The sequence below is a fragment of the Lysobacter sp. Root604 genome (genome assembly GCF_001427505.1).
GTDB lineage: Bacteria > Pseudomonadota > Gammaproteobacteria > Xanthomonadales > Xanthomonadaceae > Lysobacter.
On sequence record NZ_LMGS01000001.1, the window covers coordinates 1,478,105 to 1,534,490 of the forward strand.

The window sequence follows — 56,386 nt, forward strand, 5'->3', positions numbered from 1 at the left end:
GCCGATGGCCAGCGCGAACCAGCGCGCGGAACCGGCGCGCTGGTTGCCGAAGGCCAAGGTGGCCAGGCCGCCGAGGATGGGCAGCCAGATGATCGCGGAGAGCAAAGAGGTGCTCAGCAAGGGGGGCGTGCTCAGTGAAATCACGCTCAGCAAGGGCTCGGGGCTCACGTCTCGGTCCTTGTCCTGTTAGCGCCAGTAACGAATCAGCACGGCCAGCAGTGCAATCAGGCCGAGGATCATCGCGAAGGCATAGTGATAGAGATAACCGGATTGCGCGCGGCGCACGATCCCGGCGACGAAGTCGACCACGCGCGCGCTGCCCTCGACGATGCCGCCGTCGATGACGCGGCTGTCGACCTCGCGCGAGGCCTTGCCCAGGCGCACACCGCCGCCGGCGAAGCCTTCGATCCAGAGCTTGTCGAAGCCGTACTTGTTCTCGAGCACGCGCACCGGCCAAGCGAATACCTCACGGGCCTTGGTGGCCAGCTCCGGCTTCCACCAGTACATAACCGTGGCCAGGGCGAATCCGGAGAAGGCCAGCCAGAACGCGGGCGCGGTGAAGCCGTGCAGCGCGAACTTCAACGGACCGTGCCAAGCCTCTGCACCGACCAGCGCGATGGTGTCGCGCGCTGGCTCCAGATCGATCGCGCCAAGGAAGAACGGCAGCTGCGGCAAGTGACCCGCCGAGTCGGTACCGAACAGCATCGGACCGGCGGTGAAGTAGCCGATCAGCACCGACGGAATCGCCAGCAGGATCAGCGGCAGGGTCACCACCCACGGCGACTCGTGCGGCTCGTGCGCGCCATGGTGGCCGTGGTCGTCGTGCGCATGCTCGTCATGGGCGTGCGCATCGTGATGCGCATCGTGACCGTGGTCGGCGTGGGCGTCGCGGAAACGCTCCTTGCCGTGGAAGGTCATGTAGAGCAGACGGAAGCTGTAGAACGCGGTCACGAAGGCGCCCGCCAGCACCGCGTAGTAAGCGTACTGAGACACCCAGGTCGCATGCGCGCCGTTGGCGGCGTGGTGCGCGGCCTCGATGATGGTGTCCTTCGAGTAGAAGCCCGAGAAGAACGGCGTGCCGACCAGGGCCAGCGTGCCCAGCAGGCTGGTCCAGTAGGTGATCGGCATGTACTTGCGCAGGCCGCCCATCTTGCGCATGTCCTGCTCGTGGTGCATGCCGATGATCACCGAGCCCGCGGCCAGGAACAGCAGCGCCTTGAAGAAGGCGTGGGTCATCAGGTGGTAGACCGCCGACGAGTAGGCCGACACGCCCAGGGCCACGGTCATGTAGCCCAGCTGCGACAGGGTCGAGTACGCGACCACGCGCTTGATGTCGTTCTGGACGATGCCCATCAGGCCGGTCCAGAACGCGGTGGTGGCGCCGATGAACAGCACGAAGTTGAGCGCGGTGTGCGACAGCTCGAACAGCGGCGACATGCGCGCGACCATGAAGATGCCCGCGGTCACCATCGTCGCGGCGTGGATCAGCGCCGAGATCGGCGTCGGGCCTTCCATCGAGTCCGGCAGCCACACGTGCAGCGGCACCTGCGCCGACTTGCCCATGGCGCCGATGAACAGACAGATGCAGATCGCGGTCGCGGCCGACCAGACCACCGGCGCGGCGGTGACCTGCCAGCTGTGGCCGAACAGGCCAAGGCTGCCGCCCCAGATGCCGATGGTGCGGTTGGCGATCTCGCCGGCCTTGGCGAACACCACGCCGTAGTCCAGCGAACCGGTCGCCCACAGCACGCCGGCGATACCCAGCAGGAAGCCGAAGTCGCCGACGCGGTTGACCAGGAAGGCCTTGAGGTTGGCGAACACCGCGGTCGGGCGCTTGAACCAGAAGCCGATCAGCAGGTACGACACCAGACCCACCGCTTCCCAGCCGAAGAACAGCTGCAGGAAGTTGTTGCTCATCACCAGCATGAGCATCGAGAAGGTGAACAGCGAGATGTAGCTGAAGAAGCGCTGGTAACCCGGGTCCTCGGCCATGTAGCCGATGGTGTAGATGTGCACCAGCAGCGAGACGAAGGTGACCACCACCATCATCATCGCGGTCAGCTTGTCGATCATGAAGCCGACGTTGGCCTCGATCCCGCCGACCTGGAACCAGGTGTAGAGGTTTTCGTTGAACGGCAGCGCGGCCTGCGCGACCAGCTGCCACAGCACGTAGCACGACAGCGCGCAGCTGACCGCGACGCCGAGGATGGTGACGGTGTGCGCACCGGCGCGGCCGACCTGGCGCCGGAACAGGCCGGCGACGATCGCGCCCAGCAGCGGCGCGAGCACGATGGCGAGCAGGACGGACTTGGAGAGTACGACGGGTTGCATGCCGGTCAGCCCTTCATCGTGTCGATTTCAGCGACGTTGATCGTGCGCCGGTTGCGGAACAGCGTGACCAGGATCGCCAGGCCGATGGCGGCCTCGGCGGCGGCGACGGTCAGGATGAAGAACACGAACACCTGACCGGCCGGGTCGGCCAGCTGGCGCGAGAACGCGACGAAGTTGATGTTGACGGCGAGCAGCATCAGCTCGATCGACATCAGCAGCACGATCACGTTCTTGCGGTTGAGGAAGATGCCGGCGACGCTGATGCAGAACAGCACCGCGCCCAGCGCGAGATAGTGGCCCAGGGCCAGACCGGCTCCGAAGAATTCGCTCACGGCTTGGCCTCCTCGACGGGCGCTTCGGGCTCGGGCGGCAGCGGCTTGACCGCGTCCATCTTGACCATGCGCAGACGGTCGCTGGCGCGCACGCGCGCCTGCTCCGACGGGTTCTGGTGCTTGGCGCCCGGACGGCGGCGCAGGGTCAGCATCACCGCGGCGATCACCGCCACGGTCAGGATCACCGCGGCGACCTCGAACGGCAGAAGGAAATCGGTGAACAGCGCGCGCGCCAGCCACTTGGTGTTCTCGCCGCCGGACGGATCGGCGGTCAGCGGCGTGGCGACATTGGCCTTGACCCCGATCAGGGTCAGCATCTCGACCAGCATCACCACCGCGACCAGCAGGCCGACCGGCAGATAGCGCACATAACCTTCGCGCAGGGGCGCGACGTCGATGTCGAGCATCATCACCACGAACAGGAACAGCACCATCACCGCGCCGACGTAGACCAGGATCAGGGCCACGCCGAGGAACTCGGCGCCGGCGATGATCCACACGCAGGCGACCGAGAAGAAGGTCAGCACCAAGCTGAGCGCGGCGTGCACCGGGTTCTTGACGCTGATCACCGCCACCGCGGCTGCGGTGGCCGCGAAGGCGAAGACATAGAAAGCGATCTGGGCGAGATCCATATCAGGCACTCAGCGGAAGGCGGCGTCGGCGGCGCGGCGCTCGGCGATCTCGGGCTCGAGACGGTCGCCGATCGCCAGCAGCTGCTGTTTGGTGACGATGTTCTGTCCGCGCTGGTCGAAGTGGTATTCGTGGATGTGGGTCTCGACGATGGAGTCGACCGGGCAGGACTCCTCGCAGAATCCGCAGAAGATGCACTTGAACAGGTCGATGTCGTAACGCGTGGTGCGGCGGGTGCCGTCCTCGCGCTTGGTCGAGTCGATGGTGATCGCCAGCGCCGGGCACACGGCCTCGCACAGCTTGCAGGCGATGCAGCGCTCTTCCCCGTTGGGGTAGCGGCGCAGCGCGTGCACGCCGCGGAAGCGCGGCGATTGCGGCGTCTTCTCCATCGGGTACATCAGCGTGTACTTGGGCTTGAACAGGTACTTGAGCGTCAGCCCAAGGCCCTGCGCGAGCTCGATCAGGAGCAGGCTCTTGAAGTAGGAAACGATGCGATTCATGTCTTGAGCCTGTCCTTACACGCCCGGCAGGAACACTTTGTAGTACGCCATGACGGCGACCACGCAGATCCAGGCGATCGTGAGCGGAATGAACACCTTCCAGCCCAGACGCATGATTTGGTCGTAGCGGTAGCGCGGGAACGAAGCGCGGAACCAGATGAAGCAGCTGGCGAAGAAGAAGACCTTCGCGAACAGCCACCACCAGCCATCGACCGAGAGGAACGGAATGCCCAGGCCCTGGAACGGGCTCAGCCAGCCGCCGAGGAAGAAGATCGAGGTCAGGAAGCTGATCAGGATCATGTTCGCGTATTCGGCCAGGAAGAACAGCGCGAACGCCGAACCCGAATACTCGACCATGTGGCCGGCGACGATTTCCGACTCGCCTTCGACCACGTCGAACGGCGCGCGGTTGGTCTCGGCCACGCCGGAGATGAAATACACCACGAACAGCGGCAGCATCGGCACCACGAACCATTCCAGCGCGCCGGCGTTGCCGGACTGCGCCATCACGATCTCGGTGAGGTTGAGGCTGCCGGCGCCGACCATCACGCCGACCATGGCGAAGCCCATCGCGATCTCGTAGGACACCACCTGGGCCGCGGCGCGCATCGCGCCGAGGAAGGCGTACTTCGAGTTCGAGGCCCAGCCGGCCAGGATGATGCCGTACACGCCCAGCGAGGTCATCGCCAGCAGGTACAGCAGGCCGGCGTTGGCGTTGGACAACACCAACTGGGTGTCGAACGGCACCACCGCCCAGGCCGCGAATGCGGGCGCCAGGGTCAGCAGCGGCGCGAGCTTGTACAGGAAGGGCTCGGCGCGGGCCGGCTGGATCACTTCCTTGAACAGCAGCTTGAACACGTCGGCGAAGGCCTGAAGGATGCCCATGCCGACGTACATCGGACCGCGGCGCACGTGCATCCAGCCGATCAGCTTGCGTTCCCAGACCACGTAGAACGCGACCGTGATGATCACCGGCATCGCGATCAGCAGGATCTTCAGCACGATCCAGGCCACCGCGCCGGCGTTGCCGAACGACAGGAACCATTCGCGGGTCGGGTCGACCAGTTGGCTAGTGAACATACCGTCCGTCATGGCTTATGCCCTCCCCGCCTGGACGCGACCGGCGCCGAGCGGCGCGGTGGCGCCGTGGCCGCTTTCGATCCAGACCGTGCCGCGCGCAACCTTGTCGCTGGTCGCGACCGGCAGGGTCGCGGTGCCGGCGGCGGCGGTGAACTTGCCGACCGTGCCGTCGGCCAGACCGGCGGCCTGCGCGTCGAGCGGATGCAACACGGCGCGCGGTTCGAGGTTGAGCGGGTGCGACTGCAGCGCGGCCGCGCGGCGCACGGTGGCGTCGCTGCGGTAGATCGCGATGCTGGCCGCTACCTCGAAGCCCTCGCCCGCCGTGTTCGCGGCCTTGCCGGCAGCCGGCTTGACCGAGACCGGTTGGATGCCGGCGCGCAGACCGGCCAGGTCGGTGAAGTCGAAACCGGCCGCGCCGAGCTCGCCGCCCAGTGCGCGCAGCACGCGCCAACCCGCGCGCGCCTCGCCCGGCAGCTTGCCGCCGGCGCTCGCGCTCTGGTCGCGACCATCGAGGTTGGTCAGGGTGGCGTCGATCTCGGGCAGCAAGCCGATCGGCAGGATCACGTCGGCGACGGCGCGGGTCGAGCGGCAGGCGTAATGGCTGAAGGCCACGACCTGGGCCTGGCCCAAGGCTTTCAACGCGGTGGCGGTGTCGGCGAAATCCAGACCCGGCTCGATGCCGTAGATCAGGTAGGCGCCGCGCGCGTCGGCGAGCATGCCCTGGGCGTCGCGCGCGCTAGGCAGCACGCCGTGGCGGCTCAGGCCCAGCGCATTGGCGCCCTGCGGGATGCGGCACAGCGCGGCGCCGGTGGCGGCGGCGAAATCGGCCGCCGCGGCGCGGATCGCGGCCGCATGCGGGCCGTTCTCGGCCAGCGCGCCGAGCACGATCGCGCAACGGGTGCCGGCCTTGGCGGCCTCGCGCAGGCCGGCATCGGCGAGCGTCGCGGCCAGCTGCGACGGCGCGACGATGTGCTTGCCAGCCAGGTCGAAGGTGAAGTCGAAATCGACCGGATTGACCGCGTGCACCTTGGCGCCGCGGGTCCAGGCCTTGCGCACGCGCTGGTGCGCGAGCGGCAGTTCGTGGCGCAGGTTGCTGCCCACGATCACGATCACGTCGGCCTGCGACAAATCGGCGACCGGCATCGCGAAGGCTTCGGCGACGGCGGCGTCGGACAAGTCGTGTTGAGCGATACGGTGGTCGAGGTTGCCGGTGCCCAAGGCCCCGGCCAGGCGCGCCAGCAGCGCGCCCTCTTCGTTCGAGGTCGCCGGATGGGCGAGCACGCCCAGCGCGTCGGCGCCGTTGTCGCGCAGGATCTTGGCGGCGCGCGAGATCGCGTCTTCCCACGTCGTCTCACGCCATTCGCCGCCGTCCTTGACCATCGGCGCGGTGGCGCGGTCTTCGGCGTACAGCCCCTGGTGCGAATAACGGTCGCGGTCCGACAGCCAGCACTCGTTGACGGCTTCGTTGTCGCGCGGGACGCTGCGCAGCACGTCGCCGCGGCGCACGTGCAGGAACAGGTTGCTGCCCAGGGCGTCGTGGTAGCCCAGCGACTCGCGCGCGGTCAGCTCCCAGGGACGGGCCTGGAACTGGAACACCTTGTTGGTCAGCGCGCCGACCGGACAGACGTCGATCACGTTGCCGGACAGCTCGGTGGTCAGCGGCTTGCCGTCGTAGGTGCCGATCTGCAGGTTCTCGCCGCGGTACATGCCGCCGAGCTCGTAAGTACCGGCGACTTCCGCGGTGAAGCGCACGCAGCGCGTGCACTGGATGCAGCGGGTCATCTCGGTGGCGACCAGCGGGCCCATGTCTTCGTCGGGCACCACGCGCTTGCGCTCGGCGAAACGGCTGACCGAGCGGCCGTAGCCCATCGACAGGTCCTGCAACTCGCATTCGCCGCCCTGATCGCAGATCGGGCAGTCCAGCGGGTGATTGACCAGCAGGAACTCCATCACGTTGCGCTGCGACTTCAGCGCCTTCTCGCTGCGCGTAACCACCTTCATGCCGTCCATCACCGGCGTGGCGCAGGCCGGCGCGGGCTTGGGCATCTTCTCGACTTCGACCAGGCACATGCGGCAGTTGGCCGCGATGCTGAGCTTGTCGTGGTAGCAGAAACGCGGAATCGGAATACCGGCCTTGTCGGCGGCCTGGATGATCATCGAACCCTTGGGCGCGGCCATCTCGACGCCGTCGATGAAGACGGTGACGTGGTCCGGCGGCAGGTTCGGATTTACGGGTTGAGCGCTCATGCGGCCACCTTCTCGACCGTGCCCGCGGCTTGGTCGTCGACGAGGAAGCGCTTGTTCACGATCGCGTACTCGAACTCGTTCCAGTAGTGGCGCAGGAAGCCCTGCACCGGCCACGCCGCGGCTTCGCCGAACGCGCAGATGGTGTGGCCTTCGATCTGGCCGGCGGCGGCGCGCAGCATCTGCAGGTCTTCCAGCGTGGCCTGCTTCTCGACGATGCGGGTCAGCATGCGGTACATCCAGCCGGTGCCTTCGCGGCAAGGCGTGCACTGGCCGCAGCTTTCCTTGAAATAGAAACGCGCGATGCGCTGGCAGGCGCGGACCATGCAGGTGGTCTCGTCCATCACGATCACGGCGCCGGACCCCAGGCCGGAACCGGCCTTCTGGATCGCGTCGTAATCCATGGTCAGACCCATCATGGTCTCGCCCGGCAACACCGGCATCGAGGAACCGCCCGGAATCACCGCCTTGAGCTTGCGGCCGTCGCGCATGCCTCCGGCCATCTCCAGCAGCTCGGCGAACGGCGTGCCCAGACGGATTTCGAAGTTGCCCGGGTTGGCGACGTGGCCGGACACCGAAAAGATCTTGGGACCGCCGTTGTTGGGCTTGCCGAGGTTGAGGAACCACTCGGCGCCGTTGCGGATGATCGCCGGCACCGAGGCGTAGGTCTCGGTGTTGTTGATCGTGGTCGGCTTGCCGAACAGGCCGAAATTGGCCGGGAACGGCGGCTTGTAGCGCGGCTGGCCCTTCTTGCCCTCCAGCGACTCCATCAGCGCGGTTTCTTCGCCGCAGATGTAGGCGCCGGCGCCGAGCGCGCCGTAGATGTCGATGTCGATGCCGCTGCCCAGCACGTTCTTGCCCAGCCAGCCGTGCTCGTAGGCTTCCTTCAGCGCCTGCTCGAAATGCTCGAACGGCTCGTGATGGAATTCGCCGCGCAGGTAGTTGTAGGCCACGGTGGAACCGGTGGCGTAGCAGGCGATCGCCATGCCCTCCACCACCGCATGCGGGTTGTAGCGCAGGATGTCGCGGTCCTTGGCGGTGCCCGGCTCGGATTCGTCCGAGTTGCACAGGATGTATTTCTGGGTGCCGCTGCCCTTGGGCATGAAGCTCCACTTCAGACCGGTCGGGAAGCCCGCGCCGCCGCGGCCGCGCAGGCCCGAACCCTTGACCATGTCGACCACCGCGGCCGGATCCATCTTCTCGCTCAGGATCTTGCGCAGCGCCGCGTAGCCGCCGGTCTTGAGGTAGTTCTCGTACGACCAGGGGGTGTCGAAGTGCAGGGTCGTGTAGACGACCTGGTGCTCTTGCGGCGCCGGGCCGACCGGACCGTAGCCCTGGGAATAGTCGTGGTGATCGTGATGCGCCATCTGGCCCTGCCTCACTTCAAACCGTCGAGAATCTCGTCCACCTTGGCGGTGTCGAGCTTCTCGCGGTAATGACCGTTGACGACGACCACCGGCGCGCCGCAGCACGCGGCCAGGCACTCTTCCTCGCGCTTGAGGAAGATGCGGCCGTCGGCGGTGGACTCGCCGAGCTTGCAGCCCAGCCTCTTCTCGGCGTGACGGACCAGGTCCTCGGCGCCGTTGAGCCAGCAGCTGATGTTGGTGCAGAAGGCGACATTGTGGCGGCCGACCTTCTCGGTCTCGAACATCGAATAGAAGCTCGCGACCTCGTAAGCCCACACCGGCGGCAGGCCCAGGTACTTGGCGACCGCGGCGATCAGCTCGTCGGTCAGCCAGCCGCCGTTCTGCTCCTGCGCGGCGTGCAGGCCCTGCAGCACGGCCGAACGCTTGCGATCCGGCGGAAACTTGCTCAGCCAGTGATCGATATGCGCGCGCGTCTTGTCCGACAGCGCCGCCATCGGATCGACATGCTGCGCGGTTTCGAAATTGCCAGTCGCTTTCATAGGGGTGAAGCCGGGAATCGGGAATAGGGAATGGGGAATCGCGAGAAGCGGAAAGACAGGGGAACGAGGCAAGCCATCCGGTTATGCCCGGCGCCGATTCCGGCAGCCAGAGCTTCGCCGATTCCCCATTCCCGATTCCCGATTCCCGAATTCATCGGTCGATCTCGCCGAACACGACGTCGTAGGTGCCGATCATGGCCACCACGTCGGCCAGCATGTGACCCTTCACGATCTCGTCCATCGAAGACAGGTGCGCGAAACCCGGCGCACGCAGCTTGCAGCGGAACGGCTTGTTGGCGCCGTCGGAGACCAGGTAGCAGCCGAACTCGCCCTTGGGCGCCTCGACCGCGGCGTAGGTTTCGCCGGCGGGCACGCAATAGCCTTCGGAGAACAGCTTGAAGTGGTGGATCAGGGCTTCCATGTCGTCCTTCATTTCCTCGCGCTTGGGCGGCGCGACCTTGAAGTTGTCGACGATGACGGGGCCCGGGTTGGCCTTCAGCCACTTCACGCACTGCTTGATGATGCGGTTGGACTCGCGCATTTCCGCGATCCGGACCAGGTAGCGGTCGTAGCAGTCGCCGTTCACGCCGACCGGGATGTCGAAATCGACCTCCGCGTACTTGGCGTAGGGCTGCTTCTTGCGCAGGTCCCAGGCGATGCCGGAACCGCGGATCATCGGCCCGGTCATGCCCAAGGCCAGCGCCTGTTCCGGCGAGACCACGCCCACGCCGACGGTGCGCTGCTTCCAGATGCGGTTGTCGGTGAGCAGGGTCTCGTACTCGTCGACGCGCTTGGGGAAGTCGTCGGTGAACGCGTCGAGGTAGTCCAGCAGCGAGCCTTCGCGCCATTCGTTGAAGCGCTTGAGGCTGCCGCCCTTCTTCCACGGCGATTCGCGGTACTTGGGCATGCGGTCCGGCAGGTCGCGGTAGACGCCGCCCGGACGGTAATAGGCCGCGTGCATGCGCGCGCCGCTGACCGCTTCGTAGCAGTCCATCAGCTCTTCGCGCTCGCGGAACGCGTACAGGAACACCGCCATCGCGCCCAGGTCGAGCGCGTTCGAACCCACCCACATCAGGTGGTTCAGGATGCGGGTGATCTCGTCGAACATGGTGCGGATGTACTGCGCGCGCTCGGGCGCCTCGATCCCCAGCAGGGTCTCGATCGCGCGCACGTAAGCGTGCTCGTTGCACATCATCGACACGTAGTCCAGGCGATCCATGTAGCCGATCGACTGGTTGAAGGGCTTGGACTCGGCCAGCTTCTCGGTGCCGCGGTGGAGCAGACCGATATGCGGGTCGGCGCGCTGCACGACCTCGCCGTCCATTTCCAGGATCAGGCGCAGCACGCCGTGCGCGGCCGGATGCTGGGGACCGAAGTTCAGGGTGTAGTTGCGGATCTCGGCGTTGTTCAGGCCCGAGGTCGCGCTGGCCTTGCCCGGCAGTTGAGCGCTCACTTCTTCACCTCCGAGCGCTGCGCGGCTTCGCCGACGGCGGTCTGGTAGCGGGCGTCGTCGCGGATCACGCGCGGCACGCCGACGCGCGGCTCGATCGACACCGGTTCGTAGACCACGCGGCGCTTGTCGGGGTCGTAACGCACTTCGACGTTACCGATCAGCGGGAAGTCCTTGCGGAACGGATGACCGACGAAACCGTAGTCGGTGAGGATGCGGCGCAGGTCCGGGTGGCCTTCGAAGATGATGCCGAACAGGTCGAAGGCTTCGCGTTCGAACCAGTTCACGCCCGGCCAGATCGAGGTCAGCGAGGCCACGGTCGGCAGATCGTCGTTGTCGGCGAACGCGCGCAGGCGCAGGCGGCGGTTGTGCTGGTACGACAGCAGATGCGCGACCGCGGCATAGCGGCGCGCAGGCAGGGTCGGCACGCCGTTGGGCGACTCGCCCCAGACGAAACGACCGGCGCTCTTGCCTTCCACGCCGCGCGAGAAGCCTTCCGAGGACACGTCGGTGTCCCACTCGTCGCTGCCGTAGCTGAGGTAGTCGACGCCGCTGACGTCGACGCATTGTTCGAAGCCGAACTCGTCGCGCAGCGCGCGCGCGGCGTCCAGCCAATCGGCGGCGCTGGTTTCCAGCGTCACTTCGCCGCGCGGCTGGGCGACCACGACGGCGGCGCCCGGGAAACGGGCGCGCAGGCGATCGGCGAAAGCGTTCACGGTTTCGGTCATGTCAGCGCATGCCCTGCTTGTGCTCGCCGAAGTTGGTGCCGCGGCGGATCTTGCGCTGCAGCTGCAGGATGCCGTAGACCAGCGCTTCGGCGGTCGGCGGGCAGCCCGGCACGTACACGTCGACCGGCACCACGCGGTCGCAACCGCGCACCACCGCGTAGGAATAGTGGTAGTAGCCGCCGCCGTTGGCGCAGCTGCCCATCGAGATCACCCACTTGGGGTCGGGCATCTGGTCGTAGACCTTGCGCAGCGCCGGGGCCATCTTGTTGACCAGGGTGCCGGCCACGATCATCACGTCGGACTGGCGCGGCGACGGGCGGAACACCACGCCGTAGCGGTCCAGGTCCAGGCGCGAGGCGCCGGCGTGCATCATTTCGACCGCGCAGCAGGCCAGGCCGAAGGTCATCGGCCACATCGAGCCGGTGCGCGCCCAGTTCCAGAGCGTGTCCAGATTGGTGGTGACGAAACCCTGCTGCAACAGCGGGTTCTCGCCTTCCGGTCGCAGGATGTCGTCGAGGCGGCCTTCCGGGATCGGGTTGTGCATCAGACCCGAGACGGTGTCGCTGACGGTTTGGATCACTCCCATTCGAGCGCTCCCTTCTTCCAGACGTAGACGAAGCCGAGCAGGAGCATGCTGGCGAAGATGCCCATCTCGATCAGGCCGATCGGACCGAGTTCGCGGAACACGGTGGCCCAGGGCACGATGAAGATGATTTCCAGATCGAAAATGATGAACTGGATGGCGATGAGGTAGTAGCGCACGTCGAATTGCATGCGCGCGGCCTCGAAGGCCTCGAAGCCGCATTCGTAGGGAGATAGCTTCTCCACAGTCGGGCGCTTGGGCCCGAGCGTGTTGCCTACCACCAACAGGGCGACGCCAATGACGCTGGCGACGATCAGGAACAGCAGGGTCGGCAGGTATTCGGCCAGCACTCGGTGTTCTCTCGGCTACTTGGCCGCGTTTCCGCAGCCTTGGCTCGGCGGTATGGTCCTGTTCGGAATGCCGATCAGGCCAGTGGCGCGGCCCGCCGTGCGTGCCGCACCTCGGGTAGTTGGTGCGTGGTGTAGCTGATTCGGTGTGGTGCCCAAAGGGGGACTCGAACCCCCACGACTTACGTCGCTACCACCTCAAGGTAGTGCGTCTACCAATTCCGCCATCTGGGCAATCAAACCTGGCCATCCTGGCCCTGACTCCGTCAGTACCGCGCGAAGCCGTTCGGTCATCGCTGACCGCGCCCCGGTCGTCCGTTCCGGGCCGCTTGAATCACAAGCTCTATATTACCGCGCTTTGTCAGCCGCCCGAAGCCGGTTGCGACTGCGGCGGGGCCTGCTGCGGGGCCGGAGCGGCCGGGACCGTGGTCCCGCTGGCGGCCGGCGCCTGCGGCGCGGTGGTCGCCGGCGCGCTGGGCACGGTCGAAGCCGGAGCCGCCGGAGCCGTCTGCGCCGGAGCGCTCGGAACCGTGCTGCCGGGGGCCGGGGTAGCGGGCTTGGCCGGGGTGTTGGCGATGTCCGCGGCCAAGCCGACGTCCTGCGAGGCCGGAGCAGCGCCGCCAGCGGCGCCGCGCGAGGCCTGCCAGGCCATGAACAGGCTGATCGCGAAGAACGCGATGGCCAGCCACTTGGTGGCCTTGGACAGGAAGTTGGAGGAACCGCGGGCGCCGAACACGGTCGCCGAAGCGCCGCCGCCGAAGCCCGAGCCCGCCTGCGCGCCTGCGCCGCGTTGCATCAGGATCAGCGCGACCATGGCGATCGCGATCAACACATAGATGACGTTGAGGAACAACAGCATCGTCGAATTCTTTTCTTTGGCTACGTTGTGACGACCGCCGGGCGGGCCCGAAAGTTCGTCAGGGTGCCGCCGCGGCTGCGATGGCGTTGAAATCGGCGGCGACCAGGGAGGCCCCACCGATCAGGCCGCCGTCGACGTCCGGCTGGGAAAACAGCGCGGCGGCGTTGTCGGCCTTCACGCTACCGCCGTACAGAATGGGTAGCGAGCCAGCAATTCTAGCATCGTGTCCGGCGATTTCGCTACGAATGAATGCGTGCACGGCCTGCGCCTGCTCCGGGCTGGCGGTCTTGCCTGTGCCGATGGCCCAGACCGGCTCGTAGGCCAGGATCGCGCCCTCCAGCGCCGCCACGCCCAGCAGTTCCAGCACCGGGCTCAGCTGCTCCTGCAGGCGGTACTCGGTCTGGCCGTCCTCGCGCTCGCTCAGGGTCTCGCCCACGCACAGGATCGGCACCAGGCCGGCGGCCTTGGCGGCGGCGAACTTGCGCGCGACCAGCTCGCTGCTCTCGGCGTGGTACTGGCGGCGCTCGGAATGGCCGACCAGGCCATAGCCCGCGCCCACGTCCTTGAGCATCGCCGCCGAGACTTCGCCGGTGTAGGCGCCCTTCTCGTTGCTGCTCACGTCCTGCGCGCCGAAGTCCAGACCGCGGCCGAGGTAGTGCTCGATCAGCTCGCCCAGGTAGGGCAGCGGCGGCAGGATGATGCGCTCGACCCCGGCCGGCGCCTGCGCGGCGACCTGATCCAGCAACCCGAAGGCGAACTCGCGGCTGCCATGCAGCTTCCAGTTTCCGGCGACGATCCTGCGGCGCATGGCCACTCCGTGGTACGAAAGGACGCAAGTTTACCGCAGCCCCGCCCGCGCACGGACCGCGCGCGGCGAGGAACCCCGACACGACCGGCAACGAAGGCCTCCATGCCCGAAAACGCAAACACCCCCTACGCCCTGATCACGGGCGCCTCGGCCGGCATCGGCGCCGCCCTCGCCCGCGAGTACGCGCGCCGCGGCGTACCGCTGGTGCTGACCGCGCGCCGCGAGGACCGCCTGCAGGCCCTGGCCGCCGAGCTGCGCGACCGCGTCGCGGTGGAGGTGATCGCCGCCGACCTCGCCGACCCGGCTGCGCCCGCGCGGCTGCAGGCCGAAACCCGCCGCCGCGGCCTGGCGATCGGCCATCTGGTCAACAACGCCGGCTACGGCGTGCCCGGGCGCTACCTGGCCGACGACTGGAAGGTCCATGCCGACTTCCTGCAGGTGATGGTGACCGCGGTCGCCGAACTCAGCCACCGCTACCTGCCCGAGATGGAGCAGCGCGGCCACGGCCGCATCCTCAACATCGCCTCGCTGGCCGGGCTGGCGCCGCCCTCGGCCGGGCACACCCTGTATGGCGCGGCCAAGAGCTTCGTGATTCGCTTCAGCCAATCGCTGGCGCTGGAAAGCCGGCCGCGCGGCGTGCATGTGACCGCACTATGCCCGGGCTTCACCTATACCGAGTTCCACGACGTCAACGGCATGCGCGAGCGCATCTCGCGCCTGCCGAAATGGCTGTGGCTGGACGCCGACACGGTCGCGCGCCTGGGCGTGGACGCGGTCGAGCGCGGCGACGCGCGCTGCATCACCGGCACCGCCAACAAGATCGTCGCCGGCCTGGCCAAGTACCTGCCCGACCGCGTCGCCACCGCTCTGGTCGCGCGCCGGGCCAGCGATTTCCGCGACGCCGAATGAGCGGCGGCGCAAGGCTCAGCAGCTTCGCGCCGGTGGCGACCGCCGACGCGCGCGTGCTGGTGCTGGGCAGCATGCCCGGCGAGGCCTCGCTGGCGGCCACGCGCTATTACGCGCATCCGCAGAATCGGTTCTGGCCGATCATGGGCGCGCTGGTCGGCGCCACGCCTGCCCTGCCCTACGAGCAGCGCCTGCAGCGGCTGCTCGACGCGGGGATCGCGCTGTGGGACGTACTGGCCAGCTGCGAGCGCGTCGGCAGCCTGGACACGGCGATCCGGGCGCCGCAGGCCAACGACTTCGCGGGCTTCTTCGCCGCGCATCCGCGGGTGGCGACGGTGCTGTTCAACGGGGCACAGGCGGAAACGAGCTTTCGACGCCTGGTGCTGCCGGGGCTGGCCGCGCCGCTGCCGATGCTGCGGCGGTTGCCTTCGACGAGTCCGGCGAATGCGGGGCAGCGGCCGGAAGTGAAGCTGGCGGCTTGGCGGGAGGCCTTGTCCGACGCGGGCATTGCCCTGACCCCCGCCTGACATCGTGTCGCGAGGCCCTAATCCCGCTGGCGACGAGCGTAGGAAGGGCTGAGTAGGTGGCGCGTAGCGCCGGATAGGGCGCGCGAAATGGGAGCGGCGGCGCGGCTTGATGCTGCGCGGGCCCTCACCCCAACCCCTCTCCCGCGAGCGGGAGAGGGGCTCATGAGCCAGGGCGTAACGAACCTTACTTCAGCTTGATTTCGCGCAAGCGCTCTTCCAGATAGCCCTGCGCGGTGATCGGCTCCGGATAGCGCTTGGGATTGTCCGCGGTGATCGTCGAGGGCAGCACGTCGATCAGGAAATCCGGATTCGGGTGCAGGAAGAACGGGGTCGAGTAGCGCGGCTGGCGCGCCTTTTCGCCCGGCGGATTGACCACGCGATGGGTGGTCGAGGGATACACGTGGTTGGTCAGGCGCTGCAGCATGTCGCCGATGTTGACCACGATGGTGTCGGCATCGGCGGTGAACGGCACCCACTCGCCCTTGCGCGACTTCACTTCCAGGCCTTCCGAACTCGCGCCGACCAGCAGGGTGATCAGGTTGATGTCCTCGTGCGCGCCGGCGCGCTCGTTGGGAATGTTGTCGGCGGTGATCGGCGGGTAGTGGATCGGGCGCAGGATCGAATTGCCCGAGTCGGTCTTGTCGGCGAAGTAGTTCTCCGGCAAACCGATGTGCAGGGCCAGCGCGCTGAGCACGCGCGAACCCAGATGGTCGAGCGCCTGGTACAGGCCGTAGGCCTGGTCGCGGAACTCGGGGATCTCGTGCGGCCACAGGTTGGCCGGCATCGCCTCGGCGTACTTGGAGTCGCGCGGAATCTCGCGGCCGACGTGCCAGAACTCCTTGAGGTCGAAGTGCTTGGAGTCCTTGGCGGTCTCCACGCCGAACGGGGTGTAGCCGCGCGCGCCGCCGCTGCCGGGCACGTGGTACTTGCGCTTGGTTTCCTCCGGCAGGGCGAAGAAACGCTTGAACAGGTCGTAGGACTGGTCGATCTGCTCGGCCGGGATGCCGTGGCCGCGGATGCCGGCGAAGCCCCACTCGCGGTAGGCCGCGCCGAGCTCGGCCACGAAAGCGTCGCGGTCGGTGTCGTAGCGGCGGATGTCCAGGGTCGGAATCTGAGAAGTCATGTCTGGGTCTCGTGGGTTCATTGCGCCGCCGCGCGCACGGCATCGGCCAGGCGCTGCAGCGTGTCCAACATCAGTTGCCGATCATCCGCCTCGACGGTCACGCGCACCACCGGCTCGGTGCCGGAAGGCCGCAGGAAGGCGCGGCCGCGGCCGGCCACGGCGGTCTGCGCCTGCGCCAGCGCGGCCTGCACCGCCGGCGCGTCGGCCGGCTTGGCGCTGCCTTCGTAACGCACGTTGACGGTTTTCTGCGGCACTTTGACGAAGCCCTGCAGGGCCTGGGACAGGCTGACGCCGCGGCGGCGCAGCACCTCCAGCACCTGCAGCGCGCTGACGATGCCGTCGCCGGTGCTGGCGCGGTCCAGACACAGCAAGTGACCGGAGGCCTCGCCGCCGAGCACGGCGTCGTGGGCGATCAGCTGCTGGTGCACGTAGCGGTCGCCGACCTTGGCGCGCAGGAAGCCGATGCCGCGCTGTTGAAACGCACGTTCCAGGGCGTAGTTGGTCATCAGGGTGCCGACCACCGGGCCCCGCAGGCGGCCGCTGTCCTGCCAGTCGCAGGCCAGCACGTACAGCAGGTCGTCGCCGTCGCGCACCGTGCCGTCGCCGTCGACGAACAGCACGCGGTCGCCGTCGCCGTCGAAGGCGATGCCCAGATCGGCGCCGCTGGCCCTGACGCGTTCGGCCAGGGTCTCCGGGTGGGTCGAGCCGACGCCGTCGTTGATGTTGAGGCCGTTGGGGTCGATGCCGATCGCATCCACGCGCGCGCCCAACTCGCGCAGCACCAGCGGGCCGAGCTGATAGGTCGCGCCGTTGGCGCAGTCCATGGCGATGCGCATGCCGCCCAGGTCGAAGCCCTTGGGCACCGAGCCCTTGCAGGCCTCGATGTAACGGCCCAGCGCATCGCGCGTGCGCACCGCCTTACCCAGCTCTTCGGAGGGCACGGTGCGGAACGGCTGTTCCAGCGCGGCCTCGATCGCCAATTCGGTGGCGTCGTCGAGCTTCTCGCCCTCGGCCGAGAAGAACTTGATGCCGTTGTCGTAATGCGGATTGTGCGAGGCCGAGATCACGATGCCGCCGTCGGCGCGCATCGAGTGGGTCAGGTGCGCGACCGCCGGGGTCGGCATCGGGCCCATCAGCTGCACGTCGACGCCAGCGGCGACCAGGCCTGCCTCGAGCGCGGCCTCGAACATGTAGTTCGAAATGCGGGTGTCCTTGCCGATGATCACCACCGGCTTGCGCCAGTCGCGGCGCGCCAGGGCGTGGCCGTAGGCGTTGCCCAGGCGGAGCACGAAATCGGCCGAGATGGCGCCCTCGCCCACCCGACCGCGGATGCCGTCGGTGCCGAAATACTTGCGGCTCAAGCGGCGGCCTCCGCGTCGTCTTCCGGCTGCGGCTGCTTCATCAGCAGGGCCAGCAGATGGGCCAGACGCTCGCGCAGTTCGCGGCGGTCGCAGATCTGGTCGATGGCGCCGTGGGCGACCAGGAACTCGCTGCGCTGGAAGCCTTCGGGCAGCTTCTCGCGCACGGTCTGCTCGATCACGCGCGGGCCGGCGAAGCCGATCAGGGCCTCGGGTTCGGCCATATTGATGTCGCCCAGCATCGCGAACGAAGCCGAGACGCCACCCGTGGTCGGATGGGTCATCACCGAGATGTACGGCAGACCGGCCTCGCGCAGGCGGCCGAGCGCGGCCGAGGTCTTGGCCATCTGCATCAGCGAGAACAGGCTTTCCTGCATGCGCGCGCCGCCGCTGGCGGAGAAGCACACGAAGGGGCAGCCGATCTCCAGCGCAGCCTCGGCCGCGCGCGCGAAGCGCTCGCCGACCACCGAACCCATCGAACCGCCCATGTAGGCGAAGTCGAACGAGCACGCGACCAGCGGGCGCTGCTTGAGGGTGCCGCGCATCGCGATCAGGGCGTCGCGCTCGCCGGTGGCTTTCTGCGCGGCCTTGATGCGGTCGGAGTACTTCTTCTGGTCCTTGAACTTGAGCACGTCGGTCGGGCCCAGTTCGGCGCCGATCTCGGTGGCGCTGCCGGGGTCGAACAGCGCGTTCAGGCGGACCCGGCCGCGGATCGGCATGTGGAAGCTGCACTTGGGGCAGACCTCGAGGTTTTCCTCGAGCTCGGGCCGGTAGAGCACGGCGCCGCAGCGGTCGCACTTCTCCCACAGCCCCTCGGGCACGCTGCGGCGCTTGGCGCCGGCGGAGTCGGTGCGGATGCCGGTGCGGCTGCCGGGCATGAGTTTTTTGAGCCAGGACATGCGGTGCGTTTTTCCCGTTCAGGCTGCTAAGGGTGCCGGTCCACGGTCCGTGGCGGAACCCGGCCTAGCGGGTCAGTTTAGCGCAGCCAGGTTTGGGCCAGGCAGGGGCGCCTGCAACCGCCGGAACTCAGGTCGGGGCGTCCAGCGCTTGCCGCAGCGGCGTCAGGAACGCGGTGGCGGCCGCGACCGCAGCGGCGGCGTCGGTCTCGGCGCTCGCCGCGACGGCAGGCTGGGCTTGGGTCCCGGCTAGCGCCGCGACCAAGGCGCTGCCCACCACCACGCCCTCGGCCTCGCGCGCCATCGCGCTGGCGCTGGCGGCGTCCTTGATGCCGAAACCGGCCACCACCGGCACCCGGCTGCGCAGGCGGATTTCGCGCAGGCGCTCGTTGGCGGCGACCGCGTCGAGGCGGTCGGCGCCGGTCACACCGGCAAAACTCACGTAGTAGAGGTAGCCCTGGGCGTCGTCGCAGAGCAGCGCCAGACGCGCGTCGGTGGTGGTCGGCGACGCCAGCAGGATCAGCTGCAGGCCCGCGGCCGCGAAATCCGCGCGCAGTTCGGCGGCTTCCTCGGGCGGCAGGTCGACCAGCAGCACGCCGTCGACGCCGGCCGCGACCGCTTCGGCGGCGAAGCGCGCCGAGCCGCGGATCTCGATCGGATTGAGGTAGCCCATCAGCACCACCGGCGTATCGGCGTCGCGCTGCCGAAACTCCGCCACGCAGCGCAGCGCGTACGACAGGCCCGCGCCCCGCGCGATCGCGCGCTCGGAGCTGCGCTGGATGGTCGGGCCATCGGCCATCGGATCGGAGAATGGCACCCCGAGCTCGATCACGTCGGCGCCGGCGGCGGCCAGCGCATGCATCACCGGCACGGTCGCCTCCAGCGACGGATCGCCGGCGGTGATAAAGGGGACCAGGGCCTTGCGGCTGTGCGCCTTGAGCGCGGCGAAGCGGGTGTCGATGCGGTTCATGAGGGCAGGAGTGGGCTTAGAGGAGTGAGGAGTGAGTTAGAGCGAGAGCGCAAGGGTGGAGAAACAGCGGGGGAGCAGGCTGGCGGATTGATCGCGCGCTCCTCGCTCCCTTCTCGCTCCTCTGCGCTCACTCCTGTTTCAAAACACGATCCCCTCGCGCCCAGCGATCGTATGCACATCCTTATCGCCGCGCCCCGACAGATTGCACAGCACGATCTGGTCCTTGGGCATGGTGCGCGCCAACTTCACCGCCTGGGCGATGGCATGGCTGGATTCCAAGGCGGCCAGGATGCCCTCGGTGCGTGCGAGCTGATGGAAGGCGGCCAGGGCCTCGTCGTCGCTCACGCCCACGTACTCGGCGCGGCCGGCGTCCTTGAGAAAAGCGTGCTCGGGGCCGACGCCGGGGTAATCCAGGCCTGCGGAGACCGAATGGGTCTCGATGATCTGACCCTCGTCGTCGCACAACACATAGGTGCGGTTTCCGTGCAGCACGCCGGGGCGGCCGGCGGCCAGCGAGGCGGCGTGGTGGCCGCTGGCGATGCCCTCGCCCGCCGCCTCGGCGCCAACGATGCGCACCGAAGCATCGTTGAGAAAGGCGTGGAACAGGCCGATCGCGTTGCTGCCGCCGCCGACGCAGGCGGTGATCGCATCCGGCAGGCGGCCGTACTCGGCCAGCATCTGCGCGCGCGCTTCGCGCCCGACGATGGCGTTGAAGTCGCGCACCATGCGCGGGTACGGGTCCGGGCCGGCGACGGTGCCGATGATGTAGAAGGTGTCGCGCACATTGGTGACCCAGTCGCGCATGGCCTCGTTGAGCGCGTCCTTGAGCGTGGCCGAACCGCTGGTCACCGGCACCACGGTCGCCCCCAGCAGCTTCATGCGGTAGACGTTGATCTTCTGGCGCTCGATGTCGGTCGCGCCCATGTAGACCACGCATTCCAGGCCCAGGCGCGCGGCCACGGTGGCGCTGGCGACGCCGTGCTGGCCGGCGCCGGTCTCGGCGATGATCCGGGTCTTGCCCATGCGGCTGGCCAGCAGGGCCTGGCCGATGGTGTTGTTGATCTTGTGCGCGCCGGTGTGGTTCAGGTCCTCGCGCTTGAGCAGGATGCGCGCGCCGCCGACCTCGTCGCTCAGGCGCTGGGCGTGGTAGATCGGGCTGGGCCGGCCCACGTAGTGCGCGAGGTCGCGGTCGAAAGCCTCGATGAAGGCCGGGTCGATGCGCGCGGCGTCGTAGGCCGCGGCCAGCTCCTCCAGCGGACCGATCAGGGTCTCGGCGACGAAGCGACCGCCGTAGCGACCGAAATGGCCGGAGGCGTCCGGGTAGGCGTGGTAATCGGTAATGGCAGTCACGGCGCGGCTGACGAGTAGAGTCCCGCCACTTTATCGCAAGCAAGACCCGCCGATAACGCATAAAATAGGCCTGGCCTGTCAGTAAAACTCACTTATCCTATGAGCCGCGCCCTGCCCCCGCTCAACGCCCTGCGCGCCTTCGAGGCGGTGGCGCGGCTGGACGGCGTCGGCCGCGCCGCGGCCGAACTGCACGTGACCCATGGCGCGGTCAGCCGCCAGCTGCGCTTGCTGGAAGAGGCACTGGGCAGCGCTTTGTTCCAGCGCGAGGGGCGCGGACTGGCGCTGACGCCGGCCGGACAGCGCCTGTACGAGGCCGCCAGCGACGGCTTCGCGCCGCTGCGCGCGGCCTGGGCCGAACTGCAGCGACGCCCGGAACAGACCCCGCTGGTGCTGGGCTGCCCCGGCAGCGTGCTGGCGCGCTGGATGATTCCGCGCCTGGACCGGCTAGCGCGCGAGCGCCCGGCGCTGCGCCTGCACCTGGCCGCCAACGACACCGCACCCGATGCGGCGCTGGCCGGTCTGGACGCGGCGCTGCTGATCGCGGCGCCGCCCTGGCCGTCGGATTGGGCGGTGCGCGAGCTGGCGGTGGAGCGCATCGGCCCGGTGCTGAGCCCGCGTTGGCCGGGCGCGGCCGCATTGATCGGGACGCCGTCGGACGCGCTATGCGGGCTGGAATTGCTGCACACCGCCTCGCGCCCGCAGGCCTGGCGCGACTGGGCCGCGCGGGTCGGCTTGGACCCGGCCGCGCTGCGTCCGGGCACCGCCTTCGCTCATCTGTATTACTTGTTGGAAGCGGCCAACGCAGGGCTGGGCGTGGCGATCGCGCCGCAGCCGTTGGTGGCCGAGGATCTGGCCGCCGGCCGCCTGCTCGCGCCCTGGGGCTTCGTCGACACCGACGCGCGCTGGGTGTTGTGCGCGCCGAAGCGCCGCGAGGATGCGCGGGTGGCGGAATTGGCGACGTGGTTGCGCGAGGCCTTGGCGCGGGATTGAGCATGGTTGTTCGCCCTTGAGGGCGCACGTGCGCTTCGCGGTTCGATCGGAACTGGTCCCACCCGCTTTCTGTGGGAGCGACGTGAGTCGCGATCGGAGCATCCAGCTCTCCAACTCCGCCATCCTCTGCCGCCACGCATCGCGACTCACGTCGCTTCCACAGACAGCGAGCCGTAGGCTGCGGTGGCAACCGCACCGTCGCGGGCATGCGGTGGCTGGCGATGGTGCGATTCGCCTTTGGCTCACCACACCCCACGTCTTACGTCGTCGGCCGCAGGTCGCTTACGCCGCTCCTACCCCAAAGCAAGCCGTGCTTTGCGGCTCAATCGGCGTGGCAATCCGCGCGTCTCACTTCTTCGACGAAGCGCCGCATCAAATCGCCGTCCTTGCGGCCCGGCGCGCTCTCGATACCGCTGGACACGTCCACACCCCAGGGCCGGGTGGCCTGGATGGCGTCGAACACGTTATCGGGCACCAACCCGCCGGCGAGCAGGAAGGGCTTGTGCATGGCGGCCGGTATGCGCGACCAGTCGAAGGTCTTGCCGCTGCCGCCGCTGCCGCCGGCGACGTGGCTGTCGAGCAGGAAGCCGGCCGCGGCCGGGTAGCGCGCGTGCAGAGCCAGGCCCTGCGGCACCGCCGGATCGGCGCCCTCGCCCATCGCCACCGCTTTCAGATACGGCACGCCGAAGGAGCGACAGAAGGCGTCGTTCTCGTCGCCATGGAATTGCAGCAGGCTGGGCCGGACCTGGCGCACCACTTCGCGCACCTGTTCGGCCGGGTTGTCCATGAACAAGGCCACCGCATCCACCAGCGGCGCCAAGGCCTGACGCATCGCGCGCGCCTCTTCGGCCTCGACGCGGCGCTTGCTGGATTCGGCGAACACGAAACCGATCGCATCGGCGCCGAGCTCGCAGGCCAGGCGCACGTCGCCGGGGCGGGTGAAGCCGCAGAACTTGATGCGGGTACGGAACAGGGTCTTGGGCGCGTGGGTCACAGCAATACCTCCGCCGGCAGTGGCCAGTCCGCAGGGTAACGCGGACCGACGAACACCAGCCCGGCCGAGGGCGCGGTCGGCCCGGCTTTGGCGCGGTCGCGTCCGGCCAGCAGCTGCGCGATCCATGCTTCGGGTTGTTCGCCGCGCCCCACCGGCAGCAGGCTGCCGACGATGTTGCGGACCATGTGATGCAGGAAGGCGTTGGCCTGCACTTCCATCTCGACGATGTCGCCGTCGCGGCGCACCGCGATGTATTGCAGGTCGCGGCGCGCGTGCGGCGCCTGGCAATGCACGGTACGGAAAGCCGAGAAGTCGTTCTCGCCCAGCAGCGCCTGGGCCGCGCGATGCATGGCGTCGGCGTCGAGCGGACGCCGCTCCCAGCTCAGGTACTGGCGCTGCAGGGCCGGACGCACCGGCCGGTTGAGAATGCGATAGCGGTAGCGGCGCGCGCGCGCCGAGAAACGGGCATGGAAGTCGTCGGCGACCGGCACGCACCAGCGCACGCACACCGACGGTGGCAGGCGCGAGGTGGTGCCCAGCACCCAGCCGCGCGGCTCGCGCATCGCCGGGCCGTCGAAATGCACCACCTGGCAGGACGCATGCACACCGGCATCGGTGCGACCGGCGCAGGTCACGTCGATCTGGCGGCCGGCGACGAAGGACAGCGCCGCCTCGACCGCGCCTTGCACGGTGGGTTCGCCGCGCAGGTCGGGTTCGCCCGGCCGGCTCAGACGCTGCCAGCCGGAGAACTCGCCGCCGTCGTATTCGATGCCCAGGGCGTAGCGTCGCGTCGCGGCGGACGCCGCCGGAACCTCAGACGCCACGCATTACTCCAGTTCGCGCAACATCCGCGCGGCCTGCTGGCGCGCGGCCAGATCGCCGTTGACCGCGACTTCGCCCAATAGCTGACGCGCGCTTTCGTGATCGCCCAGGTCCATGTAGGCGCGCGCCAGTTCCAGGCGCTCCTGGCCCGGTTGCGCGGCCAGCAAGGGCTCCTGCACCGGCTGCTCGCCGTTGCCGACCGCGGCCACGTGCCACGCCGGCACCTTGCGCTCGGTACCGGGCGCGGACTGCGGCGTGGTCCAGAACGGCGCGGCCTGCGCGGCGGCGGCGGGCGTCGCGACGGTCGCTTCGGCCTCCACCGGCTCGACCGCGGGTTCGGCGAAGGCGTCGGCGATCGACGGGCCGGCGGCGCCGGCCGCGACCGGCGCGCGGAACACCGGCTTGGACGGACGCCGACGCAGGAACCACGCACCGAACGCGGCCAGCAGCAGGACCGCGCCGGTGATCGCCCACGGCAGCATCGCGCCGCCCTGCTCGGCGGCCTGTTTCTGGTTGGACTCGGCCAGGCGCTGCTGCGCCGCGGCCAGTTCGGTGTCCTTGAGCTGGATCAGCTGTTGCTGCTGCTTCTGCAGTTGCTCCAACTCGGCGACGCGGCCCTTGAGGTCGCTGAGTTCGGCCTCGCGTGCGGCCAGCGATTCCTTGGATTCTTGCAGTTCCTGTCGCAGCATCTGGCCCTCGCCTCCGGCATTGATGCCGGACTGTGTACCCGCCCGCGCGGCGCGACTGGCGCCGGGCGGGACGATTTCCAGACGCGCGCCGGCCGAGGCCGTCGCGTCCGTCGCAGCGCCGGCGCTGTTGCCGGCCGCGCGCGGCGCCGTCGCCAGCGGCACCGGCTCCACCGCCGGCTGCGGCGCCGGACGGCGCGCCTGGCGCCACTGTTGGATCTGCCCGCGCACCAGCGCGCTGGCTTCGCCTGCGTCGATGCTGGCCACTTCGTTGCCGCTGGGCACGCGCAGCACCGCGCCCTGCTTGAGGCGATTGACGTCGCCGCCGATGAAGGCGTCGGGGTTGGCGCGCAGCAGCGCGACCATGGTCTGGTCCAGGCTGGCGCCCTCGCCCAGTTCCAGCCCGCTGGCGATGCGCGACAAGGCGTCGCCGCGTTTGACTTCGATCGCCGCGCCGCCCGGATTCGCCGGCGCGGCGTCCAGCGGCGGCGCCGGGGTTGGCGCCGGCGGCGCGATCGCGATCGCGGTGGGTTGTTCGGGGAAGGCGTTGGCAGGCGCGGCCGGCACGGCGTCGACGGAGGCCGGGTCCGGCACCACTGCGGCCGGATCGGTCGGCGTGTCGCTGGCGATCACCGCGGCCGGATCGATCGGGCGTTCGATCAGATTGGACGGCGCCGACACCGGCGCCTCGATCGGCGGCTGCAGCGGCGCCGATACGGTCTTGGGGGTGTCGATCAGCGCCGAGTACTCGCGCACCAGACGGCCCTGGCCCCAGTCCACTTCCAGCAGGAAGGTCACCAGCGGCTGGTTCACCGGCTGCTCGCTGGTGACCCGGATCACCGGGTTACCGCGCGCGTCCAGGGCGACCTGGAATTGCAGATCGGAGACGATGCCCTGCGGCGGCATCAGGCCGATGCGGGCGAAGGTCTCCGGCGACGCCAGGCGTGCCTGCAGTTGTTCCAACTCGGCCGGATCGCTGGAGACGATCGGGATCTCCGCCAGCAGCGGCTGGTCGGAACGCGACTTGACCTCGATCTGGCCCAGACCGAGCGCGCAGGCGCCGCCGCTGGCCAAGGCCAGCGCCAATGCCAACACGGTACGCGCGAAACGATGCTTCACTCTGGTCCCACTCCCTGTCCCCTGGCGGCGACTCTAGCCGCCGCCACGGTTAATACGCAATGCGGCCGCAATACGGTCACATTACGCCCTGCGCCGCGTTTTAGGCGGCCCAATGCGGACCGCCCGACTTAAGCGCCGCGCTCAAGCGGCGTGCTGCGCGCGCTGCTCGGCCCAGACCAACTCGGCCAGCTGCACCGCGTTGAGCGCCGCGCCCTTGCGGATGTTGTCGGCCACCACCCACATCGACAGGCCGCGCGGATGCGAGATGTCGTCGCGGATGCGGCCCACGTAGACCGCATCGTGGCCGGAAGCATGGGTGACCGGGGTCGGATAGCCGCCGCCGACCGCCTCATCCACCACTTCCAGGCCCGGCGCGTCTTCCAGCAGCTTGCGCGCATCGGCTGCGCTGAGCTTCTCGCGGGTCTCGATGTGCACCGCCTCGGAGTGGGCGTAGAACACCGGCACCCGCACCACGGTGGCGTTCACGCCGATCGAGTCGTCGCCGAGGATCTTGCGGGTCTCCCAGACCAGCTTCATCTCCTCGCTGGTGTAGCCGTTGTCGAGGAAGTCGCCGCCGTGCGGGATCACGTTGAACGCGATCTGCACCGGATACACCTCGGCCTTGGTCTCCTGGAAATTCAGCAGGCCCGCGGTCTGCCGACCCAATTCCTCCAGCGCGCGCCGGCCGGTGCCGGACACCGACTGGTAGGTGGCGACGTTGATGCGCTCGATGCCGACCTTGCGATGGATCGGCGCCAGCGCGACCAGCATCTGCATGGTCGAGCAGTTCGGGTTGGCGATAATGCCGCGCGGACGGTTGGCGATCTGCTCCGGATTGACCTCGCTGATCACCAGCGGGATGTCGTCGTCGTAGCGGAAGGCCGAGGAGTTGTCGATCACCACCGCGCCGGCGGCGGCGAACTTGGGCGCGTATTCCTTAGACACCGAACCGCCGGCCGAGAACAGGGCGATGTCGACGCCGGACGGGTCGAACGTGGCCAGGTCCTCGATCACCAGGGTTTTGCCTTCGAACTGAAGTTTCTCGCCCGCCGAGCGTTCGCTCGCCAACACATGCAGTTTGCCGATCGGGAACTTCCGCTCGGCGAGGACTTTCAGCATGGTTTCACCGACCGCTCCGGTAGCACCGACCACGGCGACATTGCAGGACGTCTTGGCGTTCATCAGTCTCGATTTACCTGGCTTGTTAAAAAGCGGAGATTGGGGATTCGGGATTCGGGATTCGTCAAAGCGGCCCAGACGCGGCCCCGCCTCTACCAATCCCGAATCCCCAATCTCGAATCCCGGCTCCTCGATTATCGGCTAAGCGCGGCGCCAATGCGCGAATCGGCGTTCCATTCGCGCGCAACGCGCGCGCGGGGTTCAGGCGCTGCGTTTTCCACCGCCGGCCAGGGCCTCGGCATTGAGCGGCGACGGCGGACGCCCGGCGTCGGGGCCGCGGTCCAGCGCGGCGATCAGATTGGCCACCGCCAGCGCGACCATGGCGCGGCGCGTGGCCAGGCTGGCGCTGGCGATATGCGGGGTCAGGACCACGTTGCGCAGCGCCAGCAGGCGCGGATTGACCGCCGGCTCGCCCTCGAACACGTCCAGGCCGGCCGCGGCCAGGCGCCCGGCCGCCAGCGCGTCGGCCAGCGCCGCTTCGTCGATCAGGCCGCCGCGCGCGATGTTGGTGAGGGTGGCGTGCGGGCGCAGCCGCGCCAGCGCGGCCGCGTCGACCAGGTGATGATTGGCCGGCGAATACGGCAGCACCAGGACCAGGTGATCGGCGCGCTCGAACAGCGCTTCGAAGCCGACGTACTCGGCGGCGTGCTCGCGTTCCACCGCGTCGGGCAGGCGGCTGCGGTTGTGGTACAGCACGCGCATGCCGAAGCCGGACGCGCGCCGGGCGATGCCGCGACCGATCCGGCCCATGCCGAGGATGCCCAGGGTGGCGCCGTGGATGTCGCCGCCCAGCAGCGATTCGAAACTCCACTGCCGCCAGTGGCCGTCGCGCAGCCAGCGCTCGGCCTCGGTGATCCGGCGTGCGGTCGCCATCATCAGGGCGAAACCGAAGTCGGCGGTGGTCTCGGTCAGCACGTCCGGGGTGTTGGTGGCCAGGATTCCGGCCGCGCTCAGCGCCGCCAGGTCGAGGTTGTTGTAGCCCACGCCGACATTGGCGATCGCGCGCAGGCGCGAGGCGCCGGCCACCTGGGCCGCGCCGATCGCGTCGTTGAGGGTAACCAGGGCGCCGTCGGCCTGGCGCAGGGCCGCGGCGACCGCGTCCGGGCTGTGCTGGGTCACCGCGGCGGTGCCGACCACGTCGAAGTGCTCGTCCAGCCGCCCGATGATGTCGGCGAACAGCGGTTGCGAGACCCAGACGCGCGGACGCTCAGCCATCGGCGTCGCCGGCCGGAATGCGCGGCGTCACTTCGCCCACGTCGCCGCACTGGGCGCGGTGGCGCAAGGCCTGGTCCATCAGCACCAGCGCGACCATGGCCTCGCAGATCGGGGTGGCGCGGATGCCGACGCAGGGGTCGTGGCGGCCGGTGGTGATCACTTCGACCTCGTTACCGTGCACGTCCAGGCCGCGCCCGGGCAGGCGCAGGCTGGAGGTCGGCTTGAACGCGGTCGAGCAATGCAGTTGCTGGCCGGTGCTGATGCCGCCGAGGATGCCGCCGGCGTGGTTGGAGGCGAAACCGGTACGCGACATCTCGTCGCGATGCTCGCTGCCGCGCGCGGCCACCGCGGCGAAACCGTCGCCGATCTCCACGCCCTTGACCGCGTTGATGCTCATCAACGCCGCCGCCAGTTCGCCGTCGAGCTTGCCGTAGATCGGTTCGCCCCAGCCCGGCGGCACGTTGTCGGCGATCACGTCCACGCGCGCGCCGACCGAGTCGCCGGACTTGCGCAGCGCGTCCATGAAGGCCTCCAGCTCGGCGACCTGGGCCGCGTCGGGCCAGAAGAAGGGATTGTCCTCGACCACGCCGAGGTCGTAGCCGTTGGGGAATATCTCGCCGATCTGCGACATGAAGCCGCGCACCCGCACCCCATGACGCTCGGCCAGCCACTTCTTGGCGATCACGCCCGCGGCCACGCGCATGGTGGTCTCGCGCGCCGAGGACCGCCCGCCGCCGCGCGGATCGCGCAGGCCGTACTTCTGCCAATAGCTGTAGTCGGCGTGGCCGGGACGGAACTGCTCGGCGATCGAGCCATAGTCCTTGCTGCGCGCATCGGTGTTGCGGATCAGCAGCGCGATCGGGGTACCGGTGGTGCGTCCCTCGTACACGCCGCTGAGGATCTCGATCTCGTCGGCCTCGCGCCGCGCCGAGGTGTGGCGGGTCTTGCCGGTGGCGCGGCGGTCCAGATCGTGGCGGAACTCCTCCGGCGCGATCGCCAGCCCCGGCGGGCAGCCGTCGACCACGCAGCCGATCGCCGGGCCGTGGCTCTCGCCGAAGGTGGTGACCCGCAACAGGCGGCCGAAGGTGTTGTTCGACATGCGTCTCTCTCGTCAGCCGCGGCGCGCGCGTTTCACAGCGCGCATGCCGCTATTTCGGTTTCGGCCTCGCGCATCAGCGCCAGGCGGTCGCGGTCCGGGCCTGCGCCGTCGCGGGACAGCGCGATGTAGAACTCGTGGCCCTGGGTGGCGCTGAATGACCGCTCGCGCAACGCCACCAGGCCCAACCGATTCAGATCGTCCAGCAGCAGGCGGAACCAGCTCGGGGTGAAGCACCAGGCGTGGATATCCAGGTAGGCATCGTGCTTGCGCACCGCGTCCATGCCCGTATTCGCGTCCTGGACAGTGTGCACGAACTCGACCGAACTCAGCGAGCGCCCCGCCGCCAAGGCCGCGTCCCAGGCGATCCGCCCGTCCAGCTTGACCACGTTGAGGAAGTAGTCGGCGACCTGGCCCGGACTGTGATTGCGCCGGCCTTGCAGGTGCGCGTCGATCAGCTGCGACAGCCCGGTCAGGGCGCGCAAGCGGTCGAAGCAGTAACGCTGGTCGGGCACCGCCAATGACAGCACCCGGCCCTCGCGCAGCAGCGTGTCGCAGTGGTGGAGGAATCCGACCAGATCGGGCACGTGCTCGATCACATGCGAGGCGATGCCCCCATCGTAGTGCGCGCTCCGCGCCGGTCAGTTCGGCATAGCGGCCGCCCTTCCAGACGAAGTCGACCTCTTCGATCGCGTCCAGGTCGACGCCGTGATCGCGGTACTGGTGCACCAGCGCAGCGCGATCGGCGTGGTCCAGCACCTCGACGTCGTAGCCCTCGCGCCTGGGCGCGACCGGGTTGTGCGAGGGGCCGATCTCCAGACCACGGCCGCGCGCATCCAGCGGAGCCAGTATGCGCGCCTTCCTGTCCATGCCGGCCCGGATCAGCCGCCGCGCTGGCTCGCGAGCTCGGCGATGCGGGCGTGGTGCTCGACCAGATCGCCGCGCTCGGCGACGAAGATGCCCATCTGCCCGACCTTGAACTCGACCCAGGCCAGCGGCAGCTCGGGCAGCAACTCGACCAGGGCGCGCTCGGCCTCGCCGACTTCGCAGATCAGCAGGCCGTGCTCGCTCAGATGGTCCGGGGCGTCGCGCAGGATGCGCAGGGCCAGGTCCAGGCCGTCGTCGCCGGCGCGCAGGCCCAGCTCGGGCTCATAGGAGTATTCCTTGGGCAGCGCGTCGGTTTCGTCGTTGGTGACGTAGGGCGGATTGGTCACGATCAGGTCGTAAACCTCGCCCTGCAGGCCGTCGAACAGGTCCGACTTGCGCAGCTCGACGTTGTCGGCGTGCAGGCGGGCCTTGTTCTCGGCCGCCAACGCCAACGCGTCGTCGTTGATGTCGGCGCCGTGCACCAGCCAATCGGGGTGGTAGTGCGCGGTCGCGATCGCGATGCAGCCCGAACCGGTGCACAGGTCCAGCGCGCGCTCGACCTGACGGCCGCCCAGCCAGGGCTCGAAACCCGACTCGATCAGCTCGGCGATCGGCGAACGCGGCACCAGGGCGCGGCGGTCGCTCTTGAAGCTCAGGCCCGCGAACCAGGCCTCGCCGGTCAGATAGGCGGCCGGGATGCGCTCGCCGATGCGGCGCTCGAACAGCGCCAGCACCGCGTCCTTCTCGTCCGTGGTGACCTTGGCCGCGCCGTAGACCGGGCTCAGATCGTGCGGCAGGTGCAGCGCATGCAGGACCAACTGGGTGGCCTCGTCCAGGGCGTTGTCGTAGCTGTGACCGAAGGTCAGCCCGGCCCCATTGAAGCGACTGGCGCCGTAGCGGATCAGGTCGATGACGGTCAGTTGCTCGAAGGTGACGGAGGGCACGGCGGATCCGGAAACGTAACAGGGCCGCGCATTATAGCGGCCCGCCGCCCGGCCAAGGCTGCCGCGCTCCGGGCGCGGCGGGGCGCGCGGACCTGATCACCCGGCCAGCCGCACCCCGCCGGCGGCGCTTAAAGACTCAATTCGTAGGCTGCGGCATCCGCCTGCGCGGCCACCGCCGACACCAGCGACCGGTAGACCATGGCGCCGACCGCGACCTGCGCGGCCCCCGCCAGCAACAGCAGGCCGAACACCAGCCCGGTCTCGGGCACATGCAGGGGCAGTTCCATCATCAACGGCAGACTGACCATGGCCAGTCCCAGCAACCAGGCGATCGCGACCAGCTTCCTGGCCGCCCGCAAGGACCGCGCCCCACCCGCCGCCGCCCCCTGCCCCGAGCCATCCAGCAGGCGCCGGCCCGCCAGCGCCACCAGACAGGTCGCCAGCACCGAGGCCCGAATCTGCAGCATCCCGGCCGTGATCGCGCCCCACTTGGACAACTCGACGACGTTCAGGTTGGTCCCGCTGATCCCCAGCACCGCGACCGCGACCGCCAGCAACAGGACCGCAAAGCCGGCCAACACGCCGCCTTCGACCATGCGCACGGAGGCGGACCAGTCGAAGTCCGGGGTGGTATTGCCGGCGGGGTCTTTTTCGGTCATGGCCTGCCTACTACCCTGCGTCCCTGCTAAGACACCTGACGGTTCACTTTAACTCCAGAACCGCATTCCCTTACAAGCATCCAATCTACTGAATCTGTTCGGGCAAGCTGCAGGCCTTGTAGTAGACCTGGCAATCGTTGAAACCCGCCTCCTCGCACATCTTCATGCCCCGCTCGGCCGTGATTTCGACCGTGGGCCCAGCATGCGAACGCGAGTAACCGACTGCTGCGATCACGACCGCGCACTGATTGTCGTATACAAGGTTGACCTTGCAACCCTTCCCGCCTTTCGCTCGACACTCTGCCAAGGCCTCGCTCTTCGCTCTGCGCTTGCTGGTGGCAGCAACCGAAGCCCCGACCCCGACATTGCTAGCCCCATAATCAAACGAGATCGCGCCCCATCGGCTTTGCCACCTGGGACCGCCCGCATCGTTTCCAGGGTCGTTCGCCGCAGGTAATGGAACGCAATTTATAACGCCTGTCATGGGGCCGGGAGCTTGCGTAAATCCGTCAGGACATTGCCCATCGCTTGCTGCGTTGAAGCTCAGAGCCAACAGAGCAACACCCAGGCATACCTGCCGTTTTGTACTCATGGCCTGATCCATCTCTCCGATGCTGCATCCGATGATCTGACTATGCCCTGACAACAGGCCTGGCAGGCCTTCCATGCCCCATCCACCGCGCCATGCGCCCGCACTCACAGCCGCCGTTTTTTCACTGCTTGAGCGCGCTTCTCGATGCTCCCTACGCCGAGCAGATGAAGCAGAGAAGAGTCGCCAGACGGCAAAACCATGCTCAATTAACGCACACGCTCAGCATAACTACAGTCGCTGTAGAACACCCTGCAGCCTTCGCTAACCCCTTCACAGTCGCGGGTACCCAAAGCAACCGCTGCCTCCGCAGTAGCAGCGCGCGCCACGCTGAATTTCGTCTTCCCAACAACCAAAGCTGCGCATTGGTTGTAGTACGCGATATCAACTAGACACTTAACTCCCCCCTTCGCCCGACAGTCCGACAGAGCGGCCTTCTCCGCGGCCCTTTTGCTCGCGAAACCGGTCGAGAAACCCAAGCTGGGTGCGTTAGGGTCCGCCGCGATTGCTCCCCAACGCTTTGCCCACCGTACGCTCTGTCCGCCTGCCTCATCACCGTAGTAGCCCGGCGGGATGGGTCCGCAAGAATTGGTGGAAGTTCCCGTATGCGGAATCATGCCTGCGGGGCAGCCGCCCTCTGCACGAACGGAAACACCACTCATTGATACATACAACACGACCGCGAGGCCGCGTCGTCGGTATCGGTGCATTCTTCTCTCGGCAGATTGAGCAGAACACTTCATCTGATTCGAACTGGAAGGCTACAACCGGAATAGTAGACTCGGCAGCCCGCGTCGAGCTCGCCGCACCGCTTCATTCCAACTTCTGTCGCGACCCGAACGGACTCCGCGCCTTGCGACAAATACTTTGAATCACCTGTGATCATCACTGCGCACTGATTGTAGTAGACCAGATCCACCTTGCAGGCCTTGCCACCCTGCGTCTTGCATTGAGCGAGCGCTTCCTTTTGTGCCGCCCGCTTTCTCGGTATGTCGGAAGCCGCGCCGAAAGCGGCATTGGCGCCATCGGTTGCAATCGCTCCCCAACGCGTAGCCCACTTGGGACCGGACCCACCCGACTCCGCCCCCCCATCAGGAATTGGAGCGCAGCCCAGTACACCGGGACCGTTCTGAGGATAAAAGCCTGGCGGGCAGGTACCACCTTCCGCCCGAACCATCCCTACCGGCCCAACAACTAGCAGCAAGAGGACAATGAGTGGAATCTTCATCGGCGATTTCCTCTTGAATTGATGACTTCATCCCGTCCTGGCTGGCTGCTCGCAACACCGTAGGGAGTATTTGCTGGATTGTTGAATGCCCCGGTTTTCGCTGTCTCTATCCGCTTCAAAACGTCGAGCTGCGGCTGCGCGGGAAATTTACCGTATCTGCTGAGGCAGACTACAGGCCTTGTAATAGACTTGGCATTGACTAGTCCCAGCCTCATTACACATCTTCAAACCTCGTGCTGCTGCAATCTCTACAGTTGCTCCACCGTGTGACCTCGAGTAGCCGACGCCAGCAATGACGACGGCACATTGATTGTCGTATATCAGGCTGATCTCACACTTCTGCCCGCCTTTCCCTCGGCACTCCGCCAACGCCGCTTGTTTTGCCTTGCGCTTGCTGCTCATTGCCGCAGCCGCCCCTACGCCGACATTGCTTTTGCCCTCATCGATCGCGATAGCGCCCCATCGACTGGCCCAGCGCGGACCATTCGCCTCGGCTTCAGAGGTGTTGTCGCCGGGAACAGGGCCGCAGTTGATGACTCCCTGAGTCGGGCCCGGCAACTGATAGTAACCGGGGGGGCAGTTCCCCTCAGCCTCAACTTTGGTTGAGACGGCGCTGCAAGCAATCGCCAAAGCAAAGATCGCCCTTAACTTCATATGCATCTCCTTGAAGCTCAATCACAGCCGTGCGCCTATGGAGTTCTGGGCCCTAAACCAGGCAGGGTTTGCCCACCTGTGCGACCAGAGTCTGGATTTGACGCTGCGGGCATGGGCGGTTGATAGGCGGCCTTCGCTTGCGACGTGGCATCAGATTTAGCTTGAAAACCAGAGAAGTGATTGAACCCTCCGAGCGTTCCCTGAAAAAACATCGCAGCCGCCGGCGGCACCGTGATGATCAGCACCGTCAACAGCAGCCCTATCCCGCCTTGCTGCATCGCCTGGGTCGTCAGGCCTTCTACGTCGGTGCCGAGGATGCCGTTGATCGCTTTGGCCATCCACAGCGCCACCGCCACGCGCGAGGCCAGTTCCAAGGCGATCGCGGTCACTGCGCTGAGCATGGCCATCGAGAACAAGGTCCCGAGACCGTACATCAGCCATTTCCGGAACAGGTCCTTGGTCTGATCGAAGATCAGGCACAGGATGAACAAAGGTCCCAGGCCGACGAACAGCGCTAAGGTAAACTTGTAGAGCAGCAGCATCGCACCGGCCGTCATCGGTGGGCTGGCGGTGCCGAAGCCGGCGAACAGCAACGCGCGGGCTTTTTCGTCGTACATCTGCTGGTCGCCGTCGACGATCTGGACCGCGTCGATCGCGCTAAGGGCCACCTGCATGTAGGCCAGATTCTCGTCGATCGCGTCGGCCGAACTACGGTCGCTATCGCCAGTGAACATCCCGTGCACTTCGCGATCCAGATCGTGGGTGAACGTTCGATGCAAATCGCCGCCGAACACCGACATGGTGGTGGCCACGCCGACGATCACCGCGATCCGCGTCATGCTGGTGACCAGCGCGATCATCGGCTCGCGCGACTGGCCGGTGACGATGCGGTAGCCGGCGATCAGGATCCACAGCGTCACCAGGGTCAGGGCGATGCCGGTAGCCCAGGTCATGAAGCGCCCCATGAGTTCCAAGCCGAACTCGTCGACCTTGACGCTGAGGTAGTCGTTGACCAGTTTGAAGAAGGCGAACTCGCCGATGCCGGCCGCGCGCGGCGACCAGGCCTCCCACGCGGCCACAAAGCCGCTGCCCCATTGCAACCCTGCTGGCATCGTTAGCTTCCTGCTGGGGCCAAGCCCCGTTCGATGAAATGCGATTCGCCCGCGCTAGCGGCGACTCAGGGCTTCAGAGCGGCCTTGAGCGCAGCGGCCTGGACGACCTGACCGACGATGCCACCCATGCCCTGCCCCTTCTTGCCACGCATCGCACGCTTGGCCAGCCGCGCCTGATCCCACTTCAAGGACTCGATGTAGCTGTGGTATGCGGTCATGCGGGCCTGCCAGTAGTCGAGGTCCATCGAGGTGCGCGCCACGAATCGCTGGACCTCGTTGTCGTTGGCCGCCAACGCGCCTTGCTCATCCCCGACGTTGTCGCGCTGCCGCTGCACGTCCTGGAACTCTCGATTGCGCTTCATCAGCGTCTTGAGCATGCGCACGGACTCGTTGTACTTGGCGTTCTCCGCCTGAACCATGCGCTCGCAGATCTTCTGCTGCTCGTCCAGTACTTTGCCGTCCATCTTCGGCTGCGCCGCCGTGAATACCCGGGTCAGCAAGCTGCTCGCGCCGCCTTCGCCGTTGCCCTTGGCGGGGCAGCTGTCCGCCATCCCGTAGTTCAGATCGCGCTCGGGAAAAGTGTCCTCCATCTCCGGATCGCCCATGTTCAGGCGCTGCAGACGTATCAACTGCTGCTGATAGTGCTTGTAAGTGTCGTTGTAGGACTTGTAGGTCTCGCCCCAGCGCTGCGCCTGCAGCGCGAACTCTTGCGAGTCGGCGAAGGTCTGCCTGATCTGCCCCATGATCAGGCTGGGATCCTGGACGATCCATTGCGCGGCCGCCGGCCCGGACGCCAAGCCGCAAACGGCCAGTAGCGCGATGGTGCAGCGGCGCTTGCGCGACAAAGACGGGAAGCTCCATTTCATCGTATTCATCCTCTCGCGATTCATTTCGCGACCGAGCTGGCACAGAAAATAATGTGTAATTAATACACAGTTATTAACCCACTAAGATCGCGATTAAAACCAACAACAACGCGACCTTGATCACATTAGCGCCAGTTTACGACGCCAGCACAAGAGGGGTTTTCCACTATATCGAGGCGCTATTCAGCGATCCGATGATTATCAACTGATAATTCGTGCCATATCACACAAATAATCACCAAATTCCGCCGAATAAATACCCACGACAAAACTCACAATCAAAGCAAGGGCGGACACGGCGAGTTTTTGTCTTCATGGCGAACGGAACGGCGCGTACGAGCCGTTCCATCGGCGCCCAAGCGCCAACCTCCTTGCTCGCAGGCTTCCGACGACGGGCCGATCCCCCGCCCGCTGCGGCGCTATGCCGCACCCGCCCTGCGCGGCCGGCCCGGTATCATGCGGGGGATACCCCTGTCGGACCGGCCATGTTCAATCGCACCACCGTCATCGTCCTCGTCGCCGCGCTGGCCGCTGCGCTCGGCCTGTGGGCTGCGCAACGCTACTTCGGTGCGGCCGCGCCCTCGCAGTGGCCGCAGACTCAGGCCGTGCGCCTGTTCTCGCCGCCGCGCGAGCTGCCGGCCTACTCGCTGCGCCAGTCCGATGGCACCGCCTTGGTGCCAGGCGAGCTCAAGGGCCACTGGACCCTGGTGTTCCTGGGCTTCACTCATTGCCCCGACATCTGCCCGACCACCCTGGGCGAGATGGCGCAAGCGCAGAAGCAGTGGGCCTCGATCCCGGAAGCGCTGCGCCCGCGCGTGCTGTTCGTGTCGGTCGATCCGGAACGCGACACGCCCGACCGGATCGGCGAGTACGCGCATGCCTTCCACAAGGACACCCTGGCCGCGACCGCGGATCTGCCGGCGCTGGAGCGCTTCGCCAAATCGCTGAGCATGGTGTTCGCCAAGGTGCCGCCGCCGGAGGGCGTGCCGGCCAATCAGTACTCGGTCGATCACAGCGCCTCGATGGCGGTACTGGACCCGCAAGGCCGCATGGCCGGTTTGATCCAGCCGCCGCTGGATCCCAAGGCCATCGCCGCGGACATGGCCGCCCTGACCGAGGCCATGCCGTGAGCCTGCTGACCACCTTCACCTACATCCTGCCGCACCGCGCGCTGTCGTCGATCGCGCGCGCCCTGGCCTACTCCAGCCGCCCGGCGGTCAAGCAGTGGCTGATCGACACGGTCACGCGCAAGTTCGGCGTCGACCTGTCCGAGGCCGCCGAATCCGATCCGCGCGCCTACCCGACCTTCAACGCCTTCTTCACCCGCGCGCTCAAGCCGGGCGCGCGCGTGGCCGATCCCGATCCGCGCAGCCTGCTGATGCCGGCCGACGGCCGCATCAGCCAGTGCGGGCCGATCGTGCACGGCGACATTTTCCAGGCCAAGGGCCAGTCCTTCACCGCCGCCGAGCTGCTGGGCGACGAAGCGGCGGCCGAGCCGTTCGAGAACGGCGTGTACGCGACCGTGTACCTGTCGCCGAAGGACTATCACCGCGTGCACATGCCCTGGGCCGGCACCCTGCGCGAAACCGTGCACGTGCCGGGGCGTTTGTTCTCGGTCGGTCCGGACGCGGTGCGCAACGTGCCGCGCCTGTTCGCGCGCAACGAACGCCTGGTCTGCCACTTCGATACCGACTTCGGCCCGATGGCGGTGGTAATGGTGGGCGCGCTGCTGGTCTCGGGCGTGGAAACGGTGTGGAGCGGCGTCGAGATTCCGCGTTACGCCGATACCGTCACGGTCAAGGACTATCGCGGCGCCAACATCGCGCTGGACCGTTTCGCCGAGATGGCGCGCTTCAATTACGGCTCCACCGTGATCGTGTTGCTGCCGCCGGGCGTGGCCGCGCTGTCGCCGGCGCTGGCCGCGGAGACGGCGGTGCGGCTCGGGCAGGCGCTGGCCACTCTGACCGACTGAAGACGCTGGCGCGCCAACCCCTCTCCACTGCGGAGAGGGGTTGGGCAAACACCAAGTAGCTCAGTAGATCGGTGTAGCCACATAGGCCATGCCGGCACCGGTCTGCGGATTGATCGCCTGTCCGCTGATGCGGCCGAAATCGTCGATGTCGGTCGCGGTGGTCAGGCGCGGACCGTCGGCGGGGAAGTCCGCGATCAGATCGTGCAGGCGATGCACGCCGCCGTCGCGCCACAGCACCGCATCGCAGGCCGCCATGCTGGCATCCGTGCAGGAACGCCCCACCGCGTGCCGCCACAGGTTCAAGCCGTTGGCCTGCGCATTGAGGTGGCCAGCCAGCTTCGGCAGCGCGCGCATGCCGCCGTGGCGCGTCCACAGGAAGGCGCCCCAGTCCGGCGCTCCCTCCTCGGTGAGCGACTGATTGCCGAAGCCGACCACGTCGCCTTGCGGGTTGATCGCCATCGGCGTGTTCCAGGCCGCGCCGCCGATATCGCCCAACACCGTCGCCTGGCCGTGCTCCCACAGTACTGCGCGGATCGCGCTGAACTTGCCGACCGCGTCGTCGCAGATGCCGGAAATGCCGACCACCTGGCCGCGGTCGTTGATCGCGGTGGCGGCGCTCACCGTATCGCCGGCCGCCACCACCGGCGGCAGCTCCTGGATGCGGTTGCGGCGCGGCTCCCACAGCGCGGCGCGGAACTGGAACTTCTGCGGCAGCGTGCAGCCGACCGGGTCGCGCACCGCGGTCTCGGCCCAGCCCACGACCTGGCCGAAATTGTTGGCGCCGGTGGCGAAGCCATGGGTGCCGCCGAAGGTCGGCAAGGCCCGCATATGCCCGTCCTCCCAGACGAAGCCCAGGCATTGGTAGCGCGGGCCACCGGCCGGTCGCGCCAGCAGGAAGGCCGAGCAGCTCCAGTCCTCGTTCTCGCTGTCGATCACATTGGTTTCGGCGATGCCGGCGACGATGCCGCGCACGTTCTTCACCGGCCAGACCACGGCGCTCTGGCGCTCCGGGCTACCCAATGTGCCCAGGTCGGTGATTTGCTGGTTGCGCCAGAGCACGGCGTGGCGATGCGACGGCGCGGGCGCGGTCAGCGTCGAACGGCCGGCGACCCAGCCCAGATCATTGATGCTGGTGGCGGTGCTGGAACCGCCCAGCGACGGCAGGTAATCGATGCGATAACGCGGTGGCGCGGCCTGGGCGGTGCCGATGGCGAACAGACTCAGACTCAACAGCGAAACGGGCAGCGAGAGCTTCATGACGGGGCTCCTTCGGGCCGAGCGCGGTCGTCGCGATGCGCGAGCGCGATCGGCGTGGATGTATCGACGGTGATGCGATTGCGCGCCGGCGGCGCAGCGTCTGTATGCGCTGGGCTACGGCCGATTACTCGCCGTTTTCGGACGACTTCCTACCGCGTGACGCATGCGAATTTTCGCGCGCAGTCCGGAAGCGGAAAGATGTGCGCAGGCTGCGGATTGACGCTGCGTAGAACGTCGATTGGAGCGGCCACATCGAATCGAATCGAATCGTGCTCCAACGTAGCGGCCGGCCCGGCTCGCGGATCGGCGCTCGCTACGATGAATCGGCCTGCGCGCACGCCAGTGCCACGGCAAAAGCCGGACACTGGCGGAAACGCCGTGAGCGCCGGCCGCGGCGCGCAGGCGATCGCGAATCGGCGGCCGATCGTTAGCGGCGATGCCGGCGACGCTCGCCGGCGGGCGCTACATCGAGCGCGCGGCCCGTTGGCTTTGCTGCTGCTCCTGCTGCTCGCTCTGCGGCGAGGGCGCGGCGCTCAGGCGCTGTTGCAGTTCTTCGCTGCGACCGCGCAACGCGTCGGCCAGGGGCATCGATGCGATCCGGCGACCGGGATCGCCCAGGTCGCCCTGCACTACCAGCACATTGGGCTCCTGCCCGGGCGGCGAGCGTCCCAGCATCACGTGGTCGATGCGGTCGAAACGGTGCTGCGCGGCCAGGCAAGCCACGTTGAGATCCAGGCATGCGCGCGCATCGCCGCTCACCGCGCCCAGCTGAGCGTCCAGGCCGCGGCCCTGATCGCGCGCCTGCCGCAACAGCGGATGGTCCGCGCGCTCGGGCGCCACTGGCGCATCCACATCCAGGCTTGCGCGCAGTCCGGGCGCGCGCGGGTCCACGTGCAGCAGTTGGCTGACGTTGCCGTCGCGGGCCAGGTTGAGGTCGGTGGTGCCGTCGCGGTTGCGCACGCGGCTGAGGTCGTTGCGCGCGACCTCCGACCACTGCCCGTCCAGGTAGGCGCGGCCGGGTCCGTCGCGGTTCCAAAGCACGAAGTCGTCGCCCTGGGCGTACAGCCCGCCGGTGGCGCGGTTGCGCCCCTCGGCTTGCGGACGGCCGTAGGCATAGCCCGCGCCGCGGTCCAGGGCATCGATGAACGCCGGCGCCTGCTCCTTCTGCAGGAACAGCTCCTTGATGGTGGTGTACTCGGCGCGCTGGTTGGGACGGGTGGCGTCCTGGCCCAATTGCGAAGGATTGGCCAGCGGATCGGCGAGCACGCCCTGCCACGCGGTATGCAGGGGGCTGCGCGCATCGGCATTGCGTAATGCGACCACCACCTCGGCCCCGGCCAAGGTGGCGTCGCGGCCGGACTCCATGTAATCGCCGTTGGCGCGCAGCATGCGGCCGATGGCCTGATTGACGTCCGCGACGCTGTCGTGGGTGCCATTGTTCATGTCGCGCAACAAGCCCGGCGCCCAGCGATCGCCGCTCTGGTTCTCGACCTTGGCGACCATGGCCGCCAGGCGGATCTGATCGTCCGGTGTGGAATTGCGGAACAGCGCGGTCTGACGTACCTGCGCCAGGGTACCAGTCATCAACTCCTCGACCTGGGCCGCATCGCGATCGTGGATGTAGGTGACGCCGGCATCGGAGCGCAGGAAGGTATTGAGGTTGCGTTCGATGCGCGCGTCCATCGGCCGGCCGTTCTGCGCGTCGATGGTGTCGCCGTTGCGGGCCAGGTCGGCGGCGGTCTGGCGACGCTCCGCCGCGCTGAGCGCGGTGCCGGCCGGCTGGGTGGCGGCCCAGGCCTGGTAGGCATTCAGCAGGGACGGAATCACTTCCGGGTGCTGCCCCAGATCGGTCTGCAGGGTGCCGATGGAATAACCGCTGTTGCCGACCGGGGACATGCGTCCGGTATCGGCGTCGCGGTTGCCGGCGAAGGACAGGCGCGTGGATACGTCGCGCCCGCCGATGCTGCCTTCGGAGCCCACGCCGATGGCGAAATACGCCACCGCGCGCAGTTCGGCATCGGTCAGCGGGCGCGGCGCGGCGGCGGCGGGCGCTACTTGGTCTGCGGGTACGTTCATCGCGTCGCCTCCTTGGCTTGGTCGCGCTCAGTCTTGCTCGGCGTCTTCTTCGCAGCCGCTGCTGTCGTCGGGCACGGCTTGGCCGGCCCCGGCCGGGTGCAGTTTCAGGTAAGGCCGGTAGCCGTCGCCGGACTTGCGGTACCAGCCCAGCACGGCGCCTTCGCGCGCCAGGTAGGCCGATGCTTCGCCGTAGTTCGGGCAGGCGCGGATTTTGCCATCGGCTTCGCCTTCGCTGCACAGGCGCAGATACAGACGGCCGTCGCGCAGCTCGCCCTGCAACTGGCCGCTGTCGCCACGCGCGCGGGTGCCGTCGTCCCAACGACCGCTAACGCCGCTGCCGGACTCGGCCAACTCCAAGTGGGCGCTGTGCTGCCAGCCGCAGGACTGGCGATAGGCCCATTGACCCGAGAATTCTTGCTTCGGCGCCGCCGCGACGGGTGCGGGTGCGGGCGCTGGTGCGGCGGCGGGCGCGGCGGCGGTCCGATCGGGGGTCGCCGCCTCGGCCGGCTCGACGGCGGCGCTGTCGGGGCTGGGCGCCTTGGCGGCGCAGGCCGGCAACGCCAACAAGGCGGCTAAGGCGAAAGTGCTGAAACAACGTCCTGTAAGCATGGGGCCACCGAGGCTCCTGTCGGTGGCTCAGTAGTAGCACGAGGCTCGGACCGACGACAAGACAGATCGGAGGCGTACAAAGCATGCCCCTGACGGCTCACCCGAGTGAGGCGATACCTGCGCGACCCGCGCGGCCGCCAGCATGGATCGAGCTACCGTCATGGCGATCGTGGCGCCGGCCATGCGAGCAGGCGCAGTTACCGGCGCTGCTCCAACTCGCCTAATTCGCGCTCGAACCTCACGACCAGGGCCGGGTCGGCGTCCTTGCGGTGCTGGTCGAGAAAGCGCCGCAGTTCGCTGCGGTACTCCTCGACGAACTCGGGGTTGTCGGGGCTCGCCGCCAGTTGCGCGGCCGCCCTGTCCACCGGCCCGCGCGCCTGCGCGACCACCCAACGGCGCCCGTAGTCGGACTCGTCGCTCATGATCGCGACGTTGCGCTCGAAGCCGGGCACGTACTTGACCACGAACCGCTGGCCCTGCGGCGGCAGCAGGATCTCGTTGCGGATCGGGTAGATGCTGGCCGACATGGTGTCGAACTCGATCTTGACGTCGCGCCCGTCGGCGGTGCGCAACACCGCCCAGTAGTCGGAAATGTACTGATCGTTGAGGGTCGAGTTGGTCAGCTCGGAGTGCACGATCACCGCCGTGCCGCGGCTGCCATAGGCATTTAGGAACCAGGCGTTGAGAATATGACCCGTGAAAATGTTGAGCTGGCCGCCGATGAAGGCCGCCAGCAACAGCAGCATCCAGCGCGCCTTTCCGGTCCACCGCACCATCAACAGACTCGCCGCCAGCGCCAGCAGGACCAGCGCCAACCACGACCAGAACGGATGGTGCGCGAGCGCGTAGAAGAAGCCGGAAAGTACGATCATGAGGTGAGAGCGATCCGTGGCGGGTCGTACTCATATTCGCATCGTTGTACGCCCTGTTGCACCAGATCCGGAATCGGCGCTGGGCAAAGACGGCATCGCCGCAGAGAACGGCGATGCCGCTGCCTAGACGCCTGCGATCAGGGCGGATCGCAACAGGCGATGCACGAACCACCCGAGCCGATGCCGCCGTAGCCGTTGGGACAGGTCCAGCAGGTATCGCAACCCGGCGGCGCGTTCGGGGTCGATGCGGTGACCTGCATGAACGCCGACATACCCAGCAGCAGCGATGCCACAGCGATGGCGATCCATTTCGTCTTGCCTTTCCTTGATTCGAACACGGTCCTCTCCTTGTCCTCGATGGCGCCGAACTGCAGCCGAACCGGCGGCGGCGCCGAAGTCCGCCGGTCGATAGGCGGCGGCCGCTAAGGCAGCGTGGCCTGATGCGGCAGCGCGACGGCGCCGGGCGGATCCCGCGGCACGTCCTTCTCGGTGAGCACGCCGTACTTCACGTAACGGATGCGGCCGTTGCGGTCGACGCTGAGCAGCGCCGGCACGGTGCGCACGCGCATCAGGGCGCGGGTGCGCGCGTCGGTCAGGGCGACGGTCGGAATCTTGGAACCGTGCTTCTTGAGAAAGGCGTCGGTCGCCGTGGCGTCGCGCAGGGAAACGCCGTAGAACTCGCTGCCGCTCGCGGCGGCGCGACTGTAGATGCGCTCGATGTGGGGCGCTGAAGCCGCGCAGAACCGGCAGTCGGGCGAAAACACGTACAGGAACTGCATGCCGGACGCCGGCGCGCCCAGGCGCACGACGCGCTCGGGATTCTGCACCAGCGGCCGCACGATCACCGGCAGGTAGTCGCCGCTTTGCGCGCGCCCGAGCTGGGTCCGGGTTTCCTGCAGCTGCTGCTGCAACTGACGCTGGCCGTATGCGGACCAGAGCGAAAAACCCGCGGCGCCGATCAGCAGCACGTACAACAACATGTCCGCGATCGATCCTTGCATGCTCCGTTTCGACATGGCGCTCCCTGCCCTGGACGACGACGCTTCGATGCGGCGGACGATTGCCGCTGTGTCGCTCGTTTATAGGGCGAGGCCGCAGGCCGTACAAGACGAATGGCCCGTGTTTGCGCCGAGTCGAATAGGCAGCGGTGCCAATCGCAAGCACTGCTTATAGACAAAAGGCACAGATTGCGTGCTGACGTGCTTCAGCGCTCGCGCACCGACAGGCCGATCCAGGTCTGCGCCAGCCAGTAGGTCGCCAGCACCACCACGCTCGCGGTCGCGAACGGCGCGGCGAAGCGGTCGATCGCCAGGCTGGCATCGGAGATCACGAAACTCAGGCCACCCAAGGCCGCCAGCGCGCTCGCGCGCGTGCGCTGCCGCCACCACACCGCCGCGGCCTGCGCAGCCATCGCCGCCAGCACCGCCACGTAGATCACGACCGGTACGCGCAGCTCGCCCGGCAGATGCGACCACAACACCGCCAGCACGGCGGCGGCGAGCGCAGCGTAGGCCAGGAACGGCCACAGCGTCGCGAATGCGCTCGCCCTGCGCGTGAACGCGATCAGATAGGCCAGATGCGCGCACAGGAAGCTGCCCAGCCCGAACACGAACCAGTCGCCGGGCAGCATCAGGAATACGTCGCCCAAGGTCGACAACGCGAGGCCGACCAGGATCGCGGGCCGATACTTCGTGCGACCCACCGGCAGGCGCCAGACCATTGCCAGCACCAGCAAGGTCGCGGTGGGTTTGGTCAGGTAGTGCAGCCAGGGTAGCGGCGCCATCGCACCGACGATCGCGAGCACCGACGCCAGCGCGATCGCGGGCAGCCAGTAGCGCGCGCCGCCGTCGCCGGAGTTCGCGCTGTCGATGTCATCGGTCCGTCCCACGCCCTGCCCCTCCATTTACGACGCGGCCGGTCGCTGTTCGATGATCGCCCGCATGTAGCCGCGCAGTCGCGCTTCGCAGCGTCGGGTTGCGACGTCTATCGAAGTTTCGGCGCCGACGCACGATCGCTCCATCGCCGCCGCCGAGCGCTCGACGTCGCCGCGCAGCCCCGCGGCCAGGGCCTGCAGACGCGGCATCAGATAGGGTACGTCGCGCCGCAGCGCGGGCGTGAGGCCGACGGCTTCGACGTGGCCGGCGTCGCCGCTGGCCATGCTCCGGCAGAACGCGATCTCGGCGCGCATCAGCAGCAGGACGCTGCTCATCGAAGCCAGCGAGGCTTCGTCCAGCGCCGCCACGCTACGGTTCAAGGCGCGCTCCACCTCGTCGACCCGTCGCCAGTCCCCGCGGTTCTGCAGCGCCTTGAGCTGGAACCATTCGTCCTGCAAGGGCAGCGCATCGGCGCGCTCGGCCAGCACGCGCATCTCGTGCTCGGGCAATTCGTCGGCGGTGACGCCGCGCAAGGAACGGCCCATCAAGCGCATCCACACCAGCCAGGGATCGGTATGCATGTCGGAAGGCCAGTGCCGCAGCCGCAGCAACTGCAATCCGTCGGTGGCCAGGGACTTGGTCTGATAAGGCAGGAGATTGCAGGCGAAGCCGGCGAAGTTGAGCAGCGCGAGCGCGATGCACAGCAACTGCCAGTGCGAGGCCTCCATCGTCGCCAGCAACGCCGCCAGCGACAGGGTGAGGACCAGATTCGCCAGCGGCCCGCCCAGCAGCATCACCGCGAAATCGCCGCGCGGCGGCCGATCGGGATCGGGGAACGCGACCACGTAGCCTCCGACTTCGCGCACATGCCGACGCTCACGTGGTCGCGGGCGCCAGCCGCCGACCACCGGGTAGAACTCGACCGGTCCGATCGCCACGGCAAGCAGGATCATGCGGCGCAGGCGCGCGCCCAGGTAGTGGCCAAACTCGTGCACCGCCAGCGCCAGGTAGGTCAGCGCCATGAACAACAGGACGCCGGCCGACAGCGCCCAGAATCCGGAGAGCGGCTCGACGATGGAACTGCAGGCCAGCGCGGCCCCGAGGACGCTCAGCGCCGCCAGAGCAGCGGCCAGCGCCTCCATCACCCGGTTCAGCCGCGGCGACCAAGACCAGGGCGCCGTCGCCCCCTGGTCCGTCGGCTTTTCGTCAGCGGCGTCCATGCCGACGGCGCTTACTTACAGCCGTCGACCTTCAAGGTCTGGCCCGGACGGATCGAATAACGAGGCGCCTTCAGGCCGTTACGCTTGGCCAGCTTGCCGGTGTCGCACTGGAACTTCTGCGCGATCGAGGTCAGGGTTTCGCCGCGCTGCACGCGATAGCTCTTGGGCTTTTCTTTTTCCTTGGCCTTGGGCTGCGGTGCCGGCGCGATCGCGACGGTACCGTCCTCGCCCCTCTCGGTGGAGGTCACCATCGTCACCGGACCGGTGCGCACGATCGCCGTAGTCGGATCGCTGAGCATCAGAGTGCGGGCCAGATCGGCGCGCGCGCCCTGCACGCACCAGCGGTTGTACAGGCCGACGATCTTGGTGGTGGCGTTGAGACTGGTGCCGGTCGGCAGGTAGCTGTCGGCCTGGTAGCGCGGATTGAGATTGCGCAGGACGCGCATGTAGCCGTCGCGGGTGCCGCCGTTGCCCAGGCAGATGGTGAGCTGGTAGATCGAGCTGGGCTGGCTCAGGCGCAGGCTGGCCGGCTTGGGATCGACCTTGGGGAAGCTCAGGCCGTATTCCTTCGGGTGCAGGAACAGCCAGGCCGCGGCGATCACCATCGGCACGTAGTCGCGGGTTTCGGGCGGGAACTGGTTGTAGACCGACTCGTCCCAGAAATTGCGGCCGCCGCTGGCGTTGAACACGCGCTGGGCGCGGCCCTCGCCGCCGTTGTAGGCGGCCAACGACATCTCGATGCTGTTGTTGAGCGCGGCCATGCGTTCGTTGAGGTACTCGGCGCTGGCCTGGGCCGAGGCGCGCGCGTCGTAGCGGGTGTCGAAACCGGTGCCGTCGTCGCCCAGGCCGAAACGCTTGCCGGTCGCGTACATGAACTGCATCGGGCCGGCCGCGCCGGCGCGCGAGGTCGAGTGCACGCGGCCGTTGGATTCCTTGGCCATGATGCCGAACAGCAGCGCCTCGGGCAGGCCGGCGCGCTCGTACTGCGGCCACATCATCTGGCGCATGTACTGGTAGTTCTCGTGGCTCTGGATCAGCGAGCCGCGCATGTCGGTCAGCCAGCGGCGGATGCCCGCCTGCACGGCCGGGTTGTACTGCACCATCTTCACGAAGCGCTGGCCGTCGGCGTTGAGCAGGGCGGCGGCGCGCGCGGCCTGCGGCACGTCGGCGGCCAGCGAGCCGTCGGTGTCCAGCAGGGTCTCGTCCTCTTCGTCGCCGGCGTCGGCGCGCGATTCGGCATCGGCATTGGCCTTGAGCAGGCGCTTGTAGCTGGTCAGCATGGTGGTCAGCTGGCAGCCCTTCTGCTTATTGCAGGCGGCGATCACATCCTCCATGTCCTCCAGCGCCGAGTCGCTGAGCTTCTGGCCCTCCGGATCGGCGTTGCGGATCTGCACCAGGGCGGCGCGGTACTTGGCCTCGGCGGCCTGCATGCGCTGGTTCAGGGCGTCGACGGCGGCCTGGTCGCGCTTGGACAGGGCCGAGGCATCGAAGGACAGCGCGGCCAGCGCGAGGACGGCGACGGGCGCGAAGGCACCAGAAAGACGGGCAAATGGGGGCATGGACGACAAGGGCAGCGAAGGGTCCTGGCAGGGTAGCCGCGGGGTCCATGCGGGGCAAGGAAGCGTGAGCGCGCGCACCTTGCCGGTTCATCTGGCGCGGGCGGACACCGACACGCCGATGCGACGCTGCCGCTAGAATCGACCGATCTTCCAACGGACGCGGACATGGACTCGACGCAGAACGCCATCCTCCTGGGCAAGGCGGTGACCACGCCCGAGAGCGGCCAGGTCTACCTGCAGGCCAAGCTGGGCAACCGCCACGGCCTGGTCGCCGGCGCCACCGGCACCGGCAAGACCGTGACCCTGATGACGATCGCGGAAGGCTTTTCGCGCCTGGGCGTGCCGGTGTTCCTGGCCGATGTGAAGGGCGATGTCGCCGGCCTGGCCGTGGCCGGTACCGCCAACGACAAGCTGCTGGCGCGCGTGGCCGAGCTGGGCGTGCCCGATTGGACGCCCGAAGCCAGCCCCACCGTGTTCTGGGACTTGTTCGGCAAGCTCGGCCATCCGGTGCGCACCACCGCCAGCGAAATGGGCCCGACCCTGTTGGCGCGCATCCTGGAGCTCAACGACACCCAGTCGGGCGTGCTCGACATCGTGTTCAAGCTCGCCGACGACCGCGGCCTGCTGCTGCTCGACCTCAAGGACCTGCGCGCGCTGCTGGCGCTGGTGGCGGAGGAGCGCAAGGACATCTCGACCTCCTACGGCCTGGTCAGCACCCAGTCGGTGGGCGCGATCCAGCGCGCCCTGCTGCGCCTGGAACAGGAAGGCGGCGACGCCTTCTTCGGCGAGCCGGCGCTGGAGCTGACCGACCTGATGCGCACCGCGCCCAACGGCCGCGGCCTGATCAACATCCTCGCCTCCGACCAGCTGATCATGAAGCCGCGCCTGTATTCGAGCTTCCTGCTGTGGCTGCTGTCGGAACTGTTCGAGAACCTGCCCGAGGTCGGCGACCTCGACAAGCCCAAGCTGGTGTTCGTGTTCGACGAGGCGCATCTGCTGTTCGACGATGCCCCTCCGGCCCTGCAACAGCGCGTGGAACAGGTGGTGCGCATCATCCGCTCCAAGGGCGTGGGCGTGTATTTCTGCTCGCAGTTCCCCGACGACGTGCCCGACGACATCCTCGGCCAGCTCGGCAACCGCGTGCAGCACGCGCTGCGCGCGTTCACCCCGCGCGATCAGAAGGCGGTCAAGACCGCGGCCGAAACCTTCGTGCCGAACCCCGCGCTGAACGTCGCCGAGGCGATCTCCAAGCTCGGCACCGGCGAGGCGCTGGTTTCGACCCTGCAGGACAAGGGCGTACCGATGCCGGTGGAGCGCACCCTGATCGCGCCGCCGCGCTGCCGCATGGGCGCGATCACCGAGGCCGAACGCGCGCAAGTGCGCGCCGGCAGCCCGGTGGGGCATAAGTACGACACCGCGATCGATCGCGAATCGGCCTCGGAAATGCTGGCCAAGCGCGCCGAAACCGCGGCCACCCAGGCCGAGGCGCCGCCGGCCAAGACCCGCGAACAGGACGAGGCCGAGCAAGGCGGTTTCGGCCAGGCGGTCAAGGACGCGGTGTTCGGCACCAAGCGTCGCCAGGGCATGGTCGAGACCATGGCCAAGCAAACCGCACGCACCGTCGGCAACCAGATCGGCCGGCAGATCCTGCGCGGCCTGCTGGGCGGCATCTTCGGCGGGCGCAAGTAAGGCTTAGCCGGTTTCGTCCGACGCGAAGCCGGCCCCACACCGGCAGCGCCCACTTTCCACCCGTTCGCATCGCGAATATCCGTTTCGACCATCAACCAGGAGCGTGTCCGTATGAACCCGAAGTTGCTCGTGCTCGCCAGCGTCGCCCTGATCGCCCTCGCCGGCTGCGAACCGCAGAAGCCGGCCGAACCGGCCGCCGACGCGCCCAAGGCCGAAGCCGCGGCCGCCCCCGCCGCCGCGCCGGAACCGGCGCCGCCGGTCGCGCCCGCGCTGGACCCCAAGGCCTTCGCCGGTACCTTCAGCGGCACCCTGCCCTGCGCCGACTGCCCGGGCATCAACACCACGCTCGAGCTGAAGGCCGACGGCACTTACGCCGTCGCCACCAGCTACCAGGACCGCAAGAACAGCGAGACCAAGGGCGACGGCACCTGGACCGCCGAGGAAGCCGGCCAGCGCATCCGCCTGGATCCCAACAGCAAGACCGTGGAAGACAGCCTGTACCAGGTGGTGTCGGCCGACGAGATCCGCGCGCTGGACAAGGAAGGCAAGGCGATCGACAGCCAGGCCAACCTCAGCCTCAAGCGCCAGGCCGCTGCGCTGTAACGACGCATGGGCCGATGGCGACCTCCCGCGGAGCACAGCACCGCCCTGATCACGCGGGAGGGCCACGCCCGGCTCAAGCAGGAGCTGGACGAGCTATGGCGCGTCCGCCGTCCTGAAGTGGTGAAAGCCCTGGCCGCCGCGGCGGCCGAGGGCGACCGCTCGGAAAACGCCGAGTACATCTATCGCAAGAAGCAGTTGGGCGAGATCGACCGTCGCGTGCGCTATCTGAGCAAGCGCGTGCCCGCGCTGCGCGTGGTCGAGACCGCGCCCACGGACCCGGACGCGGTGTATTTCGGGGCCTGGGTCGAAGTCGAGAACGTCGCCGACGGCGAATTGCAGCGCTATCGCATCGTCGGCCCGGACGAGACCGATGCGCGCCTGGGCCACATCAGCATCGATTCGCCGCTGGCGCGGGCGATGCTGAAGAAGCGCGTCGACGACGAGTTCGAGGCGGCGCTGCCCGGCGGCGCGACACGCTACGCGATCGTGGCGGTGGAGTACGAAGGCTAAGCCCGCAGCGCGCCGGCCCGCAGCCTCAGCTCCCCGCCTCCAGCTGCGCGTCGATCAAGGCGTCCGGGCTGGGCGTCTCGTCCATGTACACCGGCGCCGACTTGCTCGAGAGCTTGCGCTCCGGGTCGTAACGGTAGGCCTCGTCGCCCTTGCCGCTGTCGTTGACGCGGCCGCGCTGGACGATGCGCGCGCCGGTCAGCAGGTTCCAGCTCAGCTTCAGGGTGTCGTGGCTGTTGGTGCGGCTGTAACGCTCGGCGTCCAGACCGATCAAGCGCATGCGCTTGGTCTGAGGGTCGTAGCGATAGCGATAGGTGGTGGCGGTGGCGGTGGTGCCGCCGGTGAGGTCCTCGACGATCAGCACGCCCTTCTTGAACGACAGCGAGGCCGAGCCCAGCGGCGCTACCTCGAGCGCGGCTTCGCCCGTGGGCGAATGGCCCAGGTCGAATTCGTCCCGGTAGCCCAGCATCACCTTCAGCAGACGCTTCTCGTCGTTGCCGCCGACGTAGGCGGTGTCGCCGATGCCGTCGCCGTTGAAGTCGCCGTCCAGACGGGTCTCGACGCGCGAGTCGTCGGGCAGATAGTCCACCAGCATGCTTTCGGTCATCGGCTCCAGCTTGGGCTCCTGCGCCCACGCCGTGCCGGCGAACGCCAGCGCCAATCCGATCCCGACCCACATCGTCCTGCTGCGTTTCATCGTCCGTCCCCTGTGTCGATCCCTGGCGCGCATCCTACCCCCGCGCCGCTTCCCAGGTTCACGCGAAAACGCCGCCGGCCAGGACAGGCTGCCGGGATGACCGCCGCCGGCTAGCGCGCCTAAGATGGCCGCAGGCGCAGACCACAGCGGGAGACGGGATTTGGAATTCGACGCCCAACTGCGCGGCCTGCTCAGCGCGATCGCGATCGGCCTGCTGGTCGGGGTGGTGCGCGAGCGCGCCCACCTCGGCGAGCGCACCGCGGTGGCGGGCGTGCGCACCCATGCGGTGGTCGCGATCGCGGCCGCGGCGGCAGCCCTGCTCGGCACCGCCGTGCTGGCGGCGCTGGTGATCGTGGTGGGCGCGCTGTCGCTGGCCAGCTATCTGCAAACCCGCAACGACGACCCGGGCCTGACCGGCGAGGTCGCCCTGCCCGCCACCGCACTGTTGGCGGCCTTCGCCCAGCGCGAACCGGCCCTGGCCGCCGGCCTGGGGGTGATCGTCGCCGGCTTGTTGTTCGCCAAACAGCCCCTGCAGGCCTTCGCGCGGCGGGTGGTGTCCGAGCGCGAACTGCAGGACGCCCTGCTGCTGGCCGCGGCGGCCTTGATCGTGCTGCCGTTGCTGCCCGATACCGCGGTCGACCCCTGGGGCGTGCTGGTGCCCTCGGCCTTGTGGCGCCTGGTCGTGCTGGTGATGGCGGTGGGCATGCTCGGCCATATCGCCCTGCGCAGCGTGGGCGCGCGCTGGGGCCTGCCGGTGGCCGGCTTTTTCTCCGGCTTCGCCTCGTCGACCGCGGCGGTGGCCGGCTTCGGCGAACGCAGCCGCAGCGAGCCCGGCCTGACCTCGGTGTCCGCGGCCGCGGCCCTGCTCGCCAACCTGGCTTCGTTGGCCTTGTTCGCCGGCGTGATCGGCACCGCCGCCCCCAGTCTGCTGCGCGCCTGCGCCTGGCCGCTGGCGGCCGCGGCCGCGGCGCTCACGGTCGCCGCGGCGCTGGGTCTGCATCGCAGCGGCGGCAGCGACGCCTTGCCGAAGGCGCCGGCCGCGCGCGCGTTCCGCTTGAGCCAGGCCTTGGTGCTGGCGGCGGTGATCGCAGCGGTGCTGCTGTTGTCGGCGTGGATGCGTCACCTGTTCGGCGACACCGGCGCGCTGGTCACCGCGGTGCTGGTGGCCTTGGCCGAACTGCACGCGGCCGCGGCCAGCGTCGCCCAGCTCACCCAGTCCGGCGACCTGAGCCTGGAACACGCGCGTTGGGGTGTGGTCGGCCTACTCGCGGCCAGCGCGGCGGCCAAGACCGTGCTGGCCTTCGCCAGCGGCAATCGCCGCTACGCCCTGCATGTCGCGGCCGGCCTGATCGGCATGGCCGCGGCCAGCGCCGCGGCGACCTGGGCGACGTCCTGAGCTAACTCAATCCTCGAACGCGACTTCGCCGTAGAGGTCGTGTTCGTCGCTGCCCAGGATCTGCACGTCGACGAACTCGCCCGGCTGCAGGCCGGCCTCGAAGCCGTTCTGGATCTGGACCAGGCCGTCGATGTCCGGCGCGTCGCCCATGCTGCGCGCGATCGCGAGCTCGCCGTCCAGCGCGTCGACGATGCAAGGCTGCACGCTGCCGACCTTGGCTTCGAGCTTGGCCGCCGAGATCTCGGCCTGGCGTTCCATGAAACGCGCCAGACGCTCCTGCTTGACCTCTTCGGGCAGCGGATCGGGCAGCGCGTTGGCCTGGGCGCCGTCGACCGGCGAATAGGCGAACGCGCCGACGCGGTCGAGCTGGGCCTCGTCGAGGAAATCCAGCAACTCTTCGAACTCGGCCTCGGTCTCGCCCGGGAAGCCGACGATGAAGGTGCTGCGGATGGTGATGTCGGGCGCGATGCCGCGCCAGCGCTGGATGCGCTCCAGGGTCTTGTCGACCGCGCCGGGACGCTTCATCAGCTTGAGCACGCGCGGGCTGGCGTGCTGGAACGGAATGTCCAGGTACGGCAGCAGGATCGGCATGCCGTTGGCGCCGGTCTGCGCCATCAGCGGAATGATGTCGTCCACGTGCGGATAGGGATAGACGTAGTGCAGGCGCGTCCACAAGCCGAGCTCGCCTAGGCCTTCGCACAACGCCTTCATGCGGGTCTGGTAGGTCTTGCCGCGCCATTCGCGCTCGGCGTACTTCACGTCCACGCCGTAGGCCGAGGTGTCCTGCGAGATCACCAGCAGCTCGCGCACGCCGCCCATGGCCAGCTTCTCGGCTTCGCGCAGCACCTGATCGACCGGGCGCGAGACCAGATCGCCGCGCATGGACGGGATGATGCAGAAGCTGCAGCGGTGATTGCAGCCTTCGGAAATCTTCAGGTAGGCGTAGTGCTTGGGCGTGAGCTTGACCCCGATGCCCTCCTCGGCCTCGAACGCGCGGCGCGGCACCAGGTCGATGAAGGGATCGTGCTTGGGCGGCAGCGCGGCGTGCACCGCGGTCATCACGCTGGCGTAGTCCTGCGGGCCGCTGATCGACAGCACATCGGGGTGGGTCTCGCGGATCAGCTCCGAGCGCTTGCCCAGGCAGCCGGTAACGATGACCTTGCCGTTCTCGGCGATGGCCTCGCCGATCGCATCCAGCGATTCGGTCACCGCCGAATCGATGAAGCCGCAGGTGTTGACCACCACCACGTCGGCGGCGTCGTAGCTCTGGACGATGTCGTAGCCCTCCACGCGCAGCTGGGTGAGGATGCGTTCGGAATCGACCAGGGCCTTGGGGCAACCGAGGCTGACGAAACCGACTTTGGGATTGGCTAGGGACATGCGTGCGAGGGCCTGGCGGGACGCTCGGCCACGCATGCGCGCGGAACCGGGGCGTACTGGCTGAGTAAGGGTTGCGAATGCCGGTGGGCAGGCGCGGAACGGAGGCGGAGCCGGCGCGGACCGTCGCCGGGGTCGCGAATTATAGCCCCGGCGCTAAACTGGACTCGATTCCCGCAGCTGAACGGAGGCCGCCATGGGCCAGTGGACCGATCTGGACACCCCGCACGGGCCGGTTGCGGCCTGGCGCGCCGAGCCTACCGGGCCCTCGCGCGGCGCGCTGGTACTGCTGCAGGAGATCTTCGGGGTCAACGAGCACATCCGCAGCGTCGCCGACCGTTTCGGCCAAGCCGGCTACACCACTCTGGCGCCGGACCTGTTCGCCCCGGTCCAACCGCATATCGAGCTGGGCTACGGCAGCGAGGACGCCGCGCGCGGCGGCGAGCTGCGCAACGCGGTCGGCTTCGACCGCGCGGTCGAGATCGCCGGCGCCGCCGCGCACCGCCTGCAGGACGAAGGCCTGCGCACCGGCGTGGTCGGCTACTGCTGGGGAGGTAGCCTGGCCTTCCTGTGCAATACCCGTCTGGGCCTACCGGCGGTGAGCTATTACGGCGCACGCACCGTGCCGTTCCTGGGTGAGCCGACGCGCGCACCCATTGTGTTCCACTTCGGCGAGCGCGACGCCAGCATCCCGCCCGAGGCCATCGACGCCCACCGCGCGGCCCTGCCGAACGCGCCGATCTACCTCTACAACGCCGGCCACGGCTTCAACTGCGAGTTGCGCCCGGATTACCACGCCGACAGCGCGGACGTGGCCTGGAGGCGTACCCTGGACTTCTTTGCGGACGCGCTGAAATGAACCCCTGGCACCTGCATCCGCAACTGGCGGACGACACCCACCCGGTGGCGCAGTTCAAGCTGTGCGAATTGCGCCTGATGGACGACGCCAACCACCCCTGGCTGATCCTGGTGCCGCGGGTCGAGGACGCGGTCGAACTGATCGACCTGGACGAGGCCCAGCAGACCGAACTGATGCGCGAAGTCGCGGTCGCCAGCCGGGCCCTGCAGAAGGCGTTTTCGCCGCACAAGCTCAATGTCGCCGCGCTGGGCAACCTGGTGCCGCAGTTGCACGTGCACGTGATCGCGCGCTTCCGCGAGGACATCGCCTGGCCGCGTCCGGTCTGGGGCATGGCGACCGCGCAGCCGTATTCGCCCGAAGCGCTGATCGGCCGCATCCGGCGCCTGCAGGACGCGCTGTCGGCGTGAGCGCGCGCGCGCCGCAGGCGCTGGCGCTGGCGCTGGCCGACGACGCCTGGTTGCTGCGCTACGCCGACGGCGATGGCGCCGGCATCGACGATGCGATCAACGCGCGCGTGCATGCCGACGCGGCGCGCCTGCGCGCAAGCGCGCCTGCGTGGTTGCGCGATCTGGTGCCGGCCTACGCCAGCCTGGCGGTGTTCTTCGACACCGGCGCCATCGACGCCGAGCGCGTGCGCGCGTGGCTGCACGACCGTTTGGGCGCCGACGATACGACGATGCGGATCGCCGCCGCGCGCACGATCGAAATCCCGGTCGTCTACGGCGGCGAGGACGGGCCCGACCTGGAAGCGGCCGCGGCCGAGCTGGGTCTGACGCCGCAGCGCTTGATCGAACGCCACGCCGCGGGCGAGTACACCGTGGCGATGATCGGCTTCGCGCCCGGCTTCCCGTATCTGTCGGGCTTGGACCCCGCACTGGCGCTGCCGCGCCTGGCCACGCCGCGCACGCGCGTGGCCGCCGGCAGCGTCGCCATCGGTGGCGCCCAGACCGGCATCTACCCGCGCGACAGCCCCGGCGGCTGGCGCATCCTCGGGCGCACGCCGCTGCGCCTGTTCGATCCCGCGCGCGAGCCGCCGACCGCCCTGCTGCCGGGCGACCGCGTGCGCTTTCGCGCCATAGACGCCGCCGCCGCGGCGGCGATCCGGGACGCGCGCGCATGACACGCACGCTCGAGGTCGTGGCGCCCGGTTTGCTGAGCACGCTGCAGGATCTGGGCCGCGACGGCTGGCGCCATCTCGGCGTGGCGCGTGCCGGCGCGCTGGATCCGGATGCCGCGCGCCTGGGCAACCGGTTGGTCGGCAACGCGCCGGACGCTGCGGTGCTGGAACTCACTCTGCACGGCCCGACCCTGCGCTTCGACGCGCCGGTGCGGATCGCCCTGATCGGCCGCAGCACCGTGGCGCGTTTCGACGGCATCGCGCTGCCGATGGGACGCCCCATCGACCTGCCTGCCGGCACGCTCAGCCTGGGCGCGATACGCGATGGCGCGCGCGCCTGGCTCGCCGTCGACGGCGGCTTCGCGACAGCGCCCGTGCTCGGCAGCCGCAGCACCGACCTGCGCGGCGGCTTCGGCGGCCACGAGGGCCGCGCCTTGCGCACGGGCGACCGCCTCGCATTGGTTCCCGGTTCGATGTTCGTGACTCAAACGCCGCGCATTCCCGGCTGGTGGGCCGAGCCGGAATTCGGCGAGCATCCCGACGCGCCCGTGCGCTACTTGCCTTCCAACGATGCGGCGGCGACCGCCTTGGCCAGCCAGGCCTGGCAGGTCAGCGCCGCCAGCAACCGCCAGGGACTGCGCCTGCACGGCGCGCCCTTGACCAGCGCGCGCGCGGGCGGCCTGTCCGAACCGGTCGCGCCCGGCACGCTGCAACTGCCGCCCGACGGCCAACCCATCGTCTTGCTGGCCGACGC

The 56,386-nt window shown here is 68.3% G+C and carries 56 protein-coding genes and 1 tRNA gene (2 of these 57 cut by a window edge); 13 read left to right on the forward strand and 44 right to left on the reverse strand.

The annotated features are described in order from the left end of the window. The 16 genes from ASD69_RS06750 to tpiA form a co-directional block, all read right to left on the reverse strand. A protein-coding gene (locus ASD69_RS06750) for an NADH-quinone oxidoreductase subunit M (protein WP_056175399.1) crosses the window boundary here: on the reverse strand, positions 1-120 show its start. 1,404 nt of this gene lie to the left of the window's left edge; the window shows 120 of its 1,524 coding nt (coding positions 1-120); its start codon is at positions 118-120; its stop codon lies off the left edge, out of view. A 66-nt stretch (positions 121-186) separates the two neighbouring features. Beyond that, positions 187-2,331: an NADH-quinone oxidoreductase subunit L gene (gene nuoL, locus ASD69_RS06755; protein ID WP_056175404.1), complete on the reverse strand. Its 2,145-nt coding sequence runs from the start codon at positions 2,329-2,331 to the stop codon at positions 187-189. A 5-nt stretch (positions 2,332-2,336) separates the two neighbouring features. Continuing rightward, positions 2,337-2,633 carry an NADH-quinone oxidoreductase subunit NuoK gene (gene nuoK / locus ASD69_RS06760; RefSeq protein WP_148649187.1) on the reverse strand — a complete coding sequence of 99 codons (297 nt, stop codon included), beginning with the start codon at positions 2,631-2,633 and terminating at the stop codon, positions 2,337-2,339. A 26-nt stretch (positions 2,634-2,659) separates the two neighbouring features. Beyond that, positions 2,660-3,295 carry an NADH-quinone oxidoreductase subunit J gene (locus ASD69_RS06765; RefSeq protein ID WP_056175407.1) on the reverse strand — a complete coding sequence of 212 codons (636 nt, stop codon included), beginning with the start codon at positions 3,293-3,295 and terminating at the stop codon, positions 2,660-2,662. 9 nt (positions 3,296-3,304) lie between these two features. Then, a complete protein-coding gene (nuoI, locus tag ASD69_RS06770) occupies positions 3,305-3,793 on the reverse strand; it encodes an NADH-quinone oxidoreductase subunit NuoI (RefSeq protein WP_056175410.1) in 489 nt (162 codons plus the stop codon). Positions 3,794-3,808: 15 nt separating this feature from the next. After that, positions 3,809-4,885, reverse strand: coding sequence for an NADH-quinone oxidoreductase subunit NuoH (gene nuoH, locus ASD69_RS06775; RefSeq protein WP_056175415.1), 1,077 nt, complete (start codon positions 4,883-4,885; stop codon positions 3,809-3,811). A gap of 3 nt (positions 4,886-4,888) precedes the next feature. Continuing rightward, positions 4,889-7,120 carry an NADH-quinone oxidoreductase subunit NuoG gene (gene nuoG, locus ASD69_RS06780; protein ID WP_056175417.1) on the reverse strand — a complete coding sequence of 744 codons (2,232 nt, stop codon included), beginning with the start codon at positions 7,118-7,120 and terminating at the stop codon, positions 4,889-4,891. Continuing rightward, the gene (gene nuoF / locus ASD69_RS06785; protein ID WP_056175419.1) at positions 7,117-8,484 is read right to left on the reverse strand and encodes an NADH-quinone oxidoreductase subunit NuoF; all 1,368 of its coding nucleotides are present in this window, start codon (positions 8,482-8,484) and stop codon (positions 7,117-7,119) included. Before nuoF ends, nuoG begins: the two co-directional genes overlap by 4 nt. An 11-nt stretch (positions 8,485-8,495) precedes the next feature. Continuing rightward, positions 8,496-9,023 (reverse strand): NADH-quinone oxidoreductase subunit NuoE, encoded by a 528-nt coding sequence (gene nuoE / locus ASD69_RS06790; RefSeq protein ID WP_056175422.1) that lies wholly within the window; start codon positions 9,021-9,023, stop codon positions 8,496-8,498. A 151-nt stretch (positions 9,024-9,174) separates the two neighbouring features. Next, a complete protein-coding gene (locus ASD69_RS06795; RefSeq protein ID WP_056175425.1) occupies positions 9,175-10,476 on the reverse strand; it encodes an NADH-quinone oxidoreductase subunit D in 1,302 nt (433 codons plus the stop codon). Next, positions 10,473-11,201 (reverse strand): NADH-quinone oxidoreductase subunit C, encoded by a 729-nt coding sequence (locus tag ASD69_RS06800; protein ID WP_056175428.1) that lies wholly within the window; start codon positions 11,199-11,201, stop codon positions 10,473-10,475. Before ASD69_RS06800 ends, ASD69_RS06795 begins: the two co-directional genes overlap by 4 nt. A 1-nt stretch (position 11,202) precedes the next feature. Further along, positions 11,203-11,787, reverse strand: coding sequence for an NADH-quinone oxidoreductase subunit B (locus tag ASD69_RS06805; RefSeq protein ID WP_055899751.1), 585 nt, complete (start codon positions 11,785-11,787; stop codon positions 11,203-11,205). After that, the gene (locus ASD69_RS06810; RefSeq protein ID WP_056175431.1) at positions 11,778-12,134 is read right to left on the reverse strand and encodes an NADH-quinone oxidoreductase subunit A; all 357 of its coding nucleotides are present in this window, start codon (positions 12,132-12,134) and stop codon (positions 11,778-11,780) included. The genes ASD69_RS06805 and ASD69_RS06810 overlap by 10 nt, the downstream gene beginning before the upstream one ends. Before the next feature lie 146 nt (positions 12,135-12,280). Continuing rightward, positions 12,281-12,365, reverse strand: a tRNA-Leu gene (locus ASD69_RS06815). Positions 12,366-12,492: 127 nt separating this feature from the next. After that, positions 12,493-12,990, reverse strand: coding sequence for a preprotein translocase subunit SecG (secG, locus tag ASD69_RS06820; RefSeq protein ID WP_056175434.1), 498 nt, complete (start codon positions 12,988-12,990; stop codon positions 12,493-12,495). Positions 12,991-13,048: 58 nt separating this feature from the next. Next, on the reverse strand, positions 13,049-13,798 hold the full coding sequence (gene tpiA, locus ASD69_RS06825; protein ID WP_056175437.1) for a triose-phosphate isomerase: 750 nt from the start codon (positions 13,796-13,798) through the stop codon (positions 13,049-13,051). A gap of 102 nt (positions 13,799-13,900) precedes the next feature. Between tpiA and ASD69_RS06830 the strand changes: the two genes are divergently transcribed. Further along, positions 13,901-14,707 (forward strand): SDR family oxidoreductase, encoded by an 807-nt coding sequence (locus ASD69_RS06830; RefSeq protein ID WP_056175439.1) that lies wholly within the window; start codon positions 13,901-13,903, stop codon positions 14,705-14,707. Beyond that, positions 14,704-15,231 carry a DNA-deoxyinosine glycosylase gene (locus ASD69_RS06835; protein ID WP_056175442.1) on the forward strand — a complete coding sequence of 176 codons (528 nt, stop codon included), beginning with the start codon at positions 14,704-14,706 and terminating at the stop codon, positions 15,229-15,231. The genes ASD69_RS06830 and ASD69_RS06835 overlap by 4 nt, the downstream gene beginning before the upstream one ends. 184 nt (positions 15,232-15,415) lie before the next feature. Here ASD69_RS06835 and ASD69_RS06840 read toward each other — a convergent pair whose 3' ends face one another. From ASD69_RS06840 to trpB, 5 genes are all read right to left on the reverse strand, one after another. Beyond that, the gene (locus ASD69_RS06840; RefSeq protein WP_056175445.1) at positions 15,416-16,354 is read right to left on the reverse strand and encodes a 2-oxoglutarate and iron-dependent oxygenase domain-containing protein; all 939 of its coding nucleotides are present in this window, start codon (positions 16,352-16,354) and stop codon (positions 15,416-15,418) included. A gap of 17 nt (positions 16,355-16,371) precedes the next feature. Beyond that, positions 16,372-17,715: a phosphoglucosamine mutase gene (gene glmM, locus ASD69_RS06845; protein ID WP_056175448.1), complete on the reverse strand. Its 1,344-nt coding sequence runs from the start codon at positions 17,713-17,715 to the stop codon at positions 16,372-16,374. Then, entirely contained in the window at positions 17,712-18,611 is a 900-nt protein-coding gene (accD, locus tag ASD69_RS06850) for an acetyl-CoA carboxylase, carboxyltransferase subunit beta (protein ID WP_056175451.1), read from the reverse strand. Before accD ends, glmM begins: the two co-directional genes overlap by 4 nt. Before the next feature lie 127 nt (positions 18,612-18,738). Then, a complete protein-coding gene (gene trpA / locus ASD69_RS06855; protein WP_056175454.1) occupies positions 18,739-19,578 on the reverse strand; it encodes a tryptophan synthase subunit alpha in 840 nt (279 codons plus the stop codon). A gap of 138 nt (positions 19,579-19,716) precedes the next feature. Then, positions 19,717-20,928: a tryptophan synthase subunit beta gene (gene trpB, locus ASD69_RS06860; protein WP_056175457.1), complete on the reverse strand. Its 1,212-nt coding sequence runs from the start codon at positions 20,926-20,928 to the stop codon at positions 19,717-19,719. Between the two features lie 99 nt (positions 20,929-21,027). Here trpB and ASD69_RS06865 point away from each other — a divergent pair, with 99 nt between their 5' ends. After that, the gene (locus ASD69_RS06865) at positions 21,028-21,918 is read left to right on the forward strand and encodes a LysR family transcriptional regulator (protein WP_056175460.1); all 891 of its coding nucleotides are present in this window, start codon (positions 21,028-21,030) and stop codon (positions 21,916-21,918) included. Between the two features lie 322 nt (positions 21,919-22,240). On the opposite strand, the gene ASD69_RS06870 is transcribed toward ASD69_RS06865, so the two are convergent. The 12 genes from ASD69_RS06870 to ASD69_RS06920 all read right to left on the reverse strand — a co-directional run bounded on the left by ASD69_RS06870 (position 22,241) and on the right by ASD69_RS06920 (position 35,948). Then, on the reverse strand, positions 22,241-22,912 hold the full coding sequence (locus tag ASD69_RS06870; RefSeq protein WP_056175463.1) for a phosphoribosylanthranilate isomerase: 672 nt from the start codon (positions 22,910-22,912) through the stop codon (positions 22,241-22,243). Further along, on the reverse strand, positions 22,909-23,736 hold the full coding sequence (gene truA, locus ASD69_RS06875; protein ID WP_056175466.1) for a tRNA pseudouridine(38-40) synthase TruA: 828 nt from the start codon (positions 23,734-23,736) through the stop codon (positions 22,909-22,911). Before truA ends, ASD69_RS06870 begins: the two co-directional genes overlap by 4 nt. 3 nt (positions 23,737-23,739) lie before the next feature. Beyond that, positions 23,740-25,539 (reverse strand): FimV/HubP family polar landmark protein, encoded by a 1,800-nt coding sequence (locus ASD69_RS06880; protein ID WP_235567154.1) that lies wholly within the window; start codon positions 25,537-25,539, stop codon positions 23,740-23,742. 141 nt (positions 25,540-25,680) lie between these two features. Further along, a complete protein-coding gene (locus tag ASD69_RS06885; protein ID WP_056175472.1) occupies positions 25,681-26,721 on the reverse strand; it encodes an aspartate-semialdehyde dehydrogenase in 1,041 nt (346 codons plus the stop codon). A 198-nt stretch (positions 26,722-26,919) separates the two neighbouring features. Next, positions 26,920-27,933 (reverse strand): D-glycerate dehydrogenase, encoded by a 1,014-nt coding sequence (locus ASD69_RS06890; RefSeq protein ID WP_056175475.1) that lies wholly within the window; start codon positions 27,931-27,933, stop codon positions 26,920-26,922. Beyond that, a complete protein-coding gene (aroC, locus tag ASD69_RS06895) occupies positions 27,926-29,032 on the reverse strand; it encodes a chorismate synthase (protein WP_056175478.1) in 1,107 nt (368 codons plus the stop codon). The genes ASD69_RS06890 and aroC overlap by 8 nt, the downstream gene beginning before the upstream one ends. Positions 29,033-29,064: 32 nt before the next feature. Beyond that, the gene (locus ASD69_RS06900) at positions 29,065-29,616 is read right to left on the reverse strand and encodes a hypothetical protein (protein ID WP_157499060.1); all 552 of its coding nucleotides are present in this window, start codon (positions 29,614-29,616) and stop codon (positions 29,065-29,067) included. Positions 29,617-29,910: 294 nt separating this feature from the next. Then, positions 29,911-30,840, reverse strand: coding sequence for a 50S ribosomal protein L3 N(5)-glutamine methyltransferase (gene prmB / locus ASD69_RS06905; protein WP_056175484.1), 930 nt, complete (start codon positions 30,838-30,840; stop codon positions 29,911-29,913). Positions 30,841-30,968: 128 nt separating this feature from the next. Further along, complete coding sequence (locus ASD69_RS06910) at positions 30,969-31,499, reverse strand: hypothetical protein (RefSeq protein ID WP_056175486.1); 531 nt, start codon at positions 31,497-31,499, stop codon at positions 30,969-30,971. An 85-nt stretch (positions 31,500-31,584) separates the two neighbouring features. Then, complete coding sequence (locus ASD69_RS21130; RefSeq protein WP_082576308.1) at positions 31,585-32,166, reverse strand: DUF4189 domain-containing protein; 582 nt, start codon at positions 32,164-32,166, stop codon at positions 31,585-31,587. A 1,839-nt stretch (positions 32,167-34,005) separates the two neighbouring features. After that, positions 34,006-35,082 carry a type IV secretion system protein gene (locus ASD69_RS06915; protein ID WP_235567155.1) on the reverse strand — a complete coding sequence of 359 codons (1,077 nt, stop codon included), beginning with the start codon at positions 35,080-35,082 and terminating at the stop codon, positions 34,006-34,008. Positions 35,083-35,147: 65 nt separating this feature from the next. After that, on the reverse strand, positions 35,148-35,948 hold the full coding sequence (locus ASD69_RS06920) for a DUF4141 domain-containing protein (protein WP_235567156.1): 801 nt from the start codon (positions 35,946-35,948) through the stop codon (positions 35,148-35,150). A gap of 485 nt (positions 35,949-36,433) precedes the next feature. Between ASD69_RS06920 and ASD69_RS06925 the strand changes: the two genes are divergently transcribed. Together ASD69_RS06925 and asd are read left to right on the forward strand one after the other, a co-directional pair. After that, the gene (locus ASD69_RS06925; protein WP_056175493.1) at positions 36,434-37,078 is read left to right on the forward strand and encodes an SCO family protein; all 645 of its coding nucleotides are present in this window, start codon (positions 36,434-36,436) and stop codon (positions 37,076-37,078) included. Next, positions 37,075-37,920 (forward strand): archaetidylserine decarboxylase, encoded by an 846-nt coding sequence (gene asd, locus ASD69_RS06930; protein ID WP_056175495.1) that lies wholly within the window; start codon positions 37,075-37,077, stop codon positions 37,918-37,920. The genes ASD69_RS06925 and asd overlap by 4 nt, the downstream gene beginning before the upstream one ends. A 60-nt stretch (positions 37,921-37,980) precedes the next feature. Here the strand turns inward: asd and ASD69_RS06935 are convergent, their stop codons facing one another. The 9 genes from ASD69_RS06935 to ASD69_RS06970 all read right to left on the reverse strand — a co-directional run bounded on the left by ASD69_RS06935 (position 37,981) and on the right by ASD69_RS06970 (position 47,387). Continuing rightward, entirely contained in the window at positions 37,981-39,177 is a 1,197-nt protein-coding gene (locus ASD69_RS06935) for a hypothetical protein (protein ID WP_056175499.1), read from the reverse strand. A 462-nt stretch (positions 39,178-39,639) separates the two neighbouring features. Further along, a complete protein-coding gene (locus ASD69_RS06940; RefSeq protein ID WP_056175501.1) occupies positions 39,640-41,253 on the reverse strand; it encodes an XVIPCD domain-containing protein in 1,614 nt (537 codons plus the stop codon). A 27-nt stretch (positions 41,254-41,280) separates the two neighbouring features. Then, positions 41,281-41,862 (reverse strand): hypothetical protein, encoded by a 582-nt coding sequence (locus tag ASD69_RS06945; protein WP_157499062.1) that lies wholly within the window; start codon positions 41,860-41,862, stop codon positions 41,281-41,283. A gap of 197 nt (positions 41,863-42,059) precedes the next feature. After that, complete coding sequence (locus ASD69_RS06950; protein ID WP_056175507.1) at positions 42,060-42,734, reverse strand: hypothetical protein; 675 nt, start codon at positions 42,732-42,734, stop codon at positions 42,060-42,062. Positions 42,735-42,871: 137 nt separating this feature from the next. Next, on the reverse strand, positions 42,872-43,027 hold the full coding sequence (locus ASD69_RS21800) for a hypothetical protein (protein WP_162250621.1): 156 nt from the start codon (positions 43,025-43,027) through the stop codon (positions 42,872-42,874). A 129-nt stretch (positions 43,028-43,156) separates the two neighbouring features. Then, positions 43,157-43,735, reverse strand: a complete 579-nt coding sequence (locus ASD69_RS06955) for a TlpA disulfide reductase family protein (RefSeq protein WP_056175510.1) — start codon at positions 43,733-43,735, stop codon at positions 43,157-43,159. A 203-nt stretch (positions 43,736-43,938) separates the two neighbouring features. Continuing rightward, a complete protein-coding gene (locus tag ASD69_RS06960) occupies positions 43,939-44,622 on the reverse strand; it encodes a lysoplasmalogenase (RefSeq protein WP_235567157.1) in 684 nt (227 codons plus the stop codon). A 15-nt stretch (positions 44,623-44,637) separates the two neighbouring features. After that, entirely contained in the window at positions 44,638-45,828 is a 1,191-nt protein-coding gene (locus ASD69_RS06965) for a M50 family metallopeptidase (protein ID WP_157499065.1), read from the reverse strand. 11 nt (positions 45,829-45,839) lie between these two features. Further along, positions 45,840-47,387 (reverse strand): transglycosylase SLT domain-containing protein, encoded by a 1,548-nt coding sequence (locus ASD69_RS06970; protein WP_056175520.1) that lies wholly within the window; start codon positions 47,385-47,387, stop codon positions 45,840-45,842. 165 nt (positions 47,388-47,552) lie between these two features. Here ASD69_RS06970 and ASD69_RS06975 point away from each other — a divergent pair, with 165 nt between their 5' ends. The 3 genes from ASD69_RS06975 (at position 47,553) to greB (ending at position 50,189) form a co-directional block, all read left to right on the forward strand. Next, a complete protein-coding gene (locus tag ASD69_RS06975; protein ID WP_056175523.1) occupies positions 47,553-49,076 on the forward strand; it encodes a helicase HerA-like domain-containing protein in 1,524 nt (507 codons plus the stop codon). 111 nt (positions 49,077-49,187) lie between these two features. Further along, positions 49,188-49,679, forward strand: a complete 492-nt coding sequence (locus tag ASD69_RS06980; RefSeq protein WP_056175526.1) for a copper resistance protein NlpE — start codon at positions 49,188-49,190, stop codon at positions 49,677-49,679. A gap of 6 nt (positions 49,680-49,685) precedes the next feature. After that, complete coding sequence (gene greB, locus ASD69_RS06985; protein WP_056175529.1) at positions 49,686-50,189, forward strand: transcription elongation factor GreB; 504 nt, start codon at positions 49,686-49,688, stop codon at positions 50,187-50,189. 25 nt (positions 50,190-50,214) lie between these two features. Here greB and ASD69_RS06990 read toward each other — a convergent pair whose 3' ends face one another. Further along, complete coding sequence (locus ASD69_RS06990; RefSeq protein WP_157499066.1) at positions 50,215-50,883, reverse strand: hypothetical protein; 669 nt, start codon at positions 50,881-50,883, stop codon at positions 50,215-50,217. A gap of 160 nt (positions 50,884-51,043) precedes the next feature. On the opposite strand from ASD69_RS06990, the gene ASD69_RS06995 reads away from it, so the two are divergent. Then, positions 51,044-52,279 (forward strand): DUF4010 domain-containing protein, encoded by a 1,236-nt coding sequence (locus ASD69_RS06995; RefSeq protein WP_082607086.1) that lies wholly within the window; start codon positions 51,044-51,046, stop codon positions 52,277-52,279. Positions 52,280-52,285: 6 nt separating this feature from the next. On the opposite strand, the gene rimO is transcribed toward ASD69_RS06995, so the two are convergent. Continuing rightward, the gene (rimO, locus tag ASD69_RS07000; protein WP_056175540.1) at positions 52,286-53,659 is read right to left on the reverse strand and encodes a 30S ribosomal protein S12 methylthiotransferase RimO; all 1,374 of its coding nucleotides are present in this window, start codon (positions 53,657-53,659) and stop codon (positions 52,286-52,288) included. Positions 53,660-53,852: 193 nt separating this feature from the next. Here rimO and ASD69_RS07005 point away from each other — a divergent pair, with 193 nt between their 5' ends. The 4 genes in view from ASD69_RS07005 to ASD69_RS07020 are tightly spaced (each overlapping or abutting the next) and all read left to right on the forward strand, a layout consistent with a single transcriptional unit that may run on beyond the window. Continuing rightward, on the forward strand, positions 53,853-54,515 hold the full coding sequence (locus ASD69_RS07005; protein ID WP_056175541.1) for a dienelactone hydrolase family protein: 663 nt from the start codon (positions 53,853-53,855) through the stop codon (positions 54,513-54,515). Further along, positions 54,512-54,922: an HIT family protein gene (locus ASD69_RS07010; protein ID WP_056175544.1), complete on the forward strand. Its 411-nt coding sequence runs from the start codon at positions 54,512-54,514 to the stop codon at positions 54,920-54,922. Before ASD69_RS07005 ends, ASD69_RS07010 begins: the two co-directional genes overlap by 4 nt. Then, positions 54,919-55,635: a 5-oxoprolinase subunit PxpB gene (pxpB, locus tag ASD69_RS07015; protein WP_056175547.1), complete on the forward strand. Its 717-nt coding sequence runs from the start codon at positions 54,919-54,921 to the stop codon at positions 55,633-55,635. Before ASD69_RS07010 ends, pxpB begins: the two co-directional genes overlap by 4 nt. Then, positions 55,632-56,386: the 5' portion of a biotin-dependent carboxyltransferase family protein gene (locus ASD69_RS07020; protein ID WP_056175550.1), read on the forward strand. 211 nt of this gene lie beyond the right edge of the window; 755 of the gene's 966 nt are visible here — the first part of the coding sequence; the start codon lies at positions 55,632-55,634; its stop codon lies off the right edge, out of view. The genes pxpB and ASD69_RS07020 overlap by 4 nt, the downstream gene beginning before the upstream one ends.

Coding starts and splice junctions, on each gene's coding strand:
- nuoL (WP_056175404.1), bottom strand. CDS start 2,331: ATGCAACCCGTCGTACTCTCCAAGTCCGTCCTGCTCGCCATCGTGCTC.
- ASD69_RS06765 (WP_056175407.1), bottom strand. CDS start 3,295: ATGGATCTCGCCCAGATCGCTTTCTATGTCTTCGCCTTCGCGGCCACC.
- nuoI (WP_056175410.1), bottom strand. CDS start 3,793: ATGAATCGCATCGTTTCCTACTTCAAGAGCCTGCTCCTGATCGAGCTC.
- nuoH (WP_056175415.1), bottom strand. CDS start 4,885: ATGACGGACGGTATGTTCACTAGCCAACTGGTCGACCCGACCCGCGAA.
- nuoG (WP_056175417.1), bottom strand. CDS start 7,120: ATGAGCGCTCAACCCGTAAATCCGAACCTGCCGCCGGACCACGTCACC.
- nuoF (WP_056175419.1), bottom strand. CDS start 8,484: ATGGCGCATCACGATCACCACGACTATTCCCAGGGCTACGGTCCGGTC.
- nuoE (WP_056175422.1), bottom strand. CDS start 9,023: ATGAAAGCGACTGGCAATTTCGAAACCGCGCAGCATGTCGATCCGATG.
- ASD69_RS06800 (WP_056175428.1), bottom strand. CDS start 11,201: ATGACCGAAACCGTGAACGCTTTCGCCGATCGCCTGCGCGCCCGTTTC.
- ASD69_RS06805 (WP_055899751.1), bottom strand. CDS start 11,787: ATGGGAGTGATCCAAACCGTCAGCGACACCGTCTCGGGTCTGATGCAC.
- secG (WP_056175434.1), bottom strand. CDS start 12,990: ATGCTGTTGTTCCTCAACGTCATCTATGTGTTGATCGCGATCGCCATG.
- tpiA (WP_056175437.1), bottom strand. CDS start 13,798: ATGCGCCGCAGGATCGTCGCCGGAAACTGGAAGCTGCATGGCAGCCGC.
- ASD69_RS06830 (WP_056175439.1), top strand. CDS start 13,901: ATGCCCGAAAACGCAAACACCCCCTACGCCCTGATCACGGGCGCCTCG.
- ASD69_RS06835 (WP_056175442.1), top strand. CDS start 14,704: ATGAGCGGCGGCGCAAGGCTCAGCAGCTTCGCGCCGGTGGCGACCGCC.
- ASD69_RS06840 (WP_056175445.1), bottom strand. CDS start 16,354: ATGACTTCTCAGATTCCGACCCTGGACATCCGCCGCTACGACACCGAC.
- accD (WP_056175451.1), bottom strand. CDS start 18,611: ATGTCCTGGCTCAAAAAACTCATGCCCGGCAGCCGCACCGGCATCCGC.
- trpA (WP_056175454.1), bottom strand. CDS start 19,578: ATGAACCGCATCGACACCCGCTTCGCCGCGCTCAAGGCGCACAGCCGC.
- ASD69_RS06865 (WP_056175460.1), top strand. CDS start 21,028: ATGAGCCGCGCCCTGCCCCCGCTCAACGCCCTGCGCGCCTTCGAGGCG.
- ASD69_RS06885 (WP_056175472.1), bottom strand. CDS start 26,721: ATGAACGCCAAGACGTCCTGCAATGTCGCCGTGGTCGGTGCTACCGGA.
- ASD69_RS06890 (WP_056175475.1), bottom strand. CDS start 27,933: ATGGCTGAGCGTCCGCGCGTCTGGGTCTCGCAACCGCTGTTCGCCGAC.
- aroC (WP_056175478.1), bottom strand. CDS start 29,032: ATGTCGAACAACACCTTCGGCCGCCTGTTGCGGGTCACCACCTTCGGC.
- ASD69_RS06910 (WP_056175486.1), bottom strand. CDS start 31,499: ATGACCGAAAAAGACCCCGCCGGCAATACCACCCCGGACTTCGACTGG.
- ASD69_RS21130 (WP_082576308.1), bottom strand. CDS start 32,166: ATGGAAGGCCTGCCAGGCCTGTTGTCAGGGCATAGTCAGATCATCGGA.
- ASD69_RS06915 (WP_235567155.1), bottom strand. CDS start 35,082: ATGCCAGCAGGGTTGCAATGGGGCAGCGGCTTTGTGGCCGCGTGGGAG.
- ASD69_RS06920 (WP_235567156.1), bottom strand. CDS start 35,948: ATGAAATGGAGCTTCCCGTCTTTGTCGCGCAAGCGCCGCTGCACCATC.
- ASD69_RS06925 (WP_056175493.1), top strand. CDS start 36,434: ATGTTCAATCGCACCACCGTCATCGTCCTCGTCGCCGCGCTGGCCGCT.
- ASD69_RS06935 (WP_056175499.1), bottom strand. CDS start 39,177: ATGAAGCTCTCGCTGCCCGTTTCGCTGTTGAGTCTGAGTCTGTTCGCC.
- ASD69_RS06940 (WP_056175501.1), bottom strand. CDS start 41,253: ATGAACGTACCCGCAGACCAAGTAGCGCCCGCCGCCGCCGCGCCGCGC.
- ASD69_RS06945 (WP_157499062.1), bottom strand. CDS start 41,862: ATGCTTACAGGACGTTGTTTCAGCACTTTCGCCTTAGCCGCCTTGTTG.
- ASD69_RS06950 (WP_056175507.1), bottom strand. CDS start 42,734: ATGATCGTACTTTCCGGCTTCTTCTACGCGCTCGCGCACCATCCGTTC.
- ASD69_RS06955 (WP_056175510.1), bottom strand. CDS start 43,735: ATGCAAGGATCGATCGCGGACATGTTGTTGTACGTGCTGCTGATCGGC.
- ASD69_RS06965 (WP_157499065.1), bottom strand. CDS start 45,828: ATGGACGCCGCTGACGAAAAGCCGACGGACCAGGGGGCGACGGCGCCC.
- ASD69_RS06970 (WP_056175520.1), bottom strand. CDS start 47,387: ATGCCCCCATTTGCCCGTCTTTCTGGTGCCTTCGCGCCCGTCGCCGTC.
- ASD69_RS06975 (WP_056175523.1), top strand. CDS start 47,553: ATGGACTCGACGCAGAACGCCATCCTCCTGGGCAAGGCGGTGACCACG.
- ASD69_RS06980 (WP_056175526.1), top strand. CDS start 49,188: ATGAACCCGAAGTTGCTCGTGCTCGCCAGCGTCGCCCTGATCGCCCTC.
- greB (WP_056175529.1), top strand. CDS start 49,686: ATGGGCCGATGGCGACCTCCCGCGGAGCACAGCACCGCCCTGATCACG.
- ASD69_RS06990 (WP_157499066.1), bottom strand. CDS start 50,883: ATGAAACGCAGCAGGACGATGTGGGTCGGGATCGGATTGGCGCTGGCG.
- rimO (WP_056175540.1), bottom strand. CDS start 53,659: ATGTCCCTAGCCAATCCCAAAGTCGGTTTCGTCAGCCTCGGTTGCCCC.
- ASD69_RS07005 (WP_056175541.1), top strand. CDS start 53,853: ATGGGCCAGTGGACCGATCTGGACACCCCGCACGGGCCGGTTGCGGCC.
- ASD69_RS07010 (WP_056175544.1), top strand. CDS start 54,512: ATGAACCCCTGGCACCTGCATCCGCAACTGGCGGACGACACCCACCCG.